This is a genomic window from Nostoc foliaceum FACHB-393, assembly GCF_014698505.1.
Taxonomy (GTDB): Bacteria; Cyanobacteriota; Cyanobacteriia; order Cyanobacteriales; family Nostocaceae; genus Nostoc; species Nostoc foliaceum_A.
Window position 1 is genome coordinate 1 of sequence record NZ_JACJTD010000058.1, and the last position, 42,699, is coordinate 42,699.

The window sequence follows — 42,699 nt, forward strand, 5'->3', positions numbered from 1 at the left end:
AGCGGTCAAATGCTTGGATGGAAAGATGCAAAATCCTCGTCAAGAACTTTGAGAGAACTTTAGCGAATGCGACTGCCAAGGTTAATCTTTGTTTTATTCGGTTGATGGTTAAGAGGCTTGCTGCACCCTCTTAGATGTCAAATGGGTTCTATAGCATTTCAGCATCTACTCGCAAGTCGTCAAATTCCAGTGCATTATGGCGTGGAGGATTTTGAACAAGATATAGAAAACTTGCGGGCGATGGGTAGACTGTGATCATTGTCAGTGATACTTCGCCCATTAATAACCTCGCCGCCATTAACCATCTTCATTTACTACAACAGCTTTACGGAACAGTCCTAATTCCTGAAGCTGTCTACCGAGAACTGACTGATCCCAACTTTCCAGTTGCAGGTGCAACTGAAGTACAAACTTTTATTTGGATTCAAACTCGTCCAGTTCAAGATCGTATACTGGTTGAAGCACTCAGCAATGAACTGGATATTGGTGAAGCTGAAGCGATCGCTCTAGCAGTGGAAATGAAAACAGATCAAGTGTTGATTGATGAACGTCGTGGTCGCATGGTTGCAACTAGCCTAAATCTTAGTTACCAGGAATTTTAGGGATCTTGGTTGAAGCTAAAAGTCAAAGGCTAATTTCTGCCGTGAAACCTCTGTTAGATGCTCTAATTAATCAAGCAGGATTCTGGGTGGCTGAACCTTTATACAAGAGGGTTTTGCAGCTTGTTGATGAAGATGACACTATTTAATATGCTCTAGCCTAGACCAAAGGTGGTATGGCTTTTATAACTACCATCACGCGTAGGCGTAGCCAGCCGTAGGCATCGCTTTAAGGTATATTTGGATTTTTGATGCTATTTCGCGTGAAAATTTGCTCAAGCCTAAATCACTCAGCAAGAATTTCTGGTGAAAAAACTGATTTGGTTGGGGAAGAAACCAGGATAATGAAGCATAATTAACCTTTATAGCTAAAAGCTGTCAGCCATCAGCCACAAGCTGAGATGGTAAAGTTTGAAGGCTTGTGATTCAACTTAAGTAATTGACTATGAGTACAGCAAATATTTCGCCAGCTATCCGCATAGGAGTACTAGGTTTCGGCGGACTCGGACAAGCCGCCGCCAAGGTACTTGCTGCTAAACAGGAAATGATTTTAGTCGCAGCCGCAGATCAAAAAGGTTACGCTTACGCTGCTGAAGGTTTAAATACTCAAGAATGCATTGCAACCTACCAGTCCCAAGGTTCGGTAGGTCATTTAGAGCCAGTTGGTACGTTAACAAATCAAAGTATTCAGGATGTAATTGAAATAGCTCAACCTGTGGATGGGTACTTTCTGGCTTTACCCAACTTGCCAAATGACTTTATTCCCTCTGTAGCCAAGGAGTTTATTAAATCTGGTTGGCGTGGGGTGCTAGTGGATGCCATTAAGCGCACCACTGCTGTAGAACAACTACTGGCGATGAAAGAAGAACTGCAAGCGGCCGGAATTACCTACATGACAGGATGTGGTGCAACACCCGGATTGTTAACAGCCGCCGCCGCTTTAGCCGCCCAAAGCTACGCCGAAATTCATCAAGTCGAAATTACCTTTGGGGTAGGAATTGCTAACTGGGAAGCTTACCGCGCCACCGTTCGGGAAGACATTGGTCATATGCCTGGTTACACAGTGGAAACTGCTAGGGCGATGACTGATGCGGAAGTAGAAGCGCTATTAGATAAAACTAATGGTGTACTTACTTTGACGAATATGGAACACGCTGATGATGTGATGCTAGAGGTAGCGGGAATTTGCGATCGCGATCGCGTTACTGTTGGTGGTGTAGTCGATACTCGCAATCCCAAAAAACCCCTCAGCACCAACGTTAAGGTAACAGGGCGTACCTTTGAAGGTAAGATTTCCACCCATACCTTTACTCTGGGAGATGAAACCAGTATGGCAGCCAATGTCTGCGGCCCTGCTTTTGGCTATCTCAAAGCTGGTAGACAATTGCACCAACGCGGCATTTATGGAATATTCACTGCTGCCGAAATTATGCCGCAATTTGTTAGGTAATAGTTAGGAGTTGGGAGTTAGGAGTTAGGAGTTAGGAGTTAAAAATATAAAATCGCAAAATTGGAGTCTCTGAATATGCTCCAAACTTCCGATTTTAAACTCCAAACTCCTGAGTGTTAACTTCTAAGTTTTTCTAAGCTGGTGGCAGTTCTGGAGATAAAATATCTGTCAAATTTTCCTCAAGCAACGAATCTGGTGTTTGTATAATAAATGGAAGTTCAGCTCCCACAAGTCCTTGCTGGATGCGTTCTAAAGTATCGTTAAAAACGACAAACAGAGGATATATTGTATTAGCTCCCTCACTCAAAATATGACTGTGGCGGAGAGGCATCAACCACTCATAATCATTGTCTAGACAAACTTGGGTTTGTCGCCAACGTCCTAACAAATCAGAAAAGTCTTCGTGAGCACGGTGAATAAAGACTAAAATTTCTTCTCCTGTCTTGATTTTCCACTCTGGATCGCACATCAAAATTGCCACATCACAGGGTAAGCAAATCGTTTGTGGGGCTGTTGTAGCAGTGTTGCGAAGACGGACAATTGGCAAGGGAATAGTGATGACACTTTCATCTGGACGGCGCAGACTGGGAATCATCTCTAAGTATGGCCGATATTGCTTTAGTAAGGCGATCGCAGCTAGGTGATTGCTGTACTCTGCCAAACTCGCTTCGTAGTGAGATTTTTGCACAGTCATAGTTTATTAAATAGTTAGGAGTTAGGAGTTAGGAGTTAGGAGGTAAAAATAAAATTTATAAGTTAGGAGTGAAGAATGAAGATGATAAATAGAGAGTTTAAACTTCTAACTTATAACTCCTAACTCCTAACTATTAATCCCCTATCCCAGCTTTTCAAACACCGCAAACATAGGCAGATACATCGCTAACAAAATGGTTCCAACCATTCCCCCTAGAACTACAATCATTACCGGTTCCAAAATACTGGTCATTGCTTTTACTGCTTGCTCGACTTCATCTTCATAGAAATCGGCAACTTTCATCAACATTGCATCTAATTCTCCAGTTTCTTCTCCGATACTAATCATCTGAATTGCCATAGCCGGAAAAACGCTATCTTTTTGTAAAGCAATGCTAATCATACCTCCTTGTTGAATTTCCATGCGGGCTGCGTCTATGGCATTGGCAATTACTTGGTTTCCTGATGTATCTCGGACAATTTCCAGGCAAGTTAAAATTGGTACACCTGAACGAGTCAAAGAACCAAAAGTCCTGCTAAAGCGGGCAACCGAAGATTTTTGAATTAAGTCACCAAATAATGGCATCTTTAGGGAAAAACGATCAATTGTGATGCGACCAACAGGAGTTTTACCATATTGTGTAAAGGCAACTTTCAGTGCTACAAGAACACCGATAAGTACGAAAACCTTCGGACTTCTCAAAAATTGGCTAGCATCCATCAAGAATTGCGTTAAAGCTGGTAATTCAGTTCCAATTTCTGTAAAAATCTTCGCAAAAATAGGAATAAGAAAAATGGTCATACCGAGGAAGATAGCAACTGCTATAAAACCCACAACCACTGGATAAGACAATGCTGATTTAATTTGGTTTTGTAAGCGGGCAACATCTTCTAACAACTTGGCTAAACGATTTAATACTTCGTCTAGAACACCACCAACTTCGCCTGCTTGAATCATACTCACATATAATCCATCAAAGCAGTCAGGATGCTTCCGCATTGACTCTGAAAGATTCATTCCGCTTTGAACATCACTGCTAATGTCCACAAGAGCTTGTTTCAGTTTAGGATTACTACACTGTTCAGAAAGTACCCCCAGACTTCTAACGATCGCAACTCCTGCATTCATCAAAACGGCAAATTGACGGGAAAAAACGGCTTTGTCTTTCACAGAAACCTTAACTAAGGAAGTCTGGAATTTTTTTAAGTCAAAATTTGCCTGAAATCCTTGAAATTGTTTGAGTTCTTGAACTACAAAACCTTGATCTCTGAGATTAGTACGAGCTTGCGTCAAGGATTCAGCAGTAATTTTTTCTGTTCGGGATTTTCCTTGAGAATCCCTAACACGGGCAACGTAGGTTGGCATAAATCAATTCAAAATTCAAAATTCAAAATTTAAAATAATCAAGGGTTTTCCACCCTCTTCATTTCTCCTATTCCCAATTCCTTTAATGCGCTCTGGCAGCCGCACCGGGTTTCGCACCTGCGGCAGCTGCTTGCGGTGTAGAAGTACCGATGAGGCGTTGGATTTCATCTGGCTTAGAAGTCTTAGACATCGCCGCTTCAAAGGAAATCGTTCCTGCTTTGTAAAAATCGGCTAAAACCTTCTCCAGAGTTTGCATCCCTAATTTGCCGCCAGTTTGAATAGCTGAGTAAATTTGAGATGTTTTGCCTTCTCGAATCAAGTTAGAAATAGCAGGAGTAACAATCAGAATTTCTTGAGCCATCACCCGACCATACTCACCGGGTTTAGGGTTTTTCTTGGACACCAAGGTTTGGCTAAATACTGCCACTAACGAGTTAGATAATTGCACCCGGACTTGGGTTTGTCTTTCATGGGGGAAAACGTCGATAATCCGGTCAACTGTCTGTGCCGCGGAACTGGTGTGGAGAGTACCAAATACCAAGTGGCCTGTTTCGGCTGCGGAAATTGCCAAAGAAATCGTTTCCAAATCGCGCATTTCTCCCACCAGAACAATGTCTGGATCTTCTCGCAAAGCTGCTTTCAAAGCATTAGCAAAGCTCTTAGTATCTTCACCCAGTTGCCGTTGGTGAACCAAGCTTTTAATTGGTTCGTAGACAAATTCAATTGGGTCTTCCACCGTTAAAATATGCTCTGCTTTAGTGCGGTTAATCAAGTCGATCATTGCCGCTAAGGTAGTTGTCTTGCCGGAACCTGTAGGGCCTGTTACCAGAATTAATCCTCTGGGCTTATCTGTCATTTCCCGCACCACATCTGGCAAACCTAATTTTTCAAAGTTAGGAATCTTAGAACTTAATGCCCGTAAGCAAGCAGCATAAGAACCACGTTCTTTATAGACATTGACCCGGAAGCGAGCTAAACCTTTAACACCATAAGAACAATCCAACTCCCAGTTTTGCTCTAAAGTTTTACGCTGGGTGTTGTTGAGCATACTAAAAATCAGCCTTTGACATTGATCAGCTGTCAATACATGCTCACCTATCGGGGTGAGTTTGCCACTGATGCGGAAGTAAGGAGGCAAACCTGCGGATAAATGCATATCCGAGCCACCCATTTCAATCAACTGTTCCATCAGGTCTTCAATCATCATTTCCATAGTTCTACTTCCTTTTAATGTTTGTTATTTGTCCTTTGTCAGTTGTCATTTGTTTAAAGTTACTAACCAATGACTAATGACTATTACTCTTAAAACCGGGATGTCATACAGTAGGGACAATCCAGCCATTCTTGTTTCAATGTGGCATCACAAATCCGGCAAGTAAGACCAGTCTTGCGTTTGGCTTTTAACTCGGCTTCCAAACCAGTATCAGTAAACGTCACTCGTTCTACTTCTTCTAAAGTGGTGGAACCTTGGCGCACTAAGTCCAAGCTGTAAGCCAGCAAGGTTTTCATGCCCTCTTCTATTGCCACTTCCTTGATACGTTCCGTGGGTGCATCTTCGTTAATGAGAGTTTGCAGGTTTTCGGTGACTCGCATGACTTCATAAACACCACAACGCCCTTTGTAGCCGATGCCATTACATTTTGAGCAAAGCTGATTTTTGGTTTTGGCTTCCGCGATCGCATCTAATGTCAAGGTGTTAGCCTTATAGAAGGTGACTCCAACATCTGAGGAAGCTGATAGACCATAACGAGCCAATTCCTCGGTTGTGGGAGTGTAGGGAACACGACATTCAGAACATACACGCCGCACCAAACGTTGAGCTAGAACGCCAATTAGGGAACTTGAAACCATGAAAGGCTCAATCCCCATTTCTCCCAAACGAGCGATCGCACCTGGGGCATCATTGGTGTGTAAGGTAGTTAATACTAAGTGACCTGTCAAGGCAGCTTCAATTGCTGTTTTTGCTGTTTCCTTATCCCGCGTTTCACCCACCAGCAGCACATCTGGATCTTGCCGCAAGAAAGCCCGCAAAGCGGTAGCAAAATCCAGCCCTTTTTCCCGAATCACCTGTACTTGAGTAATCCCTGGAAGACTGTACTCAATTGGGTCTTCTACAGTACTGATATTAATTCCAGGATCATTCTTTTCTGAGAGTGCAGAATACAGCGAGGTTGTTTTCCCAGAACCAGTTGGCCCAGTTACCAAAATTAGACCAAAAGGACGGCTAACCATATCCTTGACAATATCTAAAGTCTCTGGATCGGTAATTAACTTATCTAATCCCAGTTGGGTGGAGGAGTTATCCAAAATCCGTAGCACCACCTTTTCCCCGTAGCGACTGGGTAAGGTATTCACCCGGAAGTCCACCTTACGTCCCTCAAACATCCGCCGGATACGTCCATCTTGGGGTAGACGGCGTTCAGCAATGTCTAGATTGGAGATGATTTTAAATCGGGCTGTCACCGCCGGGATGATTTTTTTCGGTAGGGGATCAAAAGCTTCACGCAGTACGCCATCTTTCCGAAAGCGAATGCGTAAGTTTTCTTCTTGCGGTTCGATATGAATGTCAGAAACGCCCTCATGCAAGGCTTTAGCCAGGATTCTGTTAACTAGGTTGATGACTGGGGCATCCTCTGCACCTTTCATCGCTGCCCCTAAATCAGCCTCCATTTCTTCAGGAGCATCCGAAATATCGAGATTTCCGAGGTTTTCTAAATCCTGATTAATATCTGTAAACTTTTCTTGTTCCAGGTGCTTTTGCCGAACAGCCATTTCATCCAGATATTGGTTGATTAGCTGCTGGTAGTCTTCCTGTGTAATGACCATGCGCTGCAACGCCAAGCCTTGGGGGCGCAAGATGCGGTTCAGGTCATCGGAAGCCTCTAGATTATCTGGAGCAACCATCGCCACTAAAACTGAGGGCGGGGTTTGGTCTTCGTGTTTCGATAATGGTACTAAACGATGGCGACGACAGATATCCACTGGGATGAGGGTTTCAATCAGGTTCCCCATCATCGTGCTGCCAAAGGAATTGACTTCCGGATCAAGGAATTCAACACCGTATAGTATTTTAAGTTCAAATAGCTGCTGTTTTTTGTATTGCCTGAGCAACTCAGGTGATAGTTGTTGCCCAGTGATTGACTCTAGTACTTCCGTTAAGGGTCTGCCAGATTTGCGGCTTTCAATTAGTGCCTGCCTCATCTGTTCGGTATTGACATAGCCAGATTGCACTAGCTTGTTGCCGAAGGGCGAAAACTCTGTTCTGGTAGTTAGAGCGGTACTGCGCCGTTGTGGTGACGAGTAAGTCATAAATGAGCAATTGATTTGGGGAAACCTCTGCTTAAAGTATTCCCAGGCTGTGAGACAGAATTCTCATTTCCTAAAAAAGTCCTGAGTCACGTCGCTTTGCTCCGAATTTAAAATGACGCTCTCTAGGAGACGCTACGCGTAGCGTCTCCTAGAGAAGCCTCTCGTTCCATTAGCGTGTCCCCTTGGGAGAAAAGAAGGCTTTACGCTGCGCTAACAAAATTCAAAATATTTTCAAATAAAATGAGGGGCGAGTCACATTCAGCACTACTATTGCAAATTACTCGTTCGGGTTACCGCCTTAGTAGAGTCTGGGCTAACGTGTTCACCATTTGTCACAATAAGATGACGGTTACATCACTTCCAGGAACTTATCGGCAAAAAAATCAGCCTCAGTGGCACGTCGTGGATGACGACGGTTGCAAGCTGTGGAGATACACTGCCATAAAAAGCATCTGGAATGAGTGGACAATGATGGATGAAAATAAACAGATAAACAATACAAGCCAGCAATTGGGTGAACCAACAGAGGTAAATCAAGCAATGAAGAGTGACTCCCCAGCCCAAACTAATTTCAATGAATCTGGTAGCGAGGTTACAGAGCAAGTGGCAGCCCAAACTAATGTATCGGGAGATACGGCTACTCTCAATCAAGAAAATGGCGTCGCTGCAACTGAAGTGGAAACGACAGCTTTGGCAGAACTGACTCAACAAATCGAGTCTCTCAAAACGCAACTAGAAGAGCGTAGTACGCAATATATGCGGATTGCCGCTGATTTTGAGAATTATCGGAAACGTACTAGCAAAGAAAAAGAAGAGCTAGAGACACAAATCAAGCGGAATACCATTCTGGAATTGCTGCCAGTAGTCGATAATTTTGAGCGGGCGCGATCGCACCTCAAACCTCAATCTGATGGCGAAATGACCATGCACAAAAGTTACCAAGGCGTTTACAAACAATTAGTAGATAGCCTGAAGCGCTTGGGTGTATCACCAATGCGTCCTGAAGGCCAAGAATTTGATCCTAACCTGCACGAAGCAGTAATGCGCGAACCTACGGATGAACATCCTGAAGGAACAGTGTTAGAAGAGTTAGTGCGCGGATACTTCTTGGGCGAACGCGTGCTACGCCATGCAATGGTCAAAGTAGCTGCTCCTAAGGAAGATACCCCTGCTGCACCAGAAGATCAGTCGAGTTCAGCCAACAGTTAAGCTGTAGTCGCTCGCCTCACTGACCTAAAGTGCCTGGGTTCTAGCAAGGACGAGCATCGCGTACCTAAAACTTGGACAAGGCTTTGGATAACTCTCTGTGCTTAACTTCTCTTTTGCTACCGGCAACAGGGATTCCACAGACGTTATCCGCTAGCCTTGGTTCAAAGCAAAAAAGTTAGTCCGCGACATATTACAGCATAAAGAATCAGTAAAAATACTGGCAAGTATGGGAAAAGTTATTGGGATCGACTTAGGCACTACTAACAGTTGCGTCGCAGTCTTGGAGGGCGGTCAACCACTGGTGATCTCCAATTCTGAAGGTGGACGAACTACTCCAAGTATTGTGGGATTTGGGAAGAGTGGCGATCGCTTGGTTGGTCAATTGGCAAAGCGCCAAGCCGTAACCAATGCCGAAAACACAATTTACAGTATTAAACGATTCATCGGGCGGCGTTGGGATGACACTGACATAGAACGCGATCGCGTTCCCTATAACTGTGTCAAAGGTCGAGATGATACCGTTGATGTCCAAATTCGCTCAAAAAACTACACGCCACAAGAACTATCCGCCATGATCCTGCAAAAGCTGAAGCAGGATGCGGAAAACTTTTTGGGTGAGGAGGTCACTCAGGCAGTGATCACCGTACCAGCATATTTTACAGATGCCCAAAGACAAGCAACTAAAGATGCTGGCACAATTGCTGGACTAGAAGTCCTGCGAATTATCAATGAACCAACAGCTGCGGCTTTAGCTTTCGGATTGGAAAAGCAAGACCAAGAGCAGCTAATTTTAGTATTTGACTTGGGAGGCGGTACCTTCGACGTATCGATCTTGCAACTTGGAGATGGCGTTTTTGAAGTTAAGGCGACTTGTGGCAACAACCACTTGGGTGGAGACGACTTTGATAATGCGATCGTGCGTTGGATGATGGAACGTTTCCAGCAACAAGAAAAAATCGACCTTTCCCAAGATAAGATGGCACTGCAACGCCTGCGGGAAGCAGCGGAAAAGGCAAAAATTGAACTCTCCAGCATGGTGAATACCTCCATCAACTTACCGTTTATCACGGCTGATAATACCGGGCCAAAACATCTGGAGATGGAACTCAGCCGCTCTAAATTTGAAGAACTGGCAGGGAAATTAATTGAAGGTACCATCGAACCAATGATCCAAGCGCTCAAAGATGCGGATCTCAAACCACAAGCTATAGATCGGATTATTTTGGTAGGTGGTTCTACCCGTATTCCCGCAGTCCAAAACGCGCTAATTAAGTTTTTCAATGGCAAAGCTCCCGATCGCTCTATCAACCCTGACGAAGCGGTAGCATTGGGAGCGGCTATCCAAGCAGGGGTGTTGGGTGGCGAAGTAGATAATCTCTTACTTTTGGATGTCACTCCTTTGTCTTTGGGAATTGAAACTTTGGGTGAAGTGTTCACCAAAATTATTGAACGCAACACCACAATTCCTACAAGTAGGTCACAAATTTTTTCCACAGCAGTTGATGGGCAAACCTCAGTAGAAATTCACATCCTCCAAGGTGAACGGGCAATGTCACGAGATAACAAGAGTCTGGGTAAGTTTTTGCTAGCAGGAATACCCCCGTCGCCCCGTGGTGTGCCGCAAATCGAAGTATCCTTTGAAATCGATGTCAACGGCATCCTGAAGGTTTCTGCCCAAGACAAAGGTACAGGTCGAGAACAGAGTATCAGAATTACCAATACAGGTGGTTTGAGTACCAACGAAGTCGAACGGATGCGCCAAGAGGCCGAACTGTTTTCCGAAGAAGATAGAAGACGTAAAGAACTGGTTGAACTCAAAAACCAAGCAGATAATTTGTTGTTCAGTTACGAATCCACCATCAAGGATAATAGCAACTTTATCGGCGACCAGATGAAAACCTTGGCTAGTGAAAAAGTTTCACAACTCCAAGCTGCAATGATTGACTCTAGCATCTCCACAGTAGAATTTAAGCAGCGCTTAGACGACTTCCAACAAACCCTGTTTGCAATTGGTGCTGATGTCTATAATCGAGCTAACAGCCAAACAGATGAGATTGAAGAGGCTTCAGGTAGTCACTTTACCCCAGAAGTAGACTCACCAATGAACGGTACACTAATACCACAATTCAACTTTGATTTCGACGAAGAAAGTACTGCCCAGGTTGATTATGAGGCGATAGATTAGGGATTGGGCATGGGGTATGGGTTATGGGGCTTATTAGTCATTAGTTATTTCTTCCCCGTCTCCCCTGCTCCCCCACCTCCTTCATCTTCCCCACTCCCCAAAGTTGCAGATTTTTGTTAAAAGAATTTAATCTATCTAAAATATATTAATTATAAATTTAGCGAAGTTTCACAAGACCCCAGCGGTTTGCTAGATTGTAGAAGCAAATTACAGTGGGCTAGGCAGTGTGCCAGTTCAGATGCACTTCCATTGCATATGGGTGGTTTTCCACACCTAATGGTGCGGCTAGCCCCTCTGGTTAATGGGCGGGGTTTTCCTCTCCTACGTAGCACAATTGTAAAAGAGATAGCCGACTCGGCAGTGAGAAGTCTGAGCATAGGCTTCCTCTGCTCATAAATTCTGTGGCTTTTGTCGTCTCCCACGAGGAAAGCACATGTTGCTCAAGATTTGTCGGTGATTTTTGTAAAGGGTAAAGGGTAAAATCAATTATTAACAAAAATTAATTTTATCTTCTGCCTGACCTCCGGCAAGCCACCCTCTGAAGGACACTGCATTGCTCTTCTAGAGCTGTAGGCAAAACCGCCTTCCTGTAGGGTAGCAAGTGACCGCGAGTGACGTTCTACTGCCTTCTGCTTTCTTCCTTCTAACTTTTACCTTTGCTATATGGCCCGCGACTATTATGAAATCCTGGGTGTCTCTCGTGACACCGACAAAGAAGAAATCAAACAAGCCTATCGCCGTTTAGCCCGGAAGTTTCACCCAGACGTGAACAAAGAACCCGGTGCGGAGGATCGCTTTAAAGAAATTAACCGTGCTTATGAGGTACTCTCAGAGCCAGAAACCCGCGCTCGTTACGATCGCTTTGGTCCAGAGGGTGTATCAGGTGCTGCTGGACCAGGCTTCCAAGATGTCGGCGATATGGGCGGCTTTGCCGATATATTTGAAAGCATTTTTAGTGGCTTTGCTGGCGGTATGGGTAGTCCCACGCAACAAAGACGGCGTAGTGGGCCTGCCAGGGGCGATGACCTACGGCTAGACCTAAAGTTAGACTTTCGGGAAGCGGTATTTGGCGGCGAAAAAGAAATTCGCATTTCCCATCTAGAAAATTGTGAAGTCTGTAGCGGTTCTGGTGCTAAACCTGGAACCCGCCCCCGGACTTGTTCTACTTGTAGCGGATCGGGTCAAGTCCGCCGTGTCACTAGAACACCCTTTGGCAGTTTCACCCAAGTCTCAACTTGTCCCACTTGTAATGGGACAGGGATGGTAATTGAAGATAAGTGTGATGCCTGTGATGGTAAGGGCGCAAATCAAGTTACAAAGAAACTCAAAATTACCATTCCGGCTGGGGTGGATAATGGCACACGCTTGCGGATTTCTAGTGAAGGAGATGCCGGTCAACGCAGTGGCCCTCCTGGAGATTTATACGTTTACTTGTTCGTAAATGAGGACGAGGAATTCCAACGGGATGGCATTAATATTCTCTCTGAAATCAAACTTAGCTATCTGCAAGCGATTTTAGGTTGTCGGTTAGAGGTAGATACGGTAGATGGGCCAGTGGAACTAATCATTCCGGCTGGAACCCAGCCCAATACGGTGATGAAGTTAGAAAATCGCGGTGTACCCCGTTTGGGTAATCCCGTTAGTAGAGGGGATCATATGCTGACAGTATTAATTGATATTCCCACCAAGGTCACCCCTGAGGAGAGGGAACTGTTGGAGAAGCTGGCTAAAATTAAGGGAGATCGCACTGGTAAAGGCGGTCTAGAAGGATTCTTGGGAAATTTATTTAAGTAATGAAGCCCTCTTCTCTTTTAACTCCCGATGCTCAACTTGATTTACGCGGCACCCCTTGCCCAATTAATTTTGTGCGGACAAAACTACGTCTGGAGAAAATGCCATTGGGAGGTTTGCTAGAAGTCTGGCTAGACCCTGGTGAGCCGATTGAGCAGGTTCCCGATAGTCTGACAATGGCAGGTTATCAGGTGGAACAAATTACAGACTGTAGTAGTTATTTTTCTCTGATAGTACGCCGTCCAGTTACTGGCCAATGACAGGGGAAAATTTTGCCACAACTGGACAGTTATTGGGTACGGTGCTAGCCGTGCAAGCTAATTTTTACCGAGTACAGCTGGATGAAAAGGATGAGGAGATGAGGGAGATAAGGGAGATGAGGGAGCAAGATCCTCCTCATCTTCCCCATCCCCCTCATCCCCTCCTGCTGCTCTGTACTCGCCGAACACGCCTGAAAAAAATTGGGCAACAGGTGATGGTAGGCGATCGCGTTGTGGTAGAAGAGCCAGATTGGGCTGGGGGACGGGGAGCGATCGCTGATGTCTTACCCCGTCACAGCGAATTAGATCGTCCGGCGATCGCTAATGTCAACCAAATCCTATTGGTATTTGCCGTTGCCGATCCGCCTTTGGAACCTTATCAACTGAGTCGGTTTCTGATTAAGGCTGAGTCTACTGGCTTAGATGTACTTTTATGTTTGAATAAAAGTGATTTAATTTCACCGCAGGAACAGCAGCAAGTTAGCGATCGCTTGCTTGGTTGGGGCTATAAACCGATATTCATCAGCGTCAAAGATGGTATAAATACTGATCAAGCAGCCAGATATTTGAGCAATAAAGTTACTGTAATTGCTGGGCCTTCCGGCGTGGGCAAATCCAGCCTGATTAATACGCTGATTGACTCTCTTCAGCTGCGAGTGGGAGAAGTTTCTGGCAAACTGGCTCGTGGTCGTCATACCACTCGCCATATAGAATTATTTGAGTTGCCTAACGGTGGTTTGCTGGCAGACACTCCCGGCTTTAACCAGCCAGACATGGATTGTAACCCAGAAGAATTAATCCATTATTTCCCAGAAGCAAGAAAGCGGTTAGCCGTTGCTAGCTGTCGGTTTAGTGATTGTCTGCATCGAGATGAGCCTGAGTGCGTGGTGCGGGGAGACTGGGAACGATATGAACATTATTTAGAATTTTTGTCCGATGCGATCGCCCGTCAAACTCAGCTGCACCAACAAGCTGATCCTGAATCTACCATGAAGTTAAAAAGCAAAAGCAAAGGCAAAGGGCAGAGTCAATACGAACCCAAGTTAGAAAGTAAAAAATACCGCCGCATTTCCCGGAAGACTCAATTACAAGACTTGCAGGAATTATATCGAGATGAGGAATAAGGAGTGCGATGTCTACGACTGGCTGCACCTACGCACTGATATGTAAAGGTTTGTCACTATAGCATCGATACAAATATAAAAACTATCTTGTCTGGTAGATTACGCTTTTTTACCCCAGATGAACATCTAGTAATGTTGCTAGCAGAAGCAAATCAACAGTTACAGCAAGGGAAGCAACAACTAGAACAGGAATGCCAACGTGCTGAAAAATTGGCAGAACGCTTACGAGCCATAGGAATTGAAGCTGAGTAAATATTTTAAGTACAGGATTATAGAATAAACAAATAGGCAGGTTTTACAGAGATTCAAAGCTAGTTAACAACACACGGTGGGGACACAACATTATTGTGCGCCTACAAACACTGTATTTAACTCAATTGAAAAGTGCTTTTACGATCCCCATAAGTCTTAAAATATTGTTAATTTCTGCCAAACCTCTCGACCTTCAACTTACAAGTATCACCCCAAAATCACTATGGCTATTGGCTACGTCGCGCTTGTACTCCACGCACATCTGCCCTTCGTTCGTCACCCGGAAAGTGACTACGTGCTGGAGGAAGAATGGCTCTATGAAGCCATCACAGAAACCTACATCCCTTTATTGAAAGTATTTGAAGGCTTAAAGCGAGACGGTATCGACTTTAAAATCACGATGAGTATGACACCACCTCTAGTGTCGATGCTTCGTGATCCTCTGCTGCAAGAACGCTATGATGCGCACTTGACCCAACTAGAAGAACTTATAGAACTAGAAGCAGAACATAATGTCAATAACGGACATCTTCGTTATTTAGCCGAACATTACATTACTGAGTTTAAAGAAGCGCGTCAGATATGGGAACGCAATCAAGGTGACTTGGTGACAGCTTTTAAGCAGTTCCAAGATAGTAACAACCTGGAAATCATCACTTGCGGTGCTACTCACGGCTATTTGCCGTTGATGAAAATGTATCCAGAGGCGGTATGGGCGCAAATTCAGGTAGCTTGCGAACATTACGAGCAAAGCTTTGGACAAGCACCCAGAGGCATTTGGTTGCCTGAATGCGCCTACTATGAAGGTTTAGAGCGGATGCTAGCCGATGCTGGGTTACGCTACTTCCTCACTGATGGGCATGGCATCCTTTATGCCCGTCCCCGTCCGCGCTTTGGCACTTATGCCCCAATTTATACAGAAACTGGTGTTGCTGTCTTTGGACGAGATCATGAATCTTCCCAACAGGTATGGTCTTCTGAGGTGGGCTATCCTGGGGCGGCGGAATATCGGGAATTTTACAAAGATTTGGGCTGGGAAGCAGAATATGAGTACATCAAGCCCTACATTATGCCCAATGGTCAGCGGAAAAACACGGGCATTAAGTATCACAAAATTACTGGGCGTGGCTTAGGACTTTCAGATAAGGCACTCTACGATCCGTATTGGGCTAAGGAAAAGGCTGCGGAACACGCTGCTAACTTTATGTATAACCGAGAGCGGCAATCTGAGCATCTCTATGGTATAATGCAGCGACCGCCAATTATCGTTTCGCCTTATGACGCAGAGTTATTTGGACATTGGTGGTATGAAGGTCCCTGGTTCATCGATTACCTATTCCGCAAGTCATGGTATGACCAAGGAACCTATGCAATGACCCATTTAGCAGACTATTTGCGAGATCAGCCGACACAGCAAGTTTGTCGCCCTTCGCAATCAAGTTGGGGTTTCAAGGGTTTCCACGAGTATTGGTTGAACGAAACGAATGCGTGGGTTTATCCGCATTTGCACAAAGCTGCTGAACGGATGATTGAAATATCGCATTTGGAACCAGAGGATGAATTGCAGTGGAGAGCGCTCAACCAAGCAGCCAGGGAATTGTTGTTAGCACAATCTTCCGACTGGGCATTTATTATGCGGACGGGAACGATGGTACCCTATGCAGTGAGACGGACGCGATCGCATCTGATGCGGTTTAATAAGCTCTATGAAGACGTTAAAATCCGCAAAGTTGACAGTGGTTGGCTGGAAAAAGTCGAGTTAATGGATAATATTTTCCCCGAAATCAACTATCGCGTCTACCGTCCGCTATAGGCTCACACAAAGTAATCAACAGCTGTAAGGTGGGCAATGCCCACCTTATATTAGTAGTAAGGAGTGTTTATTTTTCCAACAACAGAGCGTTTATGAAATTCAGTCCGCTCTAATAGGAATTGCTGATAATGCTGAAAATCTTAGTGACTGGTGCGACTGGAAATGTCGGTCAAGAAGTTCTTCGCTTATTGCTATCCCAGGATTGTAATGTCTGTGCCGCAGTTAGAAATCCGAAGAGCGCTAAACAGATATTAGGTAGCAATATCCAGAGCGTCCCGTTCGATTTTAACAATCCTGACACCTTCGCTCATGCTTTTGAGAAAGTCAATAAACTTTTTTTAGTGCGTCCGCCTGCCCTTGCGAATGTTCGCAAACAAATTGCCCCAGCGCTCGATGCTGCAAAACTTGCAGGCATTGAGCATATCGTGTTTCTTTCAATACTGGGAGCCGAACGCAACCCTTTTGTGCCGCACTCAAAAATTGAACGCTATATCGAACAATTGGGTATTCCTGCCACCTTTTTACGGGGCAGCTTTTTTATGCAAAATCTTAACACCACCCATCTAGAAGACATTAAAACTCGTGGTGAATTGCTGATGCCAGCAGGTAATGGTAAAACAAGTTTTATTGATGTGCGAGATATTGCTGCTGTTGCAGTTCGTACTTTGATTGAAGATGGTCATCAGTCACGAGCCTATGCGCTTACGGGTGCAGAAGCCTTAACCTATTACGAAGTAGCTGACATCTTAACATCGGTTTTAGGTAAAAGGGTACGCTATAATCCCTATGCGCCAAAGTTTGTTCGACAAATGCGCTCATCGGGGTTGCCAATGGACTTTGTTTTAGTAATGGTAGCAATCTACACAACCGCTCGTTTAGGATTGGCGGGCAACATCACATCTGATACAGAGCAATTGCTCAATCGTTCACCGCTGACTATACGGCAGTATGTCGAGGACTATCGACATTTTTGGTTATAAAGCAAGTGGCATAGCGGTTTTTGTCAATCGCTCCAAATTGCAAAAGCCGATGACAGATATATTGGGAGATTTCATGTGAGTATGCCTATCAATATAATCATATATGAATATGCTTCCCGCTCTAATCTCAGCAATTAGATGCTTGGAAAGAGAGTTTTGAATGCTTTAAGATAATTAAAGAGTTTGCAATTAAATGCAAGCCTATTCTCAATAGAGCCGCCGATAGTTTTTGTAAGTTAATCATTTTTAGCTAGGTAGCAATAATGGAAAATACATTAGTTGATAAAACCTTCCGTGACAGCGATGGCAAAATTGTTATAGCTCAGATGCCAAACCTACCGCTTATTGTTTGGATAGTAACTAGTTTACTAACTCTAGTTTTTACAAGTGGCAAAATTAATACAGTGTTAGACGTACTGGCAACTGGCTCCTTGTTTACTTGGGCATGGTTGGAATTATTTCAAGGTGTTAATTATTTTCGGAGAGCGCTAGGTCTTGCTGTATTTATTGGTATTATCGCATTCAAAATTCAGTAGTTATAACTGTTCGCGTATGGGTGAAATTCTTCAGTCATGCCAGTAGATAAGGGACTTCTAAATAAAAAAATATACCATCGCTATAGAGGCAGGGGGCAGGGAGCAGGGGGAGGGATAGTCGTAGTGAAGTCCAGAAATTGGATAATTTAATTTCTGGAAGTCCCTAAGTCAATCACAGAACAATACTACAAATAACCATGAAAATGTCTCTTTGCTCATCTCTAATGATTAGTTCCTAGACCCTATTTTCAAACTAGTTTTGATATTATTTGCCAATTGTAGAGAATAAAGGTTTGCATATACTCCCTTTTGCTCCATCAATTGTGCATGTGTACCTTGTTCGATAATTTGCCCTTGCTCGATGACTAATACCTTGTCTGCGTTAGTTACAGTCGTCAGGCGGTGAGCGATAATAAAGCTGGTGCGACCTTTAATTAAATTAGCGATCGCTTGCTGAACTAAATTCTCTGTTTGGCTGTCAATGTTACTGGTTGCTTCGTCCAAAATCAAGATGCGCGGGTTGACCAAAACCGCACGAGCTATACTGATTAACTGTTGTTGTCCTTTGCTGAGATTCATTCCCCGTTCTCCTAATTGTGTGGCGTAGGCTTCGGGTAAGGTCAAGATAAAGTCATGAATATTTGCAATCTTTGCAGCTGCTTCAATTTCTGCTGTTGTTGCTTGAGGATTGCCAAAGGCAATATTTTCGGCAACGCTACTGCTGAAAATCATAGTATCTTGTGAGACAACACCAATTTGACGACGCAAGCTGGCTTGTGAAACTTTTCGTATATCTATATCATCAATTTTTACTGCACCGTCTGACACATCATAGAAGCGGGAAAGCAGGCTAATTATAGTAGTTTTTCCTGCACCAGTGGCTCCAACTAAAGCGATCGCTTGTCCTGGTTCAGCATTAAAAGATACATTTTCTAAAACCTTTTGTCCAGGCTTATACTCAAAATTTACATGTTCAAATTGAACTTTACCCTGAATTGGTGGCATTGCGATCGCATCTGTGGCATCCTGAAGCTGGACTGGTTCATCCAAAAGTAAAAATATCCTTTCTAATCCGGCTAATCCAGATTGTGCTTGAGTATAGAAGTTACTGATAAGTTGGATGGGTTGAAAAAATTGCTGGACATAAAACAAAAATGCGGTGACTGCTCCCACTGTCATGATATTTTGATAGACGAGAAAGCCGCCATAAGCTAATACAATCCCCCAAGCAAGTGTATTAAATAGGTCTATTGTTGGTAGAAAAGCAGCAGTAATTGCTGTAGCTTGGATATTGGCATTTCGGTTGTTTACATTAAGTGTGCGGAACTCCTGAATGTTGAGTTGTGCGCGGTTAAATGCTTGAACTTCCTGGATATTGCTAAGATTTTCTTCTAGTTTAATCGAAAGTTGAGAAATTGTTTGTCTGGTAATGCGAAACTTGGCTCTAGCTAACCTTGCAAAAAAGGCAGTTGTCAATAGTATGATTGGCATCATTAGGCTAGTAATTAAACCTAATTGTAAGTTTATATAAAGCATGAATATAGCACTTACTAATAAACCAAAGAAGCTACCAATAACTTGTGGTAAGATAGGGCTAAATAATTGATTTAAGGTATTTACATCACTCAGGAGACGACTCATTAAATCACCCGCTTTACTTTGATCGAAAAAGCTGAGGGGTAATGTTTGTAATTTGTTCATAATATCTTGGCGTAATTGTGCGAGTATACGCTGCATAATCACGCCAACTTTGACAATCAAAGTGCGACTTGAGAAAAATCCAATTAAATATACTATTGTTAATACAAATAGCATCCATAAAAGTCCTAATAAATTGCCTTTGACTATCAAATTATCTACTGACCAGCCAGTCAGTAATGGTGCTATGGCTTGGGTAATTGAGCTAATAATAATTAGCCCCAAAATCATAGGGATATCTTTGATATATGGGCGAAAGTATTGACTAAAACGACGTATAACAGGTAATGGTGTATTTACCTTTGATGCTGATTCCAAAATATTATTTCTTCTGTTCATAGATGACATAAGGATAAGAACAAGGTGAAGATAGCAAGAATAGATACAAGTAATATCATGTCCGCGTAAATAACCGTCATTACGACCGTTTTCAGAGAAGGGACGCAATCGCAAAACCTTGTAATTGCTACCCTCTGGGAATGCCAAAGGCGAATATTTCGCAATGACAAATGATAAGTAATTAACTCGACTTCATATCAGCCCCTGACAATAACTAATGTAAAAAATAATGAAATTATTTCGTAGTAAGCGGCTTATTCATATTTTTAGGATGGTATTTTCGATTAACTCTACATAGGAACCTCTGGTGACTAACTGTCCTTGATTAATTATGAAAACTTCGTCAGCACTATTTACTATATTATTAATCCGTTGGCTGAGAAAAATTATAGTACATTCGCGCTGCTGCATTAGTAATTTGAAGAATTCTTGAATTAACGCTCCTGTCTTTGCATCAACAGCAGAAAGACTATCATCTATAATCAAAATTTTGTAATCATTTATCAATATACGAGCGATAGTAATTCTTTGTTTTTGCCCACCTGATAAGCCAATTCCTCGTTCACCAATAATAGTATCGTAACTATCAGGTAAACTAATAATAAAATTGTGAATTTGAGCAAATTTAGCTGCTTCAATCACCTTTGAAAGAGGAGCATCTGGTATTCCATAAGCGATATTCTCGCGGATAGTTCCAGAAAATAAGTTTGCTTCTTGAGAAATAAAACCAATGTGAGAACGTAAGCTAATTAAACTTAAAGAGCGAACATCATATCCATCAACCTTAACTATTCCATTTGTCGCATCATAAAAGCGTGGTATCAATTTAGCAATTGTACTTTTACCTGCTCCCGTCATGCCTAAAATTGCCACTGTTTGACCTGGTTTAATTTCAAATGAAATACTATTTAAGGTATTTTCTTTTGCTTCTGGATAGCGAAAATCAACATTTTCAAACGAAATTTTTCCTTCGCATTTTTTCAAAAAAATTGCATTCGGAGATTCCCTAATTTCAATTTCTGCATCTATTATTTCATAAACTCTAGCTGCTGATGCTGCCGCTTGGGCAACAGATTGAAATGCGAAAGTCGTTTGAAATATTGGTTGGATAATAAATACTAAATAAGAATTGAAAGCGATTAGTTCGCCAATAGAAAAGCTCTGGTTGATTACCTCTAAACCTCCGTAGCCAAAAATGATAACTGCAAGTAAATTGCTAATTAGAAAAATTATCGGAAATGTATCTCGCAACGCATAAATGGTTTTGATACTTGTTGCAATAAACTCTTGGTTAGCAACACCATAGCGGTTTATTTCTGTTTCTTGACGCACAAAAGCTTTGACTGCACGCACACCGAGTAAGTTTTCTTTTAAAATTGCATTTAAATTCTCTAATTGCATCTGCGCCTTAGTAAATAAGGAAGCATTTTTCTGAAAAAATCCGCCTAGTAAAATGAATGAAATTGGGATAATTGCTAATGCTATTAGTGCCAACTTCCAATTCATTAATAGCAAAATTGTCACACTACTTAATAATACGATCGCAGCACCGAAAATTTGCAGCAGGGTGGCACCAATAAAGACGCGGATTTGTTCGATATCATTATTAATGCGGGTGAGCAGTTGTGATGTGGGGGTGCGATCGTGGTAGCTTAAATTTAGATGCTGGGTTTGGCTAAAAAATGTGTTTCGAATGTCATAAGCAATACCTTGAGATACTGTCTCTGCAAAAAAACTTTGTCCAAAATTGAACAATCCCCGAATCAAAGCCACCAAAACCATCAATCCCCCACAAGTCAAAATCACTTTTAAATTGTTTTTGGCAATACCTGCATCAATTCCCCAACGAATAATTTGAGGAGTAGCCATATTAGCAACCGTCATTATTAACAAACTAGCGATCGCAGCTAATACCATTACTGGGTATTTTTGCAACATTGTCAAAATTCGCTTTAGTGCCTTAATAGGCACGTCTGGTTTTTGTTTCATAAGTAATTCCCGTATTGAAAGTAGCTAAAAAAGTGGTTATGAACCGCAACTAAATAAGCAAAACCCTTATTTGGTAATTAAGAAATATTTTCAATTGTTGTTTTAACCGATTGTTCAAATTTTACTTTGCCCATAGTTATGGGAAAATTCCAGTAGGGATGAACAGACATTAATGCTTGATTAGGAACATTTTTTGGTTGAGCTACAGAATTTTGAAAAGTGTTCTCAGGATAGCGAAATCGAACTGATAATGCATATTGAGATTGGCGGGCAACTTTGGGTACAAAAAGGATAAACTCATCATCTTTTGGAGAATCTTTAGGAAGATTGGGGGAAGCTTTGACTAATTCAGGACGTAGTAAAGTTACAATAGTTCGAGCTTCATCATGGGTTGATCTTTTAGGGCTTTGAGAACCTTGTTCTGATATTTCATCGCCAATATTTACTGCATATTCTACAACAGAACCATCGTACTCACTCAACATATCTGGGCGAATTGGTGCGCCTCCCCGAATTGAGTCATCAAAGATAAAGTAGCCGTTGGCTTTATCGCCGTTAAAACTAAATTTATGTAGGGCTGCATGGGCTGGGGAATTATCAATTATTCCTTGAGTGAAAAAGACTGTGATACTCAATATAGATATAATTATTAGTTTCTTCCAGAAGTTCATTATTCTGCCTCCTTTTTATTGATGTTGATTTGAGTTATACTCAGTATTCTTATGAGGCGGAGCCTCGGATATTTCATTACCATGCAGAGCATGGTAACGAGAAAATAAAACCGTGTTGATTTAATCAGATATCTTTTCTATCTTGGTTTGTACGGGCGCTTTAACTATAGCTTTACCTAATGTTTTTGGGAAATCCACTTTTGGAAATACTTCAATTTCAGCATTGAGCGGAACATCTTTTGGGAGTTTTGTCGACCCATTAAATGCTTCTTGAGGATACTTGAAATAGCTAACTAAAGAATAATTAGACTTTGGCTGTCGTTCAAAGCTTCGTACTTGTAAAAGGAAGAGATCAGCAGGCAATAAAACATTATGCTCGTCATCTATGCCATATTGTTTATCATGTTGTGCTCGAATTTTTGCTAGGACTTTATCTTCTTCTCTTGGCAAAAAAACGATGGCATTGCTAACTGTTCCTTGAAATAATCCTTTGTCTCCTAAATCGACTTTGTAATCTCGCCCTCCACCGTAATATTGAGTCATGTAGGGAGATTTTGTTTCACCTTTGGCAGCAGTATCATAAATAAAGTAGCCGTTGGCTTCTTCACCAGTGAAAGTAAATTTGTATGTAGCAGCTTGAGCAGCAGATTTGCTGATTGTTCCTTGAAATAAGAATACTGCGATCGCAATCGCAAATACAACCGATATTTTTCTCCAGAATTTCATAAAAACCTCGCAAATTTGATGAGTATCTGAGAAATGAGGGGTAAATTAATCCTGACTACGAACCGCTAGGAATGAGAATTTTCTGATTATCTAGAGAAAGGCTGAGGGGAGGAGCGGGTGGAGTTCCCAAGGCGACATCGCCCCAACGCATGACGCTAGCACCTGCATTCGATGAGGAACCCATTGTATAAACGAGAACTAAATCGTTTTCCCGGATTTTACCTGCTTGGGCGGCGTGGTAGAGATTGGCTACGGGGAAGGTTGGGCCAATATTGGCGTAGAGGGGATTCAGGTTAATAGTCCGTTCTGGATTAATCCCTAATGCACGGGTGCAAACCTGTGAATACCAAGCGCTGGGTGTGTTAAAAGCAAAAAAGTCAATTTGATCTAAACTCACATCAGCAGCTGCGATCGCTCCATGACAACATAGACGAATAAACTTGACGGTTGTCTCGTTAAACATCTTACTTGCGCCTTTACCTCCCCGGATGAACATTCTGATGTTTCCTTGTTCATCGGTGGTGAATTCGTTATAAAAAGCTCCACAGGTAGCGGCGGTATTGGCAATTTTAGTTCCCAAAATTCCTTGGTTGGGTTGCAGTTCGCCCACAATAAATGCTCCGGCTGCGTCGCCTGATAAGAAGGCGAGGGTATCATTCTCGTCGGTATAACGGGAGTATGTGGAGGAGACAACCACTAATACATTGCGATATTCTCCAGTGCGGACTAAAGAACAGGCTGTTTGTAGGGAAACTAATACAGAAGTGCAGGTTGATTCTATATTCCAGGCTGCGCTGGATAATCCTAATTTACCGGCGAGAAAGGCTGCATTTCCTGGTGTGACTTGTTCGGGAAACAAGGAAGTTACGAGCATCAAGTCGATATCTTCAGGCTGTAGTTTCGCGGCTTGCAGAACATCGATCGCAGCTTGATATTCTAGAGATAGAGAGGTTTCATCTGGACTGACTACTCGCCGTTCAACAGTACCGCGAAAAGGGTCGGACATGTAAGGGGCTACTTCCTGCGACCAGATATCTGTAGAATTATCTGTGACAAACAACCGCGCCAAGGTTTTTTGTTCAGCTTCCGCCACCATCTGGGGAAAATTATTTCTGTAATAATCGTTGGTGCGGATGGTGCGAGGAAAATTCAGTGCGATCGCTCGAATGCCAACTGGTTGTAAAATCATGATTGTTCTCCTTTTGATTCGATTGCTCCTTGTTGAATGAGGCTGCGAATTCGACCGCCAATCGGAGCAGGTTGTGTGGGGTCTAAATTGATGTCAACAACGAAGGGAACAGTAGCCGCCAAAGCTTTTGTTAACGCTGCTTCTAGTTCTGATTCTGTGGAAACGCGGATACCGTCTGCACCCATCGATTGCGCCAGTTTGACAAAATTTGTACTCGGTATTTCCGTATCTACACCTGAAAATCCTTGTAAATTCATCCCTTGGTGGCACATATTGTAGCGTCCGTCATTCAGTACAATCCAAACGGCGGGAATGTTGAATTTAACGGCGGTGCTAACTTCGCTATTCATTAACATCGCACCATCTCCCACAATAGCGATCGCTTTACCATTTCCGCCCCAAGTCGCGCCTACAACTCCAGTCACAGCATGGCCCATTGCTCCCACACCGGTACTAATTCGGTAGCGTCCCGGTTGGGTGAAGCGCAATCTGTTAGTCGCCCAAGCGAAGGAATTACCAGCTTCGGCGAGGATGACAGCATCGCTATTCTCAACGATGATTTTTTGAATTGCATCCATCAATACTTCTGGTCTGACTAAACCATCTGTATGGAGAGAAACTTCTTGCAACTCTGGATTGGGCAATATTGGAGAATTCCCTGGACGCTGGGGAAAGTATGCTAGTAGAGACTTGAGGAAAGCTTTTACCTCCGATTGAATCGCTACAGTTGGTACTGACGGATAGGCTACTCCCGGTACTTCTGGGTCTATATCTACATGGATGAAGCCACCAGAAGGAATCATCAAGGGATTCCAGAAAGAAGTTGGTTCACCTAAACGAGTTCCCAATACGAGGATGCGCTGGGGTCGCTGTGATTGCATATATGTGAGGACAGAAGTATGACCACTGAACCCGGTAACGCCGATAAATTGGGGATGATTTTCTGGAAAAATGCCCTTACCGCGAGGCGAACACATCACCGCAGCCCCCGTGCGTTCTGCTAATTGGCGAATTTCGGCGGCTGCTTCCCTAGCACCAAAACCCACCCAAATCGCAAAGGGTTCTTGGGAAAGCAACCGCACAGATTCAGCGATCGCTTCTTCACTAGGAACTGACATCGCACGAGTAAATCCAAATTGCGATCGCGCTGTGCATGGTTTAGTTTGAATTGGCGTAGGAATGCTGATATGGGCGACAAAACCACCAGGTTGCGATAATCCTTGCGCCAGTCTGCGGGAAATTTCCGGGATTTCGTCGCCTGTTTCCACAATGGTGGCGTAGTTGAATAATGCCCCTGGGGTGAATATACCTGAAATTGGTAACGTGTGAGCGCTGGTTTCTTGACAAGCCCAGCGTCCGCGATTTCCAGACGCAGTTGCAGCAGATAGCAAAATTACCTTTGCACCTTCGCCTCTTGCAGCCAGCAATCCTGTCAAAGCGTTGGTGATACCGGGGCCAGTCGTGACGAACACAACCACGGGGCGATCGCTAGCGAAGTGGGCTTCACAAGCTGCAAAGGCTGCTCCAGATTCGTGGCGAAAGTGTAGAACTTGAATATTACTACGGTTGAGGGATGCCCACAGTGGCCCAATTCCACCCCCGGAAACACCAAATGCGGATTCTACTCCCATATCTTCTAACATCTTGACTACAGTTTCTCCAACTGTGAGTTCCGTTGATGTTAAGTCGGTCAGTTTGCTATTTATAGGTGGCGAGAAAATGGAAGATCCAGATGTAGTTGTAACTGTTGTTGTGTTCATATCACTAAATTTGGTGCGTATAGGTTTTATTGAGCAAAAATTAGGGTTTACGACCAGTGATAATACTCCAGTAACTCGAAGCTGGTTTAATTTCAATGTCGATAAAACCTGCTTGTTCCAACATCATTGATAATTCCTGACCTGAATATTGTTGACCTCCCAGCTTTAAAGATGTATTCAGATTATTAATTGCTACTGGGAAAGGGCCGGTTTTTTGATCGTTAAATAACATCTCATGGAGGATAATTCGCCCTCCAGGTAATAAGCTATTAAAGCTATTTTGGGTGAGAATATGGCATTTTTCTGGTTGCCAATCCTGATAAACAGAACTATAAAAATGAAGATCACTTATGGGAAAGGAATCGCTCCACATATCAAATTCTTGTGTCACAATCCGACTCTGCAACCTATAGCGCGTGATAAATTCCTGAGCTATTTCGCACACTGGAGGCAGATCGAGGACAACGGCTCGCAAATTCGGCCATTTTGACGTTGCGCCAATTGAATGAGCCGCCGATCCTCCACCAATATCAACAAACAATTTATATCCAGATAAATCAATTAGTTCTGGCCAAACTAGTGCAGCCGCCATACTTGGTCCATGCATACTAGAAATAAAGCCACGGATAAACTTAACATTATTTCCAAAGGTAATAGCACGCATTAATTCATGGTTTTTACCCAAAGACTCTCTTAACTTATTACCAGGAGGATTATTGGTAAATAAAGCCTTTTTTAAATTCTCAAATGAAGAGATGTGCTTGCGATCGTCAAAGATCATCATTTCTAATAAAGCACCGAAATATGTCGGACTGCTTTCGATTAGATAATCTTTGGCAAGAGGACTGAGTGAATAAAGGTTATTTTCTAGTTCTACTAATTCGATAGATGCAAGGACTGCTAATATAGCTTCTGCTGGGCGTTGGCAAATTTTTAATCCATCACAAATTTCTGCTAAGGTGCGTGGTTTTTGAGATAGGAGAGGGAACAGTTTGATGTCATAAGCAACGAGCAATACTTGACGACCTGTATCTGCGAACAGAAGATTCCATAATAGGAGTTCATCAGTTATTGGTTTTTGAATTGTTATAGATGTAGTTGCGTTCATAGTTTTTTGAATGTGTGAAGTGAGCTAATTGAAGTCAGAAATTTTAGGTATAGCGCTTCTGTATGCAATACACTTTGACCTCTCTCCAAACCTATCTCCTAAAAGGAGAGAGGCTTAGAATCTTACTCCCCTTCCAGCAACAAAATTTTTCTGCTTCCCTCTCTTCGTAGGAGAGGGTTAGGGAGAGGTAGGGAAGGGGTTGGGGGTTTATGATACTCATCTTTTCTGTGCAAGCAAGCTTAGGCTTCTGTTAGAGATAACAGCCAATTCTTCGTCACGTAAAAATTGTTTCATTACTTTGCCTGTAGGATTTTTAGGCAGAGAATTCGCAAATTTAATTGTCTGGGGAACTTTATAAGTTGCTATTTGCTGAGAGCAGAATTCAATAATTTCTTTTTCGGTGATTGTATGACCATTCTTGACTACAATATTGGCTTTGACTATCTCCCCTTTTATGGGGTCAGGAAGTCCATAAATAGCGACTTCAGCAACAGCGTGATGTTTATAAATAACATTTTCAACTTCTGTTGGATATACCTTAAATCCAGAAACGTTAATCATGTCTTTTAAACGATCGGCAATGTAGAAGAAACCCTCTTCATCCATGCGACCAATATCGCCGCTATGCAACCAACCATTTTTGATTACTTTTTGAGTTTCTTGAGGACGGTTCCAATAACCAAGCATCACGTTTGACCCTTTGATCACTATTTCACCCAATTCTCCTGGTGATACTTGATAACCGTTAGCATCCACAATTTGCATTTGTACATTTGCAATTGGGACTCCGATGGAACCAAATTTATATTTGAAATTGTGGTTATAGCTAGCGCATGGTGATGCTTCGGTTAAACCATATCCTTCATGAATCACCTTTTTATACTTGTCTTGCCACATTTGGGCAATTTCTACAGGCATTGGAGCAGCAGCGCTAAAGTAATAGCGTAGGCTGCTAAAGTTATATTTAGAAGTGTCTTGATTGAGTAACCGAATAAATACAGTCGGTACGCCAAAAAACATAGTTGCTTGATATTTACCGATGCTTTCTAACACTTGATCTAAATCAAATCGTCGTTGCAAAATTATAGTCGCACAAACATTTAGACCAGCGTTGAAAATAGCATTTTGACCAAAGCAATGAAACAGTGGCACATAAAGCAGTAATCGATCATTTTTATTCATTCCGCAACAACGATTGTGTGCAGAGATATTAGAAATGATATTACCGTGAGAAAGTGTTGCACCTTTGGGAAAGCCTGTAGTACCAGAAGTATAGACAATGCTAGCTGGAGAGTGCCATCCCATCTCGACAGCGCGGGTGATGGGAGAAGCATTTGCGAGCAAATCTCTAAAATCTATGTCGTTATTAACTGCACCCTCAGCAATGAGAATATGTTTTAAATGGGGTAAATCAGCCTCTCCTACCTGCAAACGACCCAATTCTGTGGTAACGATCGCTTTAGCTGCACAATCATTGAGAATGTAACTAACCTCAGCAGACTTCAGCATGACATTTAGGGAAACTGCGATCGCACCAATTTTCAGAATCCCCAAATACGCGATCGCAAACTCCGGTATATTGGGTAAAAACAGCGCCACGCGATCGCCTTTTACAATTCCTAACCCACGCAATGCATTCGCTGTACAATTCACTAACCGATCAAGTTGCTTGTAGGTATAAGATTTATCTTCGGAAATGATGGCGATTTTGTCAGGATATAGCCGATGACCACGTTCTACATGATGTGCGATATTCATAGCTAGGTAATTCGTAATTAAGAAAGTCCTATTCCTGGCCTTTACTTTCTGATCTCTTGAAAACTAGACAAAATTCGACTAACAGCAGTTACAATTTCTCCACCGTGAGCGATATCATCAGCAATTTTACTTATATGCAAATCCAGAGCTTGTTCGTTGTCATCCCATATATAAGGGCGCTCCTCAGATGGCGATCGCTCTACCACATTCCGCACCGCCATGTATAAATCCCTCGTTGCGGGAGACAAAGTTGTACGAGCATCATAATGTCCTGCGATCGTATAGGTACGCAAATCCACCGATTGCACCGCAAATATCAAAGCCACAGCCATATATTGTTGAAAAACTTCTACACTCGTTCGCGCTAAATTCGCCGAAGCAAACCCTTGACTATTAATATTCTGGTTGTATTGTTCCGCATGGGTGGCATATCTATCAGCGATAGAATTTCCATAGAAAGTTAATAATGGCATAATGGAATTACCAGTAATTTGTAACCCCTTCAAACCCATATTTACACGGCGTTGTTGATTTCCCACCAACGATGGAGACAGCCCATTATTAAACTCTGGTGCAACTAAATAAGCGATTTGGACATCTAAATGTTTCGCCAACATTCCAATGTAATAACGCAGTCGATCCATTCCTACGCCAATATATTGCCCTAAAAAATTGCCGCCATGATAACTAGCTTGGTTCTCAACATCAATTAATGGATTATCAGTCACAGAGTTGATTTCTATCTCAACCTGTTTAGCAATTTCCTCAATTCCATCCACAATCGGCCCCATATACTGTGCTAGACAACGCAAAGAATAACGGTCTTGAATTGGATGCTCATTTCGATAATCATGGGAACCATCTAACTCATCACGAATTAAATGCGAACCTGCTAACAAATCCAGCATTTGTGAAGCCGTCCAAACTTGCCCAGAATGGGGTTTGAGTTTGTGAATGAATGGATGAAACGATTGATTAGTACCTGATAAACCTTGAATTGCTAAAGCATGGGTAGCCACACTCAAAGCTAATAAAATTCTCGTGCTCTGTACACAATTAGCTGCAATTCCAGTCATTACAGAAGTACCATTCATCATTGCTAACCCTTCCTTAGGAAGTAATTGCAATGGTTCTAAACCCAGCTTTTTCAATGCTGTTAGTGCATCCATTTCCTCACCGTTAAAGTCTACGGTGTAACTGGAATTTAAACCAATCAATGCCCCAGTAATATATGCTAAAGGCGTTAAATCACCACTCGCACCAATTGAACCAAATTCGCAGATATCAGGTGTAACACCAGCATTGAGGAATACCAGCATCCGCTTGATGAGTTCTAAACGAATCCCCGATGCACCAGTAATATGGGAGTTTGCACGTAGAAGCATTGCAGCGCGGACATCAGCAAGAGGTAATTTTTTTCCTGCACCCACCTTGTGATACCACATCAAATTATTTTGTAGTAAAGCCGCAGATTCAGGAGAAATCACCACGTTGGCCATACCACCAAAGCCAGTTGTCACCCCATAAATTGGGTCGCCAGATTCAACCGCATGGTGAATAAAATCGCAGGATGCTTGGACATTAGCCAATTTTTCTAGATCATCAGTTAAACGTACCTGCGCTCCATAACGCGCTACACTAATGACTTCTTCGATAGTGAGATTGCGATCGCCTACAATTACAGTGGCATCTGAACTGTTTAAAAATGGAAATGAATTCTGACGTACTGTGCTTTTGCTTAACCGAATTGCATCCATATTTTTGAGAGATTGTGACTAAAGTTTTAAAGCTTGACTGACTTGGCCAAAGGTGATGTGTGCAGAGGGTGTAGACACCTTTAGGTCGTTGGTCTCACCATAACGAAACTCTAAACTAGCCCGTTTTAATGGCTTATTTATCCGCAGCACTTGCTCAATAAAAGGACTCAAATTTTGGACTTGTTGCGCGTCGATTTCCGTTGTATCGCCAACCAAAATAATTGCTACTTTGTCTTTACCAACAGATACTTCTGGTACAACGCTCCAACGGCAAAGCTCTGTAAATAATAATTCAATTTCTTGTTGAGGACAACCGGATTTCATGACGATAATCATCGTTTTGATATCCTCCTAAAACGTGTAATAAATGTGGCACTAACTTGTAAAAACTTTAAGTTGTGTAATTACTTAGCTAGAGAGTAATTAATTAGCGGTCAGTAATATTACTGTCGTCGATGAGTTATACAATATCCGACATATTCATGCCACACATCCACCTTTTCTGCTTGTTTGCGTGCAGTTTAGATACCTAGAGAATGCACGAATGCGATCGCCTTATTGCAGAAAACTGCATAATTAACGAATATTTGCTTATTTCTTATTCAAAGGTGCAGTTCTATTAGATACTCAAATAATCTATATAAAAGCGCACCCAATGACGATCAAATACGGATTAAACAAGTGTTTACAGTTCGGATTAACAGGGTTGCTGGGCTGCTTAAGTGTAAGTCTCTTCACTAGCAAAATCCAGGCACAGCAAAGCAATATCGTGCCTGATAACACACTTGGGGCTGAGTCTTCTCAAGTTATAGACAACTTTCAAGGACTACCGATAGAAATAATTACTGGTGGTGCAACTCGCCAAATTAATCTGTTTCACAGCTTTCAAGAATTTAATATCAGCGAAGGACGTGGGGCATATTTTTTCAGTCCTAGCGCAGATATCCAGAATATTTTGGCACGGGTGACAGGTAATAACCCTTCAGAAATTTTGGGGAGACTCGGCACACTTAGCAGTTCTAGCCCGAATTTATTTTTGATAAATCCCAATGGAATTGTGTTTGGTAAAAATGCCAGTTTAGATGTGGATGGTTCGTTTGTTGGGACGACTGCGAACGGTGTGCAGTTTGGCAATCAAGGAATTTTTAGTGCGACAAATCCCCAAGCATTACCATTATTGACTGTGAATCCTTCAGTATTGCTGTTTAATCAAATTCAAGCAAGTGGGGGAATTATCAATCAATCCCAAGCATCCGCAGGTATTAATCTCATTGGACAAGATGTTACGGGTTTGCGAGTTGCTGATGGTAAAAGTTTGCTGCTTGTTGGTGGAAATATCAATATTGATGGTGGTGGAATTCACGCTTATGGCGGAAATGTTGAGTTAGCAGGTTTGGCTGCACTGGGAAATGTGGGATTGAATATTGCAGGTGATAATCTGGGTTTAGTAATACCTGAAAATGCGGAACGCGCTGATATTTCGTTGAGTAATGGCGCAGAAGTTAATGTTCGTGGTGCAGATGGCGGGAATATCAAAATTCAGGCTCGAAATGTAAATTTAGCAGGGCAAAGTAAATTAAGAGCAGGAATAGACATAGGTTTAGGTACTCCAAATAGTCAAGGTGGAGATATTACTATTAATGCCACAGCAGAGACAACGTTAATAGATCAAAGCTTCATTGCTAACGTAGTGCAAGAAAGAGCATTTGGTAATACTGGCGATATCAATATTGCAACTGGAACATTGACATTAAATAATGGTGGACAAATCAATGCTAGTCTCTTCGGACAAGGTAATGCAGGAAATGTAAATATCAATGCTCAAGGTACTGTTACTGTCACAGGTAAAAAAGATAATTTCATTAGTGGAATTTTTAGTGATGTATTGACAGAAGCAACAGGTAATGGTGGTGATATCAATATCAAATCTAGCTCTTTTACACTAAGTAATGAAGCTTACCTTAGTACTAATATTTCTGGACAGGGTAATGGTGGTGAAATTAACATTACTGCCGGTTCGCTTTCTTTAACAGATAGTTCGCAAATCCAATCCACCGTAGAAGGTGCTGATGGTGAGCTACCAGGAGGACGGGGAAATGCAGGTAATATAAATATTAACGTCCAAGGTGATATCAGTTTTCGGAACTCAAGACTTGGGGAAACTAACGGTATTGTTTCCGAGGTAGGTGAGGGTGCAATAGGTAATGGTGCAAACGTTACTATCAATACCAACTCATTGGAAATAAACGACGGTTCGGAAATTCAAGGTAGCACTAGAGGAAAAGGTGATTCTGGTAATATTACCATTAATGCTCGTAATAATATTTCATTAGATGGTAGGAACGGTGATATTTTTAGCCGGATAATTAATGCTGTGCAATCCACTGCTGAAGGTAATGCAGGTAATATTCAAATCACTACAGGTACACTCAAAGCTACCAATGGAGCTTTTATTAATAGCACTACAGATAGCAAAGGAAACGCTGGAAATATCAGCATTAATGCCTTTGATAATATAGATTTCGATAGCAATAGTTATATTAGCAGTAGTGTGTACATTCAGGGGGTAGGTGACGGAGGAAATATTTACCTGAAAACAGGTTCACTCTCGTTAACTAACGGTGGTCGAGTATCAACAAATATATTAGGAAAAGGTAATGCTGGAAATATTACCGTTGAAGCCTCTGAAAATGTCAAGCTAGATAACTTGGATTATGATGCATTTAGCGGTTTGCAAAGCAACTTAGAGATTGCAGGTGTAGGGAAAGCAGGAAACATTCAAGTTACAACTGCATCACTTTCTGTTAATAATGGTGCTATCATATCCAGCTATGCTGCTGGGAATGGAAATGCAGGAAATATAACTATTAATGCCCGCGAGAATGCGACATTTTCAGGTTTTGGAAGCACAATAAAATCCGGTAGTGGAGTATTAAGTTTTGTTAGTGATAACGCCATAGGTAATGGTGGTGATATTCGCATTATTGCTGGTAATTTATTACTTAAAGATGGCGGCAGACTCAATGCAAGCGGCGGCAGGCAAGGAAATGGAGGTAATATCTTTCTTGATGTTGGCAATACTATTGCTATTGATGGAGTTGCTGGTAGTGGTTTACCTAGTAGTGTCAATACGGAAGCATTCAATGGTAACGCCGGAAATATTCAAATTAAAACAGGCTCATTGTTTTTGACAAATGGTGGTAGGATATCTTCTTCACTTTTTGAAGGAAATGGTAATGGTGGAAATATCACCATTAATGCTCGTGATACCGTCATAATTGATGGTGTCTTAAAGGATGTAACTTATAATATTGGCGATCTCATTGGCAAAATTGATATAAAGAGCGGTTTGTTTAGTTCCTTGTTGAATGGTCAAGGTAAGGGAGGTGACATCGAAATTACAACAGGGTCATTTTCCCTTACCAACGGTGCATATATTTCTGGAGAAACAAATGGACGGGGAAATGGAGGCAATATCACCATCAACGCCCGTGATACAGTAACTCTTGATCGTGGGGAAAGTGGTTCATCTACTTACGTAAGCACTTCTGCGCTAACCGATAACATAAGTAACGCTGGGGATATCCGCATCAACGCTAGAGAATTATTTATAAAAAATGGGGCTACACTTGCCGCTTTTGGTAGCGATGAAGGTAATGGTGGAAATATCCAAGTTAAAGCAGGAACGCTGAGGTTAACAAATGGCGGTATAATCATCACGGCTGCAAACCGGAATGCTGGAAATATAAACATCGATACCAGCGATGCTGTGATTATCGATGGTATTAGTGGCGCTTTTAGTTTTTTGTCTACTGGAGGTGTTGGCAAAGGTGGGGATATCCAAATAACAACCGACTCCTTAACACTAAGCAACGGCGGACAACTTGCTGCTACCAGTTTCGGTCAAGGCAATGCAGGTGACATTATAGTTAATGCCGACAATGCTATTAGCATTGATGGTGTCGGTAGTAATGGAAGATTAAGCGGTGCTTTTACTACCTTAGAAGGTGAAGCGGAAGGTAGAGGAGGCAACATTAGCCTGACAACAGGTTCTTTATTTTTAACCAATGGTGGAGTGGTTAATGGTAGTACTTTTTCTAAAGGCGATGGGGGTAATATCACCATTGATGCACGCGATCGCATTTTGATTGACGGTGTTAGCACCACGGGTTTTGCTAGTGGTGTTTTTAGCACAGTCAGTCCAGTAGCTGTGGGCAATGGAGGTAATATTAACCTGACAACAGATTCTTTATTTTTAAATAACGGGGGAATCAGTTCAAGCAGCTTAGGAGAAGGGAAAGGCGGAGATATTAATATTAGTTCTGGTTTCACAGCACTTGATAACAAAGCATTTATTGGAGCAATAACTAATTCTGGTGATGGGGGAAATATTAATTTAACTGCTAGCGATCGCTTACTATTGCGTAACGGTAGCCAAATTTCGACCACCGCAGGTACAGCGCAATCAGGTGGCGATGGTGGTAACATCGATATCGATTCCAGATTTATCATCGCCATTACCCAAGAAAACAGCGATATTACAGCCAACGCCTTCACAGGAACAGGTGGAAAGGTCGAAATCAACTCGCAAGGTATCTTCGGTATCGAGTCGCGGACAAAGCCAACTGAAAAAAGTGATATTACCGCTAGTTCCGAACAAGGCGTTTCAGGTGTGATTAATATTAACGCACCCGATACCAGTTCCATTCAAAACAGCTTTACCGAATTGCCTCCAGTCATCGATACTAATGCACTCATCGCCAATAGTTGCATTTCACGCGGCACAAAGCGACAAGAAAACTCTTTTACCATTACAGGTTCTGGTGCAATAACCACTAATCGTCCTGGTGTTTTGGTTTCTAACTACACAACTGGTGAAGTTAGAGGTGTAGAAACTACATCCCGTCCTTGGAAGAAAGGCGATCCGATTATTGAACCGCAAGGTTTATATCGGTTGAATAATGGGCAGTTGCTATTGAGTCGAGAATGTTCTAATTAAAGACATGATATTACCTGGAGAATGCACAAGTGCGTAGCTGTAAAATTAGTATCTGAATGGGAACACAATCTCTATCACCTACTAGAACACAAGGTGCGATCGCTTTTCATTAGCTTCTGATTAGTCTGCAAATAATCATGCAGCAAGTCGCAACCCCGTGCTAGTAATTTTTCCAGTTGGATATCTGCCAAATTCTGGAAAATCACTGTACCATTACCACTACCCGCAGCCAGAGTCTTACCGTCAGGACTGAAACTCACGCTGGTTAACTCTTGCTTATCACCTTTCAAAGCAATCAGTAACGTCCCTTCTCGGTTCCAAATCCTCACTTTGTCATCACTGCTAGCTGCTAGAGTCTTGCCATCGGGGCTAAAACTGACACTGATGAAACTATCGCCATCGCCCGCGAGATTGTTTAACAGTTTCCCATCCCGGCTCCAAATCTTCACCGTGCTATCAATGCTAACTGAGGCAATGCTTTGACTATCAGGCGACCAAGCAACCCCATTTACCCGGCGACTATGACCAGTTAATGTGTATAGTAATTTACCCTCTACACTCCAGAGTTTCACGTTTTTATCATCACTGGCTGAGGCTAACAATTTACCATCAGGGCTAAAACTTACCCAATTCACTGCATCTTGATGTTCTTGCAAAGTGTTGAGTAGTATACCCTCTCGACTCCAAAGTTTTACCGTTTTATCTTTACTAGCTGAGGCAATTACTTGACCATTAGGCGACCAAGCTACACCCAAGACGGTATCATTATGACCTTGTAAGGTGTTGAGCAGTTTACCGTTGCCGCTCCAAAGCTTCACTGTTTTATCTTTACTAGCCGAAGCGATCGCTTTACCATCAGGGCTGAAACTAACTCCCCAAACTTGACCTTGATGCCCCGTAAGACTACGGATAAGCTTACCCTCTCGATTGAAAAGTTTTACAGTTTTGTCTCGACTGGCTGCGGCTAAGGTACGACCTCCAGGGCTAAAACTGATGCTAGTCACCCAGTCATTATTATCAACTTTGGGCTTTCGCAGTAACACATCGTCCCAATGCCAAAGTTTAATAGTTTTGTCCCGACTTGCAGAAGCAAGGGTACGGCCGTCTGGGCTAAAACTGATGCTATTAACCCAATTATTATGTCCCTTCAGAGTGCCGAGCGACACACCTTCAGAACTCCAGAGTTTGATTGTCTCGTCGGTACTTGCTGAAGCGATCGTTTTACTGTCAGAGCTAAAACTGACGCTGGTAACTCCAGCACTATGCCCTGATAGGGTTCGCAGTAGCTTACCTTCCAAATTCCACAGTTTGATTGTCTGATCTAAACTAGCAGAAGCAATAATTTTCCCATCGGGCGACCAAGCTACACTTTTAACTGCATCATCATGTTCCTGCAAGGTTTTGAGCAGCTTACCATCCCGATTCCAAAATTTCACCTTCTTGTCAGCACTCCCGGAAGCAATGGTTTGTCCATCAGGTGACCAAGCGACACTTAAAACTGCACCATCATGTCCCTGCAAAGTTTTGAGCAGTTTGTTATCTCGACTCCACAGTTTCACTGTTTTGTCGCTACTCGCGGAGGCAATAATCTGACCATCTGGGCTGAAACTGGCACTATTCACTACACCTTGATGCCCTAATAGGGTAGCAAGCAGTTGACCCTCTCGACTCCAAAGTTTTACCGTCTTGTCTTGGCTGGCGGAAGCAACGATTTGACTATCTGGGCTGAAACTGGCGCTATTAACTACATCTTCATGCCCAGATAACGTTTTAGCCAAGCTACCATCGGGATGCCAGAGTTTAATTGTAGTATCCGCACTGGCTGAGGCAATTAAAGAGCGATGGCTCTGCCAACCCCAAGGGGGAACGCTGCTAAATGTAGCAGTATTTACCCCAGATAGATGCCCGTCGAAACGATTATATTCTCTCAACCCCGAAACAGCTTGATAAAGCGCCGTCTGTACTTGCTCTCTTGTATAGGAATCTACCCAGATTGCTTGTTGTAATTTTCTCCCCGCTTTTAAACCTTCCTTTAAAGCATCAATACCTTTTTGCGAGGCAAAGAGGGCTTCACTGGATGCACTGAGGGTTTTAATTTCGCTATCTACTGCTGTCACGATGGAAATACTTAAACCCAATATGGCGAGAACAGAAGCAGTAAGTGCAATTTTCAACGAACGATTTAATTGAGCTTCACTGAGCCTTTGTTTCTTTTGACTTTCTGCGAGTTTTGCTGTTAATTCTTTTTCTTTGAGTTCAGCTCGTAATTGCTCAATTTCTAACTGACTTAATTCTTCGCGCTTGTGTAACTCCCGCAATTCTGTTAATAAGTCCAAACCCTGTTGGGGATGAGGATCTACCAATTTGAAATGCTGCTTATTTTGGCTAAGTTCACTCTTGAGTCGCTCAATCTCTGCTTGACTCTGTTCTACTTTGTAGCGCAACTGGTTAAGTTGTACTTGTAAGCTCGATTCTTGTTGTTGCAAATAGCGAATCAAGTCTACTAAATAATCATGAATCAGTTGATAGCGTTCTGGGACATCAGGGAATAGTACTACTAAACCGGAGCGCACTAAAATGTCTAATACCAACTCTAATTTGTCAACATCTTCTAACTCTGCTAGCTGCGCCGATAACTCAGCACGAGTTTTAAAAGGTCGGTTGTTACTTTCATCTGTTAATAAATATAAGACGAGTAACGCGGCTCGTTCATTTTCTGGGCCGCAGTCTTTGATCAATTCCTTAAGATATCGTTCGATGAGTTTGTTGGGTCTATATGGTTGATATTCTTCTAATGTAGTAATTCGTTCATCTTGAATTTGCGCTCCCACAACTTGCAATTCAATGGGGCGGACTTCTCCAAATTCTGTTGATAAATCTTCGATTAAGGCATCGATTAAAGCGGGTTCTAAATTAAACTGCGATCGCTCGGTCAATTTTTTGATAATTGCTTTAGCATATTCTGGCGAAAAATTATTTAACTGGTAGCGGATATGCTTGTCAAGAATATTATTATTAATCGCTTCCAGTGCTGAGACATGTTTAAAGTCTAATAAACGATGTAAATAATCTTCTCGCAAAGAAAGGATAACTTTGACAAAGGGGATATTGAGACAGTCGCTAATAAATTTATCAAATTCTTGCTTTTGATTGCGATCGCTATAACCAAAGAAAAATTCTTCAAACTGGTCAAAAATTAAGACTGTGATCAGGTGGTTATCAGCATTTTCTTTTAGTTGCTGTAAAATTCTAACGATGGTGATGGGTGTGTCAGAGTAAGGCAAAGCTTCCGGTTCAATGACTGCTTCTAGCTTGATATCAGCGTAGATGGCAAGGGATGCATCACTAGACATCGCCTCACTTAAAGATTTCCCTAATTCCCGTGCCCAATCGGTGTAAACTTGCAGCACCACAGGCACGGCTATTTGATCGCCAATGGCTCGGTTTTGCAGTGCCGGAACTAAGCCCGCAGTTACAATAGAACTCTTACCTACCCCTGATTGACCGTGAATCACTGTCAATTTTTGATCAGCGCGGCTAATTCTGCCAATTAAGTTATTAATATCACGCTCTCGACCAGAAGCCGCAATTTCTAAAGCAACGCTGCTGCTCCCAGAAGATGACATCAATGCTGGGTTTGTCGCCTGTCTTTGCGGTTGCAACCGCCCTGCACCGATAAAAGCCCGAAAACCGTACTGCTGCTCAACAGAACGCCGTTTCTGCCGAATGTAATAGGCTTCCAGATAGCAACCTTCTTCAAAGTAGAGCGATCGCAGTCTCCGCAATAAGCGAATATAACGATGGGCATCATATTGATGGGCACTGCTTTCTAAGGCTACTGGTAGTTCTTTTGTCGCCTTTTCTAGGTATTCACGAGCAACTTCTAGCTCACCTAAATTTCGCTGTGCTTTCGCTAAAACTAAATAGTAAATTTGTCCCAGTAGTAATGGAAATAAGCAGTTACAAGGGTCATTGTGCTTTTGTGCCTCACCTAATTTCAGCAGTGATACGTGTGCTAATATACTCGCCTGTACCCACCGCGACTGGTGTACAGCCACTTGCGCCAGAAAACCGTAGTCACAAGCTAATTGGATTTGACTACCATAAGTTTGATGCAACTCTAGAGACTTTTGAGCAACAGTCTGCAATTCTTCCCACTCTTGCAGATATTGCAAAACCTCTGCAAGTTGACCAATAAATCCAGCAACTATGTCTGAACGCCCAGCCACCTGTAAAATATTCAAGCACTGCTGAAAATAAGATTTAGCTGTGTACCAATGGCGGCGGTTTTCTGTTTGATTTTGTTCTGCTAAACGGCAATAACACAGCCCAATATAAAACAGCAAGACTCCCTGTCGTAGAAGTAGTGGAGATGGGGGAGATGGGGGAGATGGGGAAGTGAAGGGAGCAGGGGGGGATGGGGGAGATGGGGGAGATGAGGGAGAAGGGGAAGTAAACTCCTCATCCCCTCTCTTCGCCAACTCTTGCCAAACTTGCAAGCTTTGCTGAAAATGAGTTAAAGCTGGATTAATGCGATCGCTAATATAATTATCCAGACCAAAAACAAATTCTAAACTAGCGTGTAATTTTGGCTCTAGGGTAATACCACGATTGTGTAACTCTCTAATGGCAAAGTGGAGTTCATAGCTATGTTCCCAGACTTGCTCCACAGTGAAATAATGCTTTGCAACTTGAGGAGGTTGGTGTTGTGCAGTATCGGTTGGTAACACCGTAGCAAATAAAGAGTCAGTTTCCTGTTGCAAAAATTGCAACAATGATTGACTTGTCATCTCAAACCGAATCGGTGTAGCCGCCCAACTAGCGAAATCTGGTGCTAAACGGACTACTTTTTGCAACACTTCCTCATTCATCCACAAAATCATCGGAAATGGATGGCGTTTGCGAAATTCATCACGAATATGATTGATAGACCTAAGTAGATCATCGAGTCCATCTACTGACTCTAAACCCAAAATCATCAATGCCGATGGCGGATTATCTTCGGTTAGCAGTTGTAAATGAATACTTGTGTAAAGGCTTCTAGCATTATGCGGCAGAACTACCTTTTGAATGTGGTGTACTCCTGAAGAGAGTTCTTCGAGTCGTTGTAGCATTCGCTCTTGCAAAACTCGATAATTGCAGCACACCAATACCAGGGAGAATTGACCGCTAGAAAGGGCAATTGCTCTCCCCAAACTTCGCAAGGCCCGCTCGTTAGCTGCTCTTATATCTGCTTGTGGGTGTCGTTCAACCATGATTTAAATTTTTCCGTCTCTGCTAAAACTGGGTTGACGGCAAACCAAGCTCCCTGATGATCGCGGTATTCAAATACAAATAAACTTCGCAATAAAGTGTGGTATTCTATATCACCTCTAACCCTCTGCTGTTGCACCACCTGAAAGATTAGTTCCCACTCATGAGGGTCGATGGCGTTGGCTCGGTAATCCCGCTGTCTTTGAATCACCAATTCGACACAATCCCGCTCAAAGGGTGGATCTTGTTCTCGCAGACAGTCAAATAGCAAACCTAGCAAGTCGCGTACATGACCACCACTAATCAGGCACAATCGATCTAAGGTTTCTAGAGTATCAAACACTTCTGTAATTAAGCCTAACCGATCGCTAGGCAGAATGTCTGGGAAAGCTCTAGCCAGAACCATTTGCTGCATCATTGCTAGCCCTTGGGTGAAAATCTCCCCAGAGCGCAAACGTACAGGTATCATCGGTAACATTTTTGGTGCGACTCCACCCCCCAAACGATGTTGAAGTTCGGCGCTATCGTTAGAGAAAGTCAGGGCTAGGGGAATAGTGTAGACTACATGACAATTCAGTTTGCGTAACTGTTCACCTCGCTGAATAAATAAGTATTCTGGTAGCGATCGCCCCGATGGTAAAGGTCGAATTGCGACTCTATCCAAGTTATCAACAATGACCACCAGTCCTTTTTTACCCCTGGCTTTAAGTTCCTTATTGGCAGGTTCTAGCAATTCTTGATTAATTGACTGTAAAATATTTGCTGTTCGCGGTTCTAGATAATCTCTTAACCGCCGCCGCAATTGTGGACTTTCTTTAGCTTTAGTTGTAATTTTAGCAATCCCCACAGATAATTCTGCTTCTACTCCAAGTTCAATTGGCGTTTGCAAAAAATCCACAAGTTCACCAAACAACTTGGTAAAGTAGGTAGGTTTGAGCCTAATTTTCATTGCTTCTAGGCTTTGACTCACTTGGCCTGCGATCGCCAACAAAATATCAGTCACATCCACATCTGCCATTTCTAAGACATGGGTAGACTCAAAGTAAACCACATGAAATTGCTGCACTTCCAGTTCAGCTTTGAGCCGCAACAACTCTGTTGATTTTCCACAGCCAAGATGTCCTGTAAATAGTTGACAGGTTGGGACATCCGGCGAGATTCGAGCGATCGTGCGCTGCAAAGCCTCAATGATTTTACCACCCCGCACCGCAGCAAAATCGATATAGTACCTGCGATCGCTGGCATTTCCTATGATTAGAGGCCTGCTCGGATTACAAGCCTGATAAAATCTTTCTAAATCTAGGAGCATAACTAATCGAGTTCACTCAGGAATAGGGATGATCAAATCTGCTGAATAAATATATTTGATTTTAAGGAATTTATCCCTTAATTTAAGTACATCTCACTCAAAATACTAACTAAATTAGCAGCATTCCGGTTAGTTGCTCATCATATATAGGCTAGATGTAGCACATTACAATACTAATATTTGATTTTAAGTAAGCAGAAATACTTCTATAAGTATAACTAGCAAAAATATCTAATATTTAATAAGGTACCCTTATGAATATTAAAAATATCTAACACAAAAAAAGGTACTGTTGAGTACAATTTTGGAGTGTTTTTGAATATAGAGTTCTATCACAGCAATTTTCAAAGAATTAAACCATATTCTCTGGATTCACAGTTGTGCATTGGTGTCAACTTCAGGTGAAAGCCAGTAAGCGAAAAAGCTTTCTCTCGTTCCCAGCCTCTGGCTATTGGTGACAACTTAAGGCGATGGTCAAAATGTCAAGCAGGATATGGAGATAAGTTCAAAGTGGGTTGTTGTCGGGATTTGGGTTGAGATTTAACAATGCCCAAATCTCGATTTTTGGGAGAAGTA

29 protein-coding genes and 1 pseudogene are annotated in these 42,699 nt (G+C 42.5%); 14 read left to right on the plus strand and 16 right to left on the minus strand.

The genetic code is table 11. From position 1 onward, the window contains the following. The first annotated feature begins 141 nt into the window (after nucleotides 1–141). The 4 genes from H6G92_RS30265 (at nucleotide 142) to bioU (ending at nucleotide 2,049) form a co-directional block, all read left to right on the plus strand. Entirely contained in the window at nucleotides 142–255 is a 114-nt protein-coding gene (locus H6G92_RS30265) for a UPF0175 family protein (RefSeq protein ID WP_242059363.1), read from the plus strand. Then, nucleotides 252–602: a hypothetical protein gene (locus H6G92_RS39795; protein ID WP_242059364.1), complete on the plus strand. Its 351-nt coding sequence runs from the start codon at nucleotides 252–254 to the stop codon at nucleotides 600–602. Before H6G92_RS30265 ends, H6G92_RS39795 begins: the two co-directional genes overlap by 4 nt. 5 nt (nucleotides 603–607) lie before the next feature. Further along, nucleotides 608–748 carry a DUF3368 domain-containing protein gene (locus H6G92_RS39800; RefSeq protein ID WP_242059365.1) on the plus strand — a complete coding sequence of 47 codons (141 nt, stop codon included), beginning with the start codon at nucleotides 608–610 and terminating at the stop codon, nucleotides 746–748. 296 nt (nucleotides 749–1,044) lie between these two features. Continuing rightward, nucleotides 1,045–2,049 (plus strand): (S)-8-amino-7-oxononanoate synthase BioU, encoded by a 1,005-nt coding sequence (gene bioU, locus H6G92_RS30275; protein WP_190899386.1) that lies wholly within the window; start codon nucleotides 1,045–1,047, stop codon nucleotides 2,047–2,049. 133 nt (nucleotides 2,050–2,182) lie between these two features. Here the strand turns inward: bioU and H6G92_RS30280 are convergent, their stop codons facing one another. The 4 genes and pseudogenes from H6G92_RS30280 to H6G92_RS30295 all read right to left on the minus strand — a co-directional run bounded on the left by H6G92_RS30280 (nucleotide 2,183) and on the right by H6G92_RS30295 (nucleotide 7,417). Further along, the gene (locus tag H6G92_RS30280) at nucleotides 2,183–2,743 is read right to left on the minus strand and encodes a hypothetical protein (protein ID WP_190899388.1); all 561 of its coding nucleotides are present in this window, start codon (nucleotides 2,741–2,743) and stop codon (nucleotides 2,183–2,185) included. Nucleotides 2,744–2,884: 141 nt separating this feature from the next. Beyond that, entirely contained in the window at nucleotides 2,885–4,108 is a 1,224-nt protein-coding gene (locus H6G92_RS30285; protein ID WP_190899390.1) for a type II secretion system F family protein, read from the minus strand. A gap of 82 nt (nucleotides 4,109–4,190) precedes the next feature. After that, nucleotides 4,191–5,324 (minus strand): annotated as a pseudogene (locus H6G92_RS30290) (type IV pilus twitching motility protein PilT); the annotation flags it as partial. Between the two features lie 86 nt (nucleotides 5,325–5,410). Further along, nucleotides 5,411–7,417, minus strand: coding sequence for a GspE/PulE family protein (locus tag H6G92_RS30295; RefSeq protein WP_190899394.1), 2,007 nt, complete (start codon nucleotides 7,415–7,417; stop codon nucleotides 5,411–5,413). Between the two features lie 468 nt (nucleotides 7,418–7,885). On the opposite strand from H6G92_RS30295, the gene grpE reads away from it, so the two are divergent. The 9 genes from grpE (at nucleotide 7,886) to H6G92_RS30340 (ending at nucleotide 17,567) form a co-directional block, all read left to right on the plus strand. Then, entirely contained in the window at nucleotides 7,886–8,626 is a 741-nt protein-coding gene (grpE, locus tag H6G92_RS30300; RefSeq protein ID WP_190899439.1) for a nucleotide exchange factor GrpE, read from the plus strand. A 226-nt stretch (nucleotides 8,627–8,852) separates the two neighbouring features. After that, nucleotides 8,853–10,811 (plus strand): molecular chaperone DnaK, encoded by a 1,959-nt coding sequence (gene dnaK, locus H6G92_RS30305; RefSeq protein ID WP_190899396.1) that lies wholly within the window; start codon nucleotides 8,853–8,855, stop codon nucleotides 10,809–10,811. 663 nt (nucleotides 10,812–11,474) lie between these two features. Further along, on the plus strand, nucleotides 11,475–12,605 hold the full coding sequence (gene dnaJ / locus H6G92_RS30310; protein WP_190899398.1) for a molecular chaperone DnaJ: 1,131 nt from the start codon (nucleotides 11,475–11,477) through the stop codon (nucleotides 12,603–12,605). Further along, complete coding sequence (locus H6G92_RS30315; protein ID WP_190899400.1) at nucleotides 12,605–12,862, plus strand: sulfurtransferase TusA family protein; 258 nt, start codon at nucleotides 12,605–12,607, stop codon at nucleotides 12,860–12,862. Before dnaJ ends, H6G92_RS30315 begins: the two co-directional genes overlap by 1 nt. Then, complete coding sequence (gene rsgA, locus H6G92_RS30320; RefSeq protein WP_190899402.1) at nucleotides 12,859–13,986, plus strand: small ribosomal subunit biogenesis GTPase RsgA; 1,128 nt, start codon at nucleotides 12,859–12,861, stop codon at nucleotides 13,984–13,986. Before H6G92_RS30315 ends, rsgA begins: the two co-directional genes overlap by 4 nt. Nucleotides 13,987–14,073: 87 nt before the next feature. Further along, a complete protein-coding gene (locus tag H6G92_RS30325; protein WP_190899404.1) occupies nucleotides 14,074–14,238 on the plus strand; it encodes a hypothetical protein in 165 nt (54 codons plus the stop codon). A gap of 223 nt (nucleotides 14,239–14,461) precedes the next feature. Then, nucleotides 14,462–16,051, plus strand: a complete 1,590-nt coding sequence (locus tag H6G92_RS30330) for a glycoside hydrolase family 57 protein (protein WP_190899413.1) — start codon at nucleotides 14,462–14,464, stop codon at nucleotides 16,049–16,051. Between the two features lie 128 nt (nucleotides 16,052–16,179). Continuing rightward, nucleotides 16,180–17,031, plus strand: coding sequence for an SDR family oxidoreductase (locus H6G92_RS30335; RefSeq protein ID WP_190899415.1), 852 nt, complete (start codon nucleotides 16,180–16,182; stop codon nucleotides 17,029–17,031). A gap of 263 nt (nucleotides 17,032–17,294) precedes the next feature. Continuing rightward, entirely contained in the window at nucleotides 17,295–17,567 is a 273-nt protein-coding gene (locus tag H6G92_RS30340) for a hypothetical protein (protein ID WP_190899417.1), read from the plus strand. 228 nt (nucleotides 17,568–17,795) lie between these two features. Here the strand turns inward: H6G92_RS30340 and H6G92_RS30345 are convergent, their stop codons facing one another. The 10 genes from H6G92_RS30345 to H6G92_RS30390 all read right to left on the minus strand — a co-directional run bounded on the left by H6G92_RS30345 (nucleotide 17,796) and on the right by H6G92_RS30390 (nucleotide 30,898). Continuing rightward, complete coding sequence (locus H6G92_RS30345; protein ID WP_190899419.1) at nucleotides 17,796–19,604, minus strand: ABC transporter ATP-binding protein; 1,809 nt, start codon at nucleotides 19,602–19,604, stop codon at nucleotides 17,796–17,798. 258 nt (nucleotides 19,605–19,862) lie between these two features. After that, entirely contained in the window at nucleotides 19,863–21,593 is a 1,731-nt protein-coding gene (locus tag H6G92_RS30350) for an ABC transporter ATP-binding protein (protein ID WP_190899420.1), read from the minus strand. A gap of 77 nt (nucleotides 21,594–21,670) precedes the next feature. Next, entirely contained in the window at nucleotides 21,671–22,264 is a 594-nt protein-coding gene (locus tag H6G92_RS30355) for a hypothetical protein (RefSeq protein ID WP_190899423.1), read from the minus strand. 120 nt (nucleotides 22,265–22,384) lie between these two features. Next, nucleotides 22,385–22,990, minus strand: coding sequence for a hypothetical protein (locus H6G92_RS30360; protein WP_190899425.1), 606 nt, complete (start codon nucleotides 22,988–22,990; stop codon nucleotides 22,385–22,387). Nucleotides 22,991–23,045: 55 nt separating this feature from the next. Further along, nucleotides 23,046–24,179 (minus strand): 3-oxoacyl-ACP synthase III family protein, encoded by a 1,134-nt coding sequence (locus H6G92_RS30365; RefSeq protein WP_190899427.1) that lies wholly within the window; start codon nucleotides 24,177–24,179, stop codon nucleotides 23,046–23,048. After that, the gene (locus H6G92_RS30370) at nucleotides 24,176–25,939 is read right to left on the minus strand and encodes a ScyA-related TPP-binding enzyme (protein ID WP_190899429.1); all 1,764 of its coding nucleotides are present in this window, start codon (nucleotides 25,937–25,939) and stop codon (nucleotides 24,176–24,178) included. Before H6G92_RS30370 ends, H6G92_RS30365 begins: the two co-directional genes overlap by 4 nt. A 40-nt stretch (nucleotides 25,940–25,979) precedes the next feature. Continuing rightward, nucleotides 25,980–27,047 carry a methyltransferase gene (locus H6G92_RS30375; protein WP_190899431.1) on the minus strand — a complete coding sequence of 356 codons (1,068 nt, stop codon included), beginning with the start codon at nucleotides 27,045–27,047 and terminating at the stop codon, nucleotides 25,980–25,982. Nucleotides 27,048–27,263: 216 nt separating this feature from the next. Then, entirely contained in the window at nucleotides 27,264–28,805 is a 1,542-nt protein-coding gene (locus tag H6G92_RS30380) for a class I adenylate-forming enzyme family protein (RefSeq protein WP_190899433.1), read from the minus strand. Nucleotides 28,806–28,846: 41 nt separating this feature from the next. Beyond that, entirely contained in the window at nucleotides 28,847–30,562 is a 1,716-nt protein-coding gene (locus tag H6G92_RS30385) for an HAL/PAL/TAL family ammonia-lyase (RefSeq protein WP_190899434.1), read from the minus strand. An 18-nt stretch (nucleotides 30,563–30,580) separates the two neighbouring features. Continuing rightward, nucleotides 30,581–30,898, minus strand: coding sequence for a hypothetical protein (locus tag H6G92_RS30390; RefSeq protein WP_190899435.1), 318 nt, complete (start codon nucleotides 30,896–30,898; stop codon nucleotides 30,581–30,583). 319 nt (nucleotides 30,899–31,217) lie between these two features. Here H6G92_RS30390 and H6G92_RS30395 point away from each other — a divergent pair, with 319 nt between their 5' ends. Further along, a complete protein-coding gene (locus H6G92_RS30395) occupies nucleotides 31,218–35,561 on the plus strand; it encodes a beta strand repeat-containing protein (protein ID WP_190899436.1) in 4,344 nt (1,447 codons plus the stop codon). Between the two features lie 74 nt (nucleotides 35,562–35,635). Here H6G92_RS30395 and H6G92_RS30400 read toward each other — a convergent pair whose 3' ends face one another. After that, entirely contained in the window at nucleotides 35,636–40,816 is a 5,181-nt protein-coding gene (locus H6G92_RS30400) for a WD40 domain-containing protein (protein WP_190899437.1), read from the minus strand. Continuing rightward, nucleotides 40,786–42,123 carry a P-loop NTPase fold protein gene (locus tag H6G92_RS30405; protein WP_190899438.1) on the minus strand — a complete coding sequence of 446 codons (1,338 nt, stop codon included), beginning with the start codon at nucleotides 42,121–42,123 and terminating at the stop codon, nucleotides 40,786–40,788. Before H6G92_RS30405 ends, H6G92_RS30400 begins: the two co-directional genes overlap by 31 nt. Between the last annotated feature and the right edge of the window lie 576 nt (nucleotides 42,124–42,699).

Coding starts and splice junctions, on each gene's coding strand:
- H6G92_RS30265 (WP_242059363.1), top strand. CDS start 142: ATGGGTTCTATAGCATTTCAGCATCTACTCGCAAGTCGTCAAATTCCA.
- bioU (WP_190899386.1), top strand. CDS start 1,045: ATGAGTACAGCAAATATTTCGCCAGCTATCCGCATAGGAGTACTAGGT.
- H6G92_RS30280 (WP_190899388.1), bottom strand. CDS start 2,743: ATGACTGTGCAAAAATCTCACTACGAAGCGAGTTTGGCAGAGTACAGC.
- H6G92_RS30285 (WP_190899390.1), bottom strand. CDS start 4,108: ATGCCAACCTACGTTGCCCGTGTTAGGGATTCTCAAGGAAAATCCCGA.
- H6G92_RS30295 (WP_190899394.1), bottom strand. CDS start 7,417: ATGACTTACTCGTCACCACAACGGCGCAGTACCGCTCTAACTACCAGA.
- grpE (WP_190899439.1), top strand. CDS start 7,886: ATGATGGATGAAAATAAACAGATAAACAATACAAGCCAGCAATTGGGT.
- dnaK (WP_190899396.1), top strand. CDS start 8,853: ATGGGAAAAGTTATTGGGATCGACTTAGGCACTACTAACAGTTGCGTC.
- dnaJ (WP_190899398.1), top strand. CDS start 11,475: ATGGCCCGCGACTATTATGAAATCCTGGGTGTCTCTCGTGACACCGAC.
- H6G92_RS30315 (WP_190899400.1), top strand. CDS start 12,605: ATGAAGCCCTCTTCTCTTTTAACTCCCGATGCTCAACTTGATTTACGC.
- rsgA (WP_190899402.1), top strand. CDS start 12,859: ATGACAGGGGAAAATTTTGCCACAACTGGACAGTTATTGGGTACGGTG.
- H6G92_RS30330 (WP_190899413.1), top strand. CDS start 14,462: ATGGCTATTGGCTACGTCGCGCTTGTACTCCACGCACATCTGCCCTTC.
- H6G92_RS30335 (WP_190899415.1), top strand. CDS start 16,180: ATGCTGAAAATCTTAGTGACTGGTGCGACTGGAAATGTCGGTCAAGAA.
- H6G92_RS30340 (WP_190899417.1), top strand. CDS start 17,295: ATGGAAAATACATTAGTTGATAAAACCTTCCGTGACAGCGATGGCAAA.
- H6G92_RS30345 (WP_190899419.1), bottom strand. CDS start 19,604: ATGAACAGAAGAAATAATATTTTGGAATCAGCATCAAAGGTAAATACA.
- H6G92_RS30350 (WP_190899420.1), bottom strand. CDS start 21,593: ATGAAACAAAAACCAGACGTGCCTATTAAGGCACTAAAGCGAATTTTG.
- H6G92_RS30355 (WP_190899423.1), bottom strand. CDS start 22,264: ATGAACTTCTGGAAGAAACTAATAATTATATCTATATTGAGTATCACA.
- H6G92_RS30360 (WP_190899425.1), bottom strand. CDS start 22,990: ATGAAATTCTGGAGAAAAATATCGGTTGTATTTGCGATTGCGATCGCA.
- H6G92_RS30365 (WP_190899427.1), bottom strand. CDS start 24,179: ATGATTTTACAACCAGTTGGCATTCGAGCGATCGCACTGAATTTTCCT.
- H6G92_RS30370 (WP_190899429.1), bottom strand. CDS start 25,939: ATGAACACAACAACAGTTACAACTACATCTGGATCTTCCATTTTCTCG.
- H6G92_RS30375 (WP_190899431.1), bottom strand. CDS start 27,047: ATGAACGCAACTACATCTATAACAATTCAAAAACCAATAACTGATGAA.
- H6G92_RS30380 (WP_190899433.1), bottom strand. CDS start 28,805: ATGAATATCGCACATCATGTAGAACGTGGTCATCGGCTATATCCTGAC.
- H6G92_RS30385 (WP_190899434.1), bottom strand. CDS start 30,562: ATGGATGCAATTCGGTTAAGCAAAAGCACAGTACGTCAGAATTCATTT.
- H6G92_RS30390 (WP_190899435.1), bottom strand. CDS start 30,898: ATGATTATCGTCATGAAATCCGGTTGTCCTCAACAAGAAATTGAATTA.
- H6G92_RS30395 (WP_190899436.1), top strand. CDS start 31,218: ATGACGATCAAATACGGATTAAACAAGTGTTTACAGTTCGGATTAACA.
- H6G92_RS30400 (WP_190899437.1), bottom strand. CDS start 40,816: ATGGTTGAACGACACCCACAAGCAGATATAAGAGCAGCTAACGAGCGG.
- H6G92_RS30405 (WP_190899438.1), bottom strand. CDS start 42,123: ATGCTCCTAGATTTAGAAAGATTTTATCAGGCTTGTAATCCGAGCAGG.